The sequence below is a fragment of the Lujinxingia vulgaris genome, assembly GCF_007997005.1.
GTDB lineage: Bacteria > Myxococcota_A > Bradymonadia > Bradymonadales > Bradymonadaceae > Lujinxingia.
This window is the reverse complement of the sequence record NZ_VOSL01000036.1, coordinates 1-57,671: the sequence shown is the minus strand read 5'-3', so window position 1 is coordinate 57,671 and position 57,671 is coordinate 1. Positions and strand designations below refer to the sequence as shown.

At 65.3% G+C, this 57,671-nt stretch carries 37 protein-coding genes and 1 pseudogene; 10 read left to right on the top strand and 28 right to left on the bottom strand.

Going from position 1 to position 57,671, the window contains the following annotated elements:
* Positions 1 to 244: 244 nt before the first annotated feature.
* The 4 genes from FRC96_RS07250 to FRC96_RS07235 all read right to left on the bottom strand — a co-directional run bounded on the left by FRC96_RS07250 (position 245) and on the right by FRC96_RS07235 (position 3,143).
* Positions 245 to 736: a roadblock/LC7 domain-containing protein gene (locus FRC96_RS07250; protein ID WP_146973838.1), complete on the bottom strand. Its 492-nt coding sequence runs from the start codon at positions 734 to 736 to the stop codon at positions 245 to 247.
* Between the two features lie 142 nt (positions 737 to 878).
* Positions 879 to 1,490 (bottom strand): recombination mediator RecR, encoded by a 612-nt coding sequence (recR, locus tag FRC96_RS07245; protein ID WP_146973837.1) that lies wholly within the window; start codon positions 1,488 to 1,490, stop codon positions 879 to 881.
* A 26-nt stretch (positions 1,491 to 1,516) separates the two neighbouring features.
* On the bottom strand, positions 1,517 to 1,831 hold the full coding sequence (locus FRC96_RS07240) for a YbaB/EbfC family nucleoid-associated protein (protein ID WP_115606588.1): 315 nt from the start codon (positions 1,829 to 1,831) through the stop codon (positions 1,517 to 1,519).
* Positions 1,832 to 1,970: 139 nt separating this feature from the next.
* The gene (locus FRC96_RS07235) at positions 1,971 to 3,143 is read right to left on the bottom strand and encodes a M20 metallopeptidase family protein (RefSeq protein WP_230469970.1); all 1,173 of its coding nucleotides are present in this window, start codon (positions 3,141 to 3,143) and stop codon (positions 1,971 to 1,973) included.
* 246 nt (positions 3,144 to 3,389) lie between these two features.
* On the opposite strand from FRC96_RS07235, the gene FRC96_RS07230 reads away from it, so the two are divergent.
* The 3 genes from FRC96_RS07230 to FRC96_RS07220 all read left to right on the top strand — a co-directional run bounded on the left by FRC96_RS07230 (position 3,390) and on the right by FRC96_RS07220 (position 7,969).
* Positions 3,390 to 4,262 carry a hypothetical protein gene (locus tag FRC96_RS07230; protein ID WP_146973835.1) on the top strand — a complete coding sequence of 291 codons (873 nt, stop codon included), beginning with the start codon at positions 3,390 to 3,392 and terminating at the stop codon, positions 4,260 to 4,262.
* A 199-nt stretch (positions 4,263 to 4,461) separates the two neighbouring features.
* Complete coding sequence (locus FRC96_RS07225) at positions 4,462 to 6,750, top strand: RecQ family ATP-dependent DNA helicase (RefSeq protein WP_146973834.1); 2,289 nt, start codon at positions 4,462 to 4,464, stop codon at positions 6,748 to 6,750.
* 4 nt (positions 6,751 to 6,754) lie between these two features.
* Positions 6,755 to 7,969 (top strand): lactate racemase domain-containing protein, encoded by a 1,215-nt coding sequence (locus tag FRC96_RS07220; RefSeq protein ID WP_230469993.1) that lies wholly within the window; start codon positions 6,755 to 6,757, stop codon positions 7,967 to 7,969.
* A 154-nt stretch (positions 7,970 to 8,123) separates the two neighbouring features.
* Here the strand turns inward: FRC96_RS07220 and topA are convergent, their stop codons facing one another.
* From topA to FRC96_RS07190, 6 genes are all read right to left on the bottom strand, one after another.
* Positions 8,124 to 10,667: a type I DNA topoisomerase gene (topA, locus tag FRC96_RS07215; protein ID WP_230469969.1), complete on the bottom strand. Its 2,544-nt coding sequence runs from the start codon at positions 10,665 to 10,667 to the stop codon at positions 8,124 to 8,126.
* A 280-nt stretch (positions 10,668 to 10,947) separates the two neighbouring features.
* Entirely contained in the window at positions 10,948 to 12,432 is a 1,485-nt protein-coding gene (locus FRC96_RS07210) for a tetratricopeptide repeat protein (RefSeq protein ID WP_146973831.1), read from the bottom strand.
* Positions 12,433 to 12,543: 111 nt separating this feature from the next.
* Positions 12,544 to 12,873 carry a thioredoxin gene (gene trxA, locus FRC96_RS07205; RefSeq protein WP_115606576.1) on the bottom strand — a complete coding sequence of 110 codons (330 nt, stop codon included), beginning with the start codon at positions 12,871 to 12,873 and terminating at the stop codon, positions 12,544 to 12,546.
* A 156-nt stretch (positions 12,874 to 13,029) separates the two neighbouring features.
* A complete protein-coding gene (locus FRC96_RS07200) occupies positions 13,030 to 14,361 on the bottom strand; it encodes a dihydrolipoamide acetyltransferase family protein (RefSeq protein ID WP_146973830.1) in 1,332 nt (443 codons plus the stop codon).
* 72 nt (positions 14,362 to 14,433) lie between these two features.
* Complete coding sequence (gene lpdA, locus FRC96_RS07195; RefSeq protein ID WP_146973829.1) at positions 14,434 to 15,849, bottom strand: dihydrolipoyl dehydrogenase; 1,416 nt, start codon at positions 15,847 to 15,849, stop codon at positions 14,434 to 14,436.
* A 2,129-nt stretch (positions 15,850 to 17,978) separates the two neighbouring features.
* Complete coding sequence (locus FRC96_RS07190; protein WP_146973828.1) at positions 17,979 to 19,277, bottom strand: hypothetical protein; 1,299 nt, start codon at positions 19,275 to 19,277, stop codon at positions 17,979 to 17,981.
* Between the two features lie 258 nt (positions 19,278 to 19,535).
* Here FRC96_RS07190 and FRC96_RS07185 point away from each other — a divergent pair, with 258 nt between their 5' ends.
* From FRC96_RS07185 to FRC96_RS07175, 3 genes are all read left to right on the top strand, one after another.
* Complete coding sequence (locus tag FRC96_RS07185; protein WP_146973827.1) at positions 19,536 to 20,123, top strand: PhnA domain-containing protein; 588 nt, start codon at positions 19,536 to 19,538, stop codon at positions 20,121 to 20,123.
* A gap of 128 nt (positions 20,124 to 20,251) precedes the next feature.
* A complete protein-coding gene (locus FRC96_RS21885; protein ID WP_230469968.1) occupies positions 20,252 to 20,911 on the top strand; it encodes a hypothetical protein in 660 nt (219 codons plus the stop codon).
* Positions 20,912 to 20,936: 25 nt separating this feature from the next.
* Entirely contained in the window at positions 20,937 to 21,182 is a 246-nt protein-coding gene (locus FRC96_RS07175) for a flavodoxin domain-containing protein (protein WP_230469967.1), read from the top strand.
* Positions 21,183 to 21,439: 257 nt separating this feature from the next.
* On the opposite strand, the gene FRC96_RS07170 is transcribed toward FRC96_RS07175, so the two are convergent.
* From FRC96_RS07170 to FRC96_RS07155, 4 genes are read right to left on the bottom strand one after another with little or no spacing between them, the layout of a single operon-like run.
* On the bottom strand, positions 21,440 to 22,483 hold the full coding sequence (locus FRC96_RS07170; RefSeq protein ID WP_146973825.1) for a hemin-degrading factor: 1,044 nt from the start codon (positions 22,481 to 22,483) through the stop codon (positions 21,440 to 21,442).
* The gene (locus FRC96_RS07165) at positions 22,477 to 23,310 is read right to left on the bottom strand and encodes a heme ABC transporter ATP-binding protein (protein ID WP_146973824.1); all 834 of its coding nucleotides are present in this window, start codon (positions 23,308 to 23,310) and stop codon (positions 22,477 to 22,479) included. Before FRC96_RS07165 ends, FRC96_RS07170 begins: the two co-directional genes overlap by 7 nt.
* A gap of 51 nt (positions 23,311 to 23,361) precedes the next feature.
* Complete coding sequence (locus tag FRC96_RS07160) at positions 23,362 to 24,450, bottom strand: FecCD family ABC transporter permease (protein WP_146973823.1); 1,089 nt, start codon at positions 24,448 to 24,450, stop codon at positions 23,362 to 23,364.
* 2 nt (positions 24,451 to 24,452) lie between these two features.
* On the bottom strand, positions 24,453 to 25,481 hold the full coding sequence (locus tag FRC96_RS07155; protein ID WP_230469966.1) for a heme/hemin ABC transporter substrate-binding protein: 1,029 nt from the start codon (positions 25,479 to 25,481) through the stop codon (positions 24,453 to 24,455).
* 212 nt (positions 25,482 to 25,693) lie between these two features.
* Here FRC96_RS07155 and FRC96_RS07150 point away from each other — a divergent pair, with 212 nt between their 5' ends.
* Positions 25,694 to 27,784, top strand: a complete 2,091-nt coding sequence (locus tag FRC96_RS07150) for a TonB-dependent receptor plug domain-containing protein (RefSeq protein ID WP_146973821.1) — start codon at positions 25,694 to 25,696, stop codon at positions 27,782 to 27,784.
* Positions 27,785 to 27,842: 58 nt separating this feature from the next.
* Positions 27,843 to 29,480 carry an HmuY family protein gene (locus FRC96_RS07145; protein ID WP_146973820.1) on the top strand — a complete coding sequence of 546 codons (1,638 nt, stop codon included), beginning with the start codon at positions 27,843 to 27,845 and terminating at the stop codon, positions 29,478 to 29,480.
* 185 nt (positions 29,481 to 29,665) lie between these two features.
* On the opposite strand, the gene FRC96_RS07140 is transcribed toward FRC96_RS07145, so the two are convergent.
* Entirely contained in the window at positions 29,666 to 32,314 is a 2,649-nt protein-coding gene (locus FRC96_RS07140) for a hypothetical protein (RefSeq protein ID WP_146973819.1), read from the bottom strand.
* 413 nt (positions 32,315 to 32,727) lie between these two features.
* Positions 32,728 to 34,581, bottom strand: coding sequence for a hypothetical protein (locus FRC96_RS07135; protein WP_146973818.1), 1,854 nt, complete (start codon positions 34,579 to 34,581; stop codon positions 32,728 to 32,730).
* A gap of 306 nt (positions 34,582 to 34,887) precedes the next feature.
* On the opposite strand from FRC96_RS07135, the gene FRC96_RS07130 reads away from it, so the two are divergent.
* Positions 34,888 to 35,694 carry an ABC transporter substrate-binding protein gene (locus FRC96_RS07130; RefSeq protein WP_146973817.1) on the top strand — a complete coding sequence of 269 codons (807 nt, stop codon included), beginning with the start codon at positions 34,888 to 34,890 and terminating at the stop codon, positions 35,692 to 35,694.
* Between the two features lie 170 nt (positions 35,695 to 35,864).
* Here the strand turns inward: FRC96_RS07130 and FRC96_RS07125 are convergent, their stop codons facing one another.
* The 10 genes and pseudogenes from FRC96_RS07125 to FRC96_RS07080 form a co-directional block, all read right to left on the bottom strand.
* The gene (locus FRC96_RS07125; RefSeq protein ID WP_146973816.1) at positions 35,865 to 37,622 is read right to left on the bottom strand and encodes a hypothetical protein; all 1,758 of its coding nucleotides are present in this window, start codon (positions 37,620 to 37,622) and stop codon (positions 35,865 to 35,867) included.
* Positions 37,623 to 37,926: 304 nt separating this feature from the next.
* Positions 37,927 to 39,240, bottom strand: coding sequence for a lactate 2-monooxygenase (locus tag FRC96_RS07120; protein WP_146973815.1), 1,314 nt, complete (start codon positions 39,238 to 39,240; stop codon positions 37,927 to 37,929).
* Between the two features lie 314 nt (positions 39,241 to 39,554).
* The gene (locus tag FRC96_RS07115) at positions 39,555 to 44,561 is read right to left on the bottom strand and encodes a hypothetical protein (RefSeq protein ID WP_146973814.1); all 5,007 of its coding nucleotides are present in this window, start codon (positions 44,559 to 44,561) and stop codon (positions 39,555 to 39,557) included.
* A gap of 396 nt (positions 44,562 to 44,957) precedes the next feature.
* Entirely contained in the window at positions 44,958 to 45,509 is a 552-nt protein-coding gene (locus FRC96_RS07110; protein ID WP_146973813.1) for a DUF4168 domain-containing protein, read from the bottom strand.
* 261 nt (positions 45,510 to 45,770) lie between these two features.
* Positions 45,771 to 46,605, bottom strand: a pseudogene (locus tag FRC96_RS07105) (YitT family protein); the annotation flags it as partial.
* A gap of 25 nt (positions 46,606 to 46,630) precedes the next feature.
* Positions 46,631 to 47,284: a glutathione S-transferase family protein gene (locus tag FRC96_RS07100; protein ID WP_230469965.1), complete on the bottom strand. Its 654-nt coding sequence runs from the start codon at positions 47,282 to 47,284 to the stop codon at positions 46,631 to 46,633.
* Between the two features lie 157 nt (positions 47,285 to 47,441).
* Positions 47,442 to 48,896, bottom strand: a complete 1,455-nt coding sequence (locus tag FRC96_RS07095) for a dihydrolipoyl dehydrogenase (RefSeq protein WP_146973810.1) — start codon at positions 48,894 to 48,896, stop codon at positions 47,442 to 47,444.
* A gap of 40 nt (positions 48,897 to 48,936) precedes the next feature.
* Complete coding sequence (locus FRC96_RS07090; RefSeq protein ID WP_230469964.1) at positions 48,937 to 49,365, bottom strand: CBS domain-containing protein; 429 nt, start codon at positions 49,363 to 49,365, stop codon at positions 48,937 to 48,939.
* Between the two features lie 111 nt (positions 49,366 to 49,476).
* Entirely contained in the window at positions 49,477 to 50,934 is a 1,458-nt protein-coding gene (locus FRC96_RS07085) for a sigma-54-dependent transcriptional regulator (protein WP_146973808.1), read from the bottom strand.
* Positions 50,931 to 52,112 carry a protoglobin domain-containing protein gene (locus FRC96_RS07080; protein ID WP_230469992.1) on the bottom strand — a complete coding sequence of 394 codons (1,182 nt, stop codon included), beginning with the start codon at positions 52,110 to 52,112 and terminating at the stop codon, positions 50,931 to 50,933. Before FRC96_RS07080 ends, FRC96_RS07085 begins: the two co-directional genes overlap by 4 nt.
* A 673-nt stretch (positions 52,113 to 52,785) precedes the next feature.
* Here FRC96_RS07080 and FRC96_RS07075 point away from each other — a divergent pair.
* The gene (locus tag FRC96_RS07075) at positions 52,786 to 53,748 is read left to right on the top strand and encodes a sigma-70 family RNA polymerase sigma factor (RefSeq protein WP_146973806.1); all 963 of its coding nucleotides are present in this window, start codon (positions 52,786 to 52,788) and stop codon (positions 53,746 to 53,748) included.
* Positions 53,749 to 53,768: 20 nt separating this feature from the next.
* Here the strand turns inward: FRC96_RS07075 and FRC96_RS07070 are convergent, their stop codons facing one another.
* Complete coding sequence (locus FRC96_RS07070; RefSeq protein WP_146973805.1) at positions 53,769 to 54,566, bottom strand: 4'-phosphopantetheinyl transferase family protein; 798 nt, start codon at positions 54,564 to 54,566, stop codon at positions 53,769 to 53,771.
* Between the two features lie 258 nt (positions 54,567 to 54,824).
* A complete protein-coding gene (ppdK, locus tag FRC96_RS07065; RefSeq protein ID WP_146973804.1) occupies positions 54,825 to 57,560 on the bottom strand; it encodes a pyruvate, phosphate dikinase in 2,736 nt (911 codons plus the stop codon).
* Positions 57,561 to 57,671 lie beyond the last annotated feature (111 nt).

The window sequence follows — 57,671 nt, the reverse complement described above, 5'->3', positions numbered from 1 at the left end:
GTTAGCTGGTTCGAAGTCTCGAAATCGACATCGTCGAATAAACTCGCTGGAATGCCGCGAAGCGTTATACCACGAGGCGAAATCGTGTCGAATTAAATTTTGAACATCCGCCGCCCGACCTTCAGGCCTGGCGTCGAGCCTGCGTTGGTCTTCGCCGAACCTACCGGGCGAACACCTGCGAAAGCTCCCCAAAACCACATCAAAACGTCATCTGAAACCGGGTGCCTCAAGCGTAGAGCCCTCACTAGAAGGCATCATTGAAGAGGCTGTCGATATCGTCGTCGGTGATCTCGCCGAAGATATCCATATCTTTGTTGCCGTCTTTGGCCTTCTCGGCGACCGCCGCGATGATATCGGCCATCTCCGCGTAGGCGCGCTTCACTCGCAGGCGCACAAGCCCGAGGCTGGAGCGCTCATCGAAGATGACCACAAGAATCAGCGTGTCGCCGATGACGGAGACATGCAGATGCTTGCTTTTTCCTTCGTGGAAGTGAACCGGAAACTCCTCCTCTCCGAGCATCAGCGCCAGGCTGCCGGTGGCCGCCGTAGAGCCCGCGACCAGTGAGGCCAGACCGGTGGTGTCGATGCCAGTGGTCTCGCCAGTGGCGGTGACCAGCTGCCCGTCTTTGTCCACAATAAAGATGGCTTTCGCGAGGGCATCGCGCACAAGACGCTCACAGATCTCTGTGAGCTTCTGGTGCTCCTCTTCGTAAATCACCATCTGGGAACTGAGCATGGAGGTACTCCTCGGTTGCCTCCCTCAGAGGGAGGGTCGAGTCGGCGTCAAACTGACTTTCACGGGTCAAGCTAGCACAGTGACCCACCCCACGCAACGCCGGGGTTGGGGCGCAGCGAACGGGCGAAAACCCGCGCGCACGCTACATTTCCCGCCTCTGCGAGAGCGCACGCGAGAGGGTGACCCGGTCGGTATATTCAAGCTCTCCGCCAATCGGAACACCGCTGGCGATGCGGCTGACCTTAAGCCCCAGAGGCTTGAGCAGACGCTGCAAATAAAGCGCGGTGGCTTCCCCGTCGACCGAGGGGCTGCAGGCCACGATCACCTCCTGCGGCTCCTCCATCCCTTCGGGGGGCGACTGCAGGCGGGTGAGCAGCTCACGCAGGCGAATATCATCGGGGCCCACCCCGTCGAGCGGGCTGATCAGCCCGTGCAACACGTGGTAGAGCCCTCGAAAATCGCCGGTCCGTTCGATCGCGCGCAGGTCCTGGGTGCGCTCCACCACACAGATCGTGGTGGTGTCGCGCCGGGTGTCGCGGCAAATCTCGCAGACCTCCGCCTCGGTCAGGTTGCAGCAGACCTGACACAGGCCCACCCGCTCCTTGACCTCCACCAGCGCCTCGGCCAGCTCCCGGGCCATCTCCTCGCTCTCATTGAGCACGAAGAAGGCCAGGCGCGTAGCGGTGCGCTCGCCAATACCCGGCAACTTGCGAAACGCGTTGACCAGGCGAGTGATGGGATCGCGGGGCTTCATCGGGTGGGCCCGGGTCGGAAGGGGGCTTAGAAGAGGCCCGGGATGTTGAGGCCGCCGGTGATCTTCTCGATCTCGGAGTTCATCATCTCACCGGCCATCTCCATGGCCTGGTTGACGGCGCCGAGCACCATCTCTTCGAGCACCTCAACGTCGGAGGGATCGACGACATCGGGGTTGATCTTGATCTGCAGAAGTTCCTGCTTGCCGTTCACCACGGCCGTGACCATGCCGCCACCGGTGGAGGCCTCAATGGTCTTGTTGCCGATCTCTTCCTGAACCTTGGTGATGCGCGATTGCATCTTCTGGGCCTGGCGGACCAGGCTGTTCATGCCGCCTTTCATCGCGAGTGCTCCTGGGTGGGCGCAACGTCATTAAATGGAGTGTGGTTCGCGCCGCCGCCGGGCGACACGAGGGGTGAGTTATACGCACACACCCGGCAGTGCGCAACGCGTCTTGGGGACGAAACGCGCAGGCCCGCGCTTAGCCAAGGCCCAGCAACGCCTCGGTGATGGCGCGCACGCCCAGCGTGAGGCAGCGCTCATCGACATCAAAGCGCGGGGTGTGCAGCGGGTGCACGTCCTCGGAGCCCGGATCCTTAACGCCCAGAAAGAAGTACGCCGCCGGCACCCGGGTGGAGAAGGCCGCAAAGTCCTCGGCGCCAAGCTGGGGAAGATGTTTGACCATCACGCCTTCTCCCACTCGCTCTTCAATCAGGCGCACCACGCGCGCCTCCAGGCCCGCGTCGTTGGCGGTCAGGCGCGCACCGGGCACAAAACGAACCGTGGCGCGCGCTCCCAGAGCGGCGGAGACCCCCTCAATGATCTGGCGCGCCGCCTGGCGCGCGCGCTCGATCGCCGGCGCCGAAAGTCCGCGCAAAATGCCGGTGAGCTCAGCCCGCTCGGCAATGATGTTGTAGGAGTTGCCCGCCTCCAGCTTGCCGATGGAGAGCACCACCGCGTCGCGCGCATCGGTGACGCGGCTGACCACCTGCTGCAGCGCCACGATCACCTGGGCAGCCACCGCCACCGCATCGATGCCCTCATGCGGGTAGGCGCCGTGGCTCTTTTTGCCCTCGATCACCACCTCCACAAGCTCCGAGGCCGCCCATACCGGCCCGCCGGTGTAGCCGATCTTACCCACCTCCAACGTCGGCATGCAGTGCAACGCGAGAATGGCCTCGACCTCCGGCGCTTCGAGCACTCCTTCCACAGCCATGCGCTCCGCCCCAATCGGCTCACCTGTGGGCGAGGCCTCCTCGGCGGGCTGAAAGATCATCTTCACCCGCCCTTTTAGCTCCGAGCGCCGGGCCACAAGCTCGCGCGCCACCCCCAGCCCCACCGTCGTGTGCACATCATGGCCGCAGGCGTGCATCACCCCCGGGCGCGTGCTGCAATAGTCGCGCTCACCAAGCTCCTGAATGGGCAACGCGTCGATGTCGGCGCGAAACGCCCGCGTCGGCCCCGGCTGCGCCCCCTCGATCAGCGCCACCACGCCCGTCTCGGCCACCCGGGTGCTCTCCACACCCAGCTCCGAGAGCCGCTGCTCAATAAAGGCCGCGGTCTGATGCTCCTCAAACGAGAGCTCCGGGTGGGCGTGGAGGTGGCGGCGCCAGGCCACAAGCTCGGTGTCGAGGGTCATCCTATCCTGGCTCATCATGCACCTGCTCTGCCCGGCTCTCGGGCGTTGAAAAAGGAAGATCGATCGCAATGTTCAACACGACGTGCACAAAAAGCGCCGCCGCGCTCGACAAACACGACGGGAGTAGGGCAAATGCCCCTACCCCTGTCAAGAAAGCCATCGCGACAACTCAGGGTGCTCGCCCCCTGATATTCAGGGAGCTCGCCACCTCCCCGAGATCCTCGCCGCTGAAACGACATCTTCTTCTGGAATGAGCTGATGATGCCTTCTTCTCCTCGCCCGATCTTCGTTACGTTGCTCACGCTGACCCTGCTCTTCGCCAGCGGCTGCGCCACCTCGTTGAGCAACCTCGCTCCGGCCCACACCCTTGCCCCCGGCGAGGTGCAGATCACAGGGGTAGCCCAGGCCGATCTTTATACCGGGGTCTTTGACGGCACCATCGACGCCGGGCGCGCGGTGGTCGACGCCGCCCAACGCGACGAGGGCCCCATCACCGAAGAGGAGCTGCGTACGCTGCTCGACGCGGTGCTGCTCTGGCAGCTCTTTTTGCCCGGGGTCACCCCTGAGGTCGCGCTGCGCGTGGGTGTGAGCGATCGCCCCCTGGAGGGCCTCGACGTGGGGCTTCGCTACAACGGCAACGTCGTCAAACCCGATGTGCGTCTGCAGCTCTGGGAGAGCCAGGGAGGAGACCTCGCGCTGACCGCCCACGCCGCCTACGGCTACCACCGCTCCGTGGCCAGCTCCGCGGTGGAGTGGCTGGTGATGACCGAGTTTAAACGCCACGACTTTGAGGCCGGCCTCTCCGCCGGCTGGCAGTACCAGGACATCATCAAGCTCTACCTCTCGCCGCGCTACCTTTACAGCGACCTCTCGGCCACCCCCAACCTCCCGGACTGGCTCCAAGAGCGCATCCCCGAGGAGTACCAGGACTACAACCCCTCGCGCTTCTTTGAAGACTCCGAGCTGCACTACGTCGGTCTGAACTGGGGCGCGATGCTCGGCTACCGCTGGGTCTTCTTGCATGTGGACATGACGATGATGCGGGTGCTCTTTCGGCCCACGGTGCTGGAGTCGTCGCGCAACTACGACAACTGGGTCTTTGCCCCCAGCGCGGGCCTCAGCGTGCGTTTTTGAGGGTGTGTCCGCCGGCCGGATCGGGGGAGGGCCTTGCCCGCGATCGCGATCCCTGCGAAGAAAGGAGCAAGATCGGCGCGCCCGACGCGATAATGAGAGAAGCACCCTGTTGCACCTCCGGTCGTGAGCGCGCGCCGACGGCGCCACCCTCGCCAGTACGCCCTGGGCGTGCCGGCCCTCCTCTCTCGAGCACCGCACTATGAACCTCCCCGCCCCCTTTGCGCCCATCGCGCCCTCGATCGACGCCGCGCTCCACGACATCTTCGGCTTTGAGTCTTTCCGCACCGGCCAGCGCCGCGGCATTGAGGCGGTGGTCGAGGGAAACGACACGCTCATCGTGATGCCCACCGGCAGCGGCAAGAGCCTCTGCTACATGCTCCCGGGCTGTGTGCTCCCCGGGCTCACCCTGGCCGTCTCGCCACTGATCGCCCTGATGAAAGATCAGGCCGACGCGCTCGAATCCTTTAACATTCCAGCCACTTACATCAACTCATCTCTGAGCTGGGACGAGCAGCGCCAGCGCCTGGCCGGCATGCGCGCCGGCGCGTTTAAAGTCGTGCTGGTGGCGCCCGAGCGTTTTAAAAGCCAGGCCTTCCTCGACGCGCTCTCCGGCGTGCCCATCGGGCTTTTTGCCATCGATGAGGCACACTGCATCAGCCAGTGGGGCCACGACTTCCGCCCGGACTACCTCAACCTCGGCGAGGTCCGTCAGAAGCTGGGTGCGCCCACGACGCTGGCGCTCACCGCGACGGCAACCCCGGACGTTCAGCGCGACATCGCCGCCCAGCTCGACTTCGACAACCACAGCGTCGTCGTCTCCGGTTTTGAGCGTCCCAACCTCTTCTTCGAGGTGTATCCGGCGCGCAGCCGACGCTCCAAATACGAGCGCATTGAGGCCCTGCTCGACCAGACCCCGGAGGGCAGCAAGGTCATCTACTGCGCCACCCGCAAGCAGGTCGAAGAGGTCGGGCGCAATCTGCGGGAGTCGGGCTACTACCCGGCGCTCTACCACGCCGGGCTCTCCGACCAGGAGCGCGACGAGGTCCAGGACGCCTTTATGGCCGGCGACGCCCCGCTGCTCATCGCGACCAACGCCTTCGGCATGGGCGTCGATAAGAGCGATGTGCGCGCGATCGTGCATTTTAACATCCCCGGCAGCGTGGAGGCCTACTACCAGGAGGCCGGACGCGCCGGGCGTGACGGCGATCCGGCACATTGTCTGCTGCTCTACAACCGCGCCGATCTGCGCATCCACGAGTTTTTTACCGAAAACTCCTTCCCGGACCGCAAGCTGGTGGAGCGGCTCTGGACCCTTCTGCAAAAGCACGGCGTGGGCATGCATACCCTGGACGCCGACATGCTCGCCGACCACCTCTCGCGCGCCGGCGACGACCGGGTGCACCCCTGGGCGGTGGGCTCGGCGCTGCGACTTCTGGAGCGCGGCGGGCACCTGGCCTTTGGCCAGCGCGGACCGGCCCCCTGGCTGGAGGTCATCGACCAGGCCCGCACTCGCGATCTTCGCGTGGACTGGGACGCGCTCAACGCGCGGCGCGGCGTCGATGAGCAACATCAAGAAGATATGGTGCGCTACGCCACCGGCCACACCTGCCGGCAGGTCTACCTGGTGCGCTACTTCAGCGACACCGCCCACGACATCGCTGAGTGCAAGCGCTGCGATCGATGCTGCGGACCGCCCTCCTATGCGCAGGCCGCCGGTCAGGTGCGCGCGCCTATCATCGTGCGCGAGTCGGCCCAGACGGTGCTGCGCAAAGTCTTAAGCGGCATCGCCCGCGCCCGCGGCAAATGGGGCGCCCACGTGATCGCGGCGATGCTGCGCGGATCGCGCGCCAAAAAGATCGTCGGCGCCGGCCTCGACCAGCTCTCCACCCATGGCATCCTGCGCGATCTTCGTCAGGATGATCTCGTGCGCCTGCTCGATGTCTGCTCCCAGCTCGGGCTGACCACCCAGAACACCTACGGCTGCCTCTCACTGACCGACGCGGGCACCGAGTTGATGATGTCCTCGGAGCCCCTCTCCGAGACTGTGGCCGAGGTGCTGGCGCGTCATCTGCGCTCAGCCTCCGAGTTGGGTGATCTTCCTCCGAGCGCCCGCTCCTCCGAGAGCCGCCCCAGGCCGGCCTCCGGCGATGGCGAGCTTGGCGAGACCTACCTGCGTACATTGATGCTGGTTCGTGAGGGGCATGATTATCGCGCCATCGCAAAAGAGCGCGGGCTCACTCCCTCCAGCGTGCTGCGCCACTTTATGACGCTGGCAGAACGCGGCCATAAGCTCCCGCTCGATGAGCACGCCGACGGTCGCCTCTTGCCCGAGCTGCGCGAGCTTGCCAGCGAGTGGTCCCCGGATGATAAGCTGGCGCCACTCAAAGAGCGCCTCACCACCCCCTGCGACTACGATACGCTGAAGTTGAACCTCGCCATCGTACTTCAGGAGCGTTTTGAACACGATCAAACCCCCGAAGCCTCCTGAGAGCGTGCTTCACCGATCGGTAAGCCAAACCCTCGCCCGTCGGGCCGCCTCAATCGCACCCGATCAACGTCTGTTGGTCGTCATCCCCGACGCCACACGCCCTGTGGATCTTCCCGATGTGCTTGAGCCGCTGCTCAACCACCTCAACACCTTTAAGCCCGCGCAGATCTCGGTGCTCGTCGCCCTGGGCCTGCACCGCGCGCTGGCCCTCTCCGAGCTCCGGCCCCTCCTGGAGATCTGCCACGACGCCGGCGCCACACTCACCCAGCACAACCCGCACCACCCGCGCCTCTCGATGCTCGGCGCCGACGTCGGGCTCTTGTCGGAGCCCCAGGCCGAACCGCTGATCGGCCCTGCCCCGCCCGGTGGGGATCGACCGCTGCCCGCGCTGCTGCACCCGATGCTCTTTCAGCACGACCGCATCATCGTCGTCGGCACCGTCGAGCCGCATCAGTACGCTGGCTTCTCCGGCGGCATCAAAGCCCTGGCCATCGGCTGCGCCGGCGAAGAGACCATCGGCACGTTGCACGGCCTGGAGCTCTTACGTCACCCCGGCGTGCGCCTGGGACGCATCGACGACAACCCCTTTCAGCAGGCCCTCTGGCGGGTCGCGAAGATGAACGTCCCCGTCGACGCGCTGCAGATCGTGCCCGGCCACCCCGAGCCCCGCGCCATCCTCTTCGGCCCGGTCCGCCCCACCTTTGAAGAGGCCTGCAGCATCGCCCGTGAGGCCTTCTTCTACACCAGCGAGCCTCTGCCCTGGCTGCACCTGAAGTTGCCGCCGAGCAAATCCGACAACTTCTACCAGGCCTCGCGCGCGGCCACCTACGCCGCGCTCGTCGAGCACAGCGCCCTGACCCCGGGAGGGTGGATCGTGCTGGAAGCCACATGCCCCGAAGGTCTGGGACGCGGCGATGGCGAGCGCGCCTTCGCCCGCGCTCTGGCCCGGGGCCGCGACACTCTGCTCGCGGAGCTTCGCGGCGAACGCCCCTCACCGGAGCCCGGCGTCGGCGGTCAGCAACGCGCCTATGTGCTGGCCATGGCCCTGGAGCGAAACCCCATCGCCCTGATCACGCCCCAACCTCTTCAGGAGCTCGACGCGGTGGGCATCCGCCAGTTCCGAAGCCTCCAGGAAGCCCACCGCGCGCTCAACCTTCCCCTGGTCACCGGCGTCTCGCTTCCCGACATCTTCACCGGGCTGCCGATCCTCGAGCACTGAGTCTCCCGCTCAGCCTGCTCCCGGGCCCGGCGAGCTTCCGACCACAAAAAAGCGCCCCCGCCCGAATCTCCGGCGAGGACGCTTTCTTTTTTCAACGCCCGGCCCGGCGTCACGCGGCGCGGATCGCCGGCGGCGCGAAAGGCCGGAGACTGGCTCAGCTCGCGTTCTTCTGCTCGATGAGCTCCAGCGCCTTCTCCAGCGTCATATCATCGGGGTTGGTGCCCTTGGGAAGCGAGGCATTGACCTTGCCCAGCTTCACATAAGGCCCGTAGCGCCCGTCGAGCACGTTGATCGGCTTGCCGCTGTCCGGGTCGGTGCCCAGCTCCTTGAGCACCTTGCGGCTGTTGGAGCGGCGCCCCTTGGGCTGCGCCAGAAGCTCCAGCGCCTGCTCCAGCGTCACCGTGAAGACCATGTCCTGCTCGGGCAGGTTGCGGTACTCCTTGACGTGTTTGACGAAAGGCCCGTAGCGCCCGATGCCCGCTTCTACCGGCTTGCCATCTTCGGGGTGCTTGCCCAGCTCACGCGGAAGATCAAGCAGCTGCGCTGCCTGCTCCAGGGTCACGTCTTCGGGCTTCATGCCTTTGGGCACCGAGGCCGTCGGCGGCTTCTTGTTCTCTTCGGTGCGCTCACCCAGCTGGAAGTAGGGACCAAAGCGGCCGTTCATCAAAAAGATCGGCTCGCCCTTCTCCGGGTGAATCCCCAGGGATTCAGGCCCCTGCTCACGTTTCTCCAGCAGCTCCAGGATCTTCTCATAATCCAGGTCGGCCGGCGGGATGTCGTCGGGCACATCGACGGTCTTGGTCTCGCCATCGACCTCGATCTGCACGTAAGGCCCGTAGCGCCCTACCTTTAGCGTGGCCGGGAAGTCTTCCAGGGTGACCTCACGGGCCAGGTCCGGCTCGATCTTCTCTTCGCCCTCGTTGACCTTGTCGGCAAAGGCACCCTCGCGGCGGTAGAACTGGTGCAGGTACTCCACCTTGGAGCCCTTGCCGGCGGCGATCTCATCGAGATCGTCTTCCATCCGCGCCGTAAACTGCGTGTCGACCAGCTCCCCGAAGTGTTTTTCCAGGAACTCGGTGACCGCAAAGGCCATGTACGTCGGCACCAGGGTGCGGCCCACCTTACGGCCGTACTTCTCGCCAGCGGTGATCTTGCTCATGATCGTGGCGTAGGTACTCGGGCGGCCCACGCCTTCTTCTTCGAGCACCTTCACCAGCGAGGCTTCCGTGAAGCGCGCCGGCGGCTTGGTCTCGTGGCCGATGGCTTCAAGCTCGTTGCAGTCGACTTCCCCACCTTCTTTGAGCGCCGGCAGCAGCACTTCGCGATCTTCGAGGGCCGCTTCCGGATCATCAGCGCCTTCGACATACGCACGCATGAAGCCCGCAAAGTCGATGCGGTTGCCGTTGGCGCGGAACATGTAGGTGTGCTCGTCGTCGCTGACCTTCAGGTCCACGCGCACGCTGGTCTTTTTGGCGTCGGCCATCTGGCTGGCCACGGTGCGCTTCCAGATCAGGTCGTAGAGCTTGCGATCGCGCCCCTTAAGCCCCGACTTCTTCGGGTGCACAAAGGCATCGCCGGTGGGACGAATCGCCTCGTGGGCCTCCTGCGCGCCCTTGGACTTCGAGGCGTAAACCCGCGGCTTATCGGCCACATACTCCGCACCGTAGAGCTCGCCGGCGGCCTTACGCGCGGCGCTGAGCGCCTGCTGCGAGAGGTTCACCGAGTCGGTACGCATGTAGGTGATAAAACCGTTCTCGTAGAGCGACTGCGCAACCCGCATCGTATCCGAGGCCGACATCCCCAGCTTACGGCTGGCCTCCTGCTGCAGGGTCGAGGTGATGAAGGGCGGCTTGGGACGGGTGGTATAGGGGCGCTCGGTGATCTCGTTGACCGTCCAGGGGCGGCTGGCCAGCTGATCGACCATCTTTTTGGCCTGCTTCTCATCGAGGAGCAGGACGTTTTTGCCCTCGGCGATCTTGCCGGTGTTCTCGTCAAAATCTTTGCCGGTGGCCACGCGGGTGCCGTCGACCTCATGAAGCACCGCATCAAAGGCGTTGCCCTTCTCGGCGAGCTGCGCCTTGAGGTCCCAGTACGAGCCGGTGCGGAAGCGGCGACGCTCGCGCTCGCGCTCCACCAGAAGCCTCACCGCCACCGACTGCACACGCCCGGCTGAGAGCCCGTATTTGATCTTCTTGCCTACCAGCAGCGAGAGCGGGTAGCCCACCAGGCGGTCGAGGATGCGGCGCGTCTCCTGGGCTTCCACAAGGCTACTGTCGACCTCGCGGGTGTTCTCCAGCGCGCGCTCAATGGCCGACTTGGTGATCTCGTGAAAGACCATGCGGTGCGTCGGGCATTTGGGCTTGAGCTCTTCCAATAGGTGCCAGCTGATCGCCTCTCCTTCACGGTCTTCATCTGTCGCGAGGTAGAGGGCGTCGGCCTTCTTAAGCTCGGCCTTGAGCTCTTTGATGGCCTTCTTGGAGCGGGGATCTTTGACGACGTACACCGCGTCAAAGCCCTCCTCGATGTTCACACCCAGGCTGGCCCAGGGCTCCTTTTTATACTTCGCGGGCATCTGGCCGGCGTTGTCCGGGAGGTCGCGGATATGGCCCAGCGAGGCCTTCACCACAAACTCCTTGGGCAGGTACTTTTGAATGGTCTTCGCCTTAGAGGGCGACTCGACGATCACGAGTTTTGACATAGAAGGTTTCCGCGCTTCGCTGTTCATTCATTAACAGGGCCCAACGGCTTCGAGGCTCAGATCTACGCGCTCATCACGAGGTGGCAAGGCGCATTTGCTGCGCGCCCCTCAGAAGGGGCTTCTCCACCTCCACCCGTTGCCCGTGGGGGGCTTTCATAGAGAAGAGCCCGGGGGTTTGTCCAGCCTCACCGCCGGCCGGGCCTGCAGAAGAGCCCCGCGCTGCGACGCAGCGCGGGGCTCTCGATATCTGCAACACCCCAAAACGCCCGGGGTTGCGCCCTTAGTCTTCGTCGATCTTCTCGGGAGCGTCGGCGTCATCACCGCCGGCGTCATCGTCAGACTTCGGTGCGCCGGGGCCCTTGCCGGACTTCATCATCGTGTAGAAGTCCCGCATCTGCTTCTCGAGATCGTCGGCCGAGAGGTTGGAGAGATCCATCTTCTTGAGCTGCTCCTCGTCGATGTCGCCGAGCATGCTCTTCGGCAGGTTCTTCATCAGCGTGGGGGCCTGCTTGACGGCCATCTCGAAGATGGGCTTGAACGCCCCGCGGATGTTGCCGGACTCATCAAAGAGCTGGTCGAGCATGCCCATGGGGTTGCCCCCGGGCATCTTCGGGCCGCCGGCGCCGCCCTGCCTGAAGGCATCGGCGAAGTTCGAGGGATCGAAGTCGTTGCCGAACATCTCGAAGATCGAGCTATCCAGCGCGGGCATCTCCACCGAGTCGTAGGCCGGACCCAGCAAGAACATCGGCAGCTCGGCCGGCGCGCTGGAGGCGCGCTCCAGATCGGCGCGGGCCGCCTCCTCTTCGCCGCTCATCTGCAAGGCGGCGCCGCGCACCGCGTAGGCGTCGGGGAGGCTCGGATCGAGCATCACCGCGCGCTCGGCGGCCTTCTTGCCGGCGCTGAGTTTGCCCTCGGCCAGCTGCACGTTAGCGAGCTGCACAAAGGCAAAGGCTTCTTCGGGGTAGATGTTGGAGGCGCGCAGCGCGTCTTCGCGTGCCAGGCGATGCTCCCCGCGCGTCAGGCGCAGGTGGCTGCGCATCAAGATCGCCTCCAGCGCTACGTCCGTGCCTTCGCCGACGGCGATGTCGAGCAGGCTCAGGGCCTCATCGACCTGGCCGCGCAGCATATGCAGGCGAGCCATCGCCAGGGCGTAGTCGGCATCCTCGGCGTCGAGCTCCCGGGCGGCCTTCAAGTCGCGCTCGGCCCCCTTCAGATCGCTCAACCGCAGGTGAACCTCCCCGCGCAGCGCCAGGATCTCAGCGTTGTCCGGATCGGCGATGAGCGCGTGGGTCAGATCGGCGCGAGCCTCCTCGTACTCCTCAAGCTCCACGGCCACCAACGCCCGCCCCATCAGCATGCCCGGATCGCCCTCTTTACGCGCGATCGCCTCGTTAAAATAGGCCTGCGCCGCCTCCGGCTCATCGAGCTGGTAGCTGGCCCAGCCGGCCACGGCCATCGTCGCCGCGTCGCGCCAGCCGGCCTTCCAGGCCGCCTGGGCGTCAGCCAGGGCATCATCGACCTCGTCGAGATCCAGGTAGAGCTCGGCGCGTCGGGTCAACAGGCGACCGCGCAGCAAATCATCTTCGCTGCGCGCGCCCGGCTCCTCGCCGGCCGGCCCCATCGTCTCGAGCATCGCGCTGAGGCGGCTCACCGCCTGATGCAGCGCGCCATCCTCGATCAGAGGTGAGAGCTCGGAGGTGAGCTGGGTCCACATCGCCTCATAGCTCGGGCTGAGCGCTACGGGAGGTTGTTTTACGTCACTCATAATCACCGCGTCCCATCGACAGACGCCCGCTCTCCTCAAGAAAGCGGGCGTAGGTCAGATCGTCATGATTGTAGGTGGCGCGAGCGCGCCTGCGCCTTCAAGAAACGCGCCTTACTTCGCCGCGCTGGCTTTCTCAAAGAGCTTCCGCAGGGGCTGCTCGCCCTGGAACCCCATCATCACGTCGACGACGTCATTGCCGCGCATCGCCACGACCATGGGGATGGAGCGCGCGTTGAACGCCTGCGCCAGCTCAGGCTCCTCGTCGATGTTGATCTTGCCGACCTTGACCTGGCCCTCAAACTCGCCAGCGAGCTTGTCGATAACCGGGCTGAGCGCGCGGCAGGGACCGCACCAGGGCGCCCACAGATCCACGATCACGGGCACGTCAGCGTTGACCACTTCGTCATTGAAGTTGTTCTTGTTGAAGTTATGCGTCGTCACGATGGACTCCTTCTTTAGCTCCGCGCACTTCGCGCGGCATGATCAAACCTGGAGATATGGCCAGCCCGACACTCGAGCCGGCCGCTACCTTTGAGATTCAACACCGGCCGGCAACGTTTCAAATTCATCGCTGCCTCGATGCTTGAAATCTTCCACTTACTCCCAGCCCTCGAGCGTCTGGCGGATATGCGCCAGAAACTTATCGGCGGTGGCCCCGTCGATGGTGCGATGATCAAAGGACATGCAGAAGATCGCGGTGGGGCGCACCATGATGGCGTCGGTCTTCTGATCGACGACGACCCGCTTTTTGATGGCGCCGGTGCTGATGATCGCCGTCTGCGGCTGGTTGATAATGGGCACGCCGAACTCCGGGCCAAAGATCCCGTGGTTCGAGAGCGTGAACGTGCCCCCGCGGACCTCGTCGGGCTTGAGGCGTTTGGTGCGCGCGCGCTCGGCCAGATCGTTGATGGAGCGCGCCACACCCAGCAGGCTGAGCTCATCGACGTTGCGCACCACCGGCACGATCAAGGAGGCGTCGAGCGCCACGGCCACGCCCACGTTGATATCGCCGCGGTAGACGAGCTGATCGCCATCGAGCGAGGCGTTGACCACGGGGAAGGCGCGCAGGGCGTCGGCCACCGCTTTGACCATAAACGCGGTGTAGGTGAGCTTGACGCCGCGCTCCTCAAACTCGCCCTTCATGCGCTTACGGGCTTTGGACACCGCCGAGAAGTCGATCTCGTGGATGGTGTGGGCGTGGGCGCTGGTGGCGCGCGAGCGGGTCATATGCTCGGCGATGGCCGCGCGTTGCGGCCCGAGCGGCTCGTAACGATCGCGATCGCCCAGCGTGATGGGCGGAGCCGGCGGCGCCTGGCGGGTCTGCTGTGCAGGCTGCGAGGAGCGCGAGGCGATCGGGCCGGTCGAGCCGTTGGTGCCCTGGTGGGCGCCCGACTCGATAAAGGCCATGATGTCGGCCTTGGTCACCCGGCCGCTCATACCGCTGCCTTCGATCGGCGAAAGATCGGCGATGCCGTGCTCCTGCGCGATGCGACGCACAAGAGGGGTGGAGCGGGTGCGGCGAAGCTCCTCGCGCGAGGGCACACCGTTGCTGCTCGCGGCCGAAGGCGGCGTCGCAAGCGCGGTGGCCGTACCACCGGAGCTCGCAGAAGCCGCGCCGCTGCTGACCGAGGCGGCCTTCGCCGGAGCCGACGCCGCCTCACTGGAGGCCGCGCTCACCTCACCGGGCTTCGCCTCGGTATCGAGCACCGCCACCACGGTGTTGATCTCGACGGTGTCGCCCACCTTCGCCAGACGCTCCACCAGCACACCGGCCAGGGGGCTGGGCACCTCGGCGTCGACCTTATCGGTGGTGATCTCGAAGAGCGGCTCATCGCGCTCCACAAAATCGCCGATCTCTTTGAGCCACGCGGTCACCGTCCCCTCGGTCACCGACTCTCCCATCTGCGGCATCACCACTTCGCTTCGCATCTCGCCATCCTCTCTTTCAGTCAGGAAACGTCTTGATTGAACTTCTGCCTCACATCGACCCGCTCAGGCCCTTTAGATGTGAATGGCGTGACCCATCGCCGCGTGCGCCGCCTCGGCCACCGCCTCGGCCAGCGTGGGGTGGGGGTGAATCGTCATCAAGAGCTCCTCGATCGTCGACTCCAGCTCCATGGCCAGGGTCCCCTCGGTGATAAGCTCGGTGGCCTTCGGCCCGATGATGTGCAGCCCCAGAAGTTCGTCGTACTTTTTGTCGGCCACGATCTTCACAAACCCTTCGGTCTTGTTGAGGATCGCCGCCTTACCGATGGCGCTGAAGGGGAAGACGCCCGTCTTCACATCATAACCGGCCTCTTTCGCCGCCTCTTCGCTCAGGCCCACCGAGGCGACCTCCGGGCTGCAATAGGTGCACATCGGTACCAGGCGATGGTTGATGGGGCGCGGGTTCTTGCCGGCGATGTGGTCGACGGCGAGGATGCCCTCTTTGGAGGCCACGTGGGCAAGCCAGGCGGTGTTGACGATGTCGCCGATGGCGTAGACGCCCGGCTCACCGGTGCGCATGAACTCATCGACCTCGACCACGCCACGATCGTCGATCTTCAGTTGGGTGCCTTTGGCGCCGATATCCTGCGTGCGCGGCGCGCGCCCGGCGGCCACCAGCAGGTGCGACGCCTCAATGGTCTGGGAGCTGGTCTTATCGCCCTTTTTGGTCTCGACGACGAGCTTGACGCCCTTGTCGTCGGCCTTGACGTCGGTGACCTTCGAGCTGGTCAGCACCGTCATGCCCTGTTTCTTGAAGGACTTCTCGGCCTCGGCGCAGACCTCGTGATCTTCGGAAGGAAGCACCCGCGGGGCCATCTCAATCAACGTGACTTTGGAGCCGTAGCGCAAAAACACGCTGGCAAACTCGGTGCCCACAGCCCCGGCGCCGATCACGACCAGGTGCTCCGGCACCTCCTCAAGCTCCAGAATCCCGTCGGAGTCGAGCACCCGCGCCGGGCTCATATCGATGAAGGGAAGGTGGAAGCAGGTCGAGCCGGTGGCCAGAATCACGTTTTTGGTCGAGAGGGTCTGCGTCTTGCCGTCGGCGGCCTCCACGCTGACCTTGCCCTTGCCCGCCAGACGACCGTGGCCCAGGTGCACGTCGATCTTGTTTTTCTTCATCAGGTAGCTGACGCCGCCGGCGTTCTTCTTGACCACCTTCGCCTTGTACGCGTGCATCTTGTCCATATCGAGCGCCACATCGGAGGCGCTCACCCCGATCTCGTCGCCTTTTTTAAGCGTCTCGAGCATGTCGGCGGTGTGCAGCATGGCTTTGGTGGGGATGCAGCCGCGCAAGAGGCAGGTGCCGCCCAGACGCTCGGTGGGCTCGCGCTCCACGATGGCCGTCTTCAGCCCGGATTGTGCGGCGTGAATGGCCGCGACATAGCCTCCCGGCCCCGATCCAATCACCACGACATCGTACTGACTCATGCCCGTCTCCTGCGCCAGACGCCCCGATTTCGGGGGCGCTCAAAAGGGTCAAAATTTCTCAGCTGCAACCGGCCCGTAACGTACTACGCCCCCCCTCCCTGTCAAGGTTGCCAAACGCTCCCAGGACGACGCTGGCCGCGTCGTCAGGGATTCGCAGTAGCGCTGCTACAGCTTCATCCCTGCCTCCTTGCCATCGACCGCCCTGGATGCGTTTGGGTTGGGGGGTGTGCGCTCAGGACGACGCTGGCTGTGTCGCTGCGTCGTCGCGGTAGCGCTGCTACACGCAACTCCTTGCTCCTTGCCATCGACCGCCCTGGATGCGTTTGGGTTGGGGGGTATGCGGGTTGTGGTTGGGTGGTTGGGTGGTTCGGTGGTTGTGGAGCACCGAGGTTCGCGAGGTGGGTCGATTCGTTTGCACCCGGGGCGGTTCATGGGTTCGAGTCCGAAATCGACGTCGAGCGCCAGCGCGCGCTCCTCCTTGCTCCTTGCCATCGACCGCCCTGGATCCGTTTGGGTTGGGGGGTATGCGGGTTGTGGTTGGGTGGTTGGGTGGTTCGGTGGTTGGGTGGTTGGGTGGTTGTGGGGCACCGAGGTTCGCGAGGTGGGTCGATTCGTGTGCACCTCGGGCGGTTCACGGGCTCGAGTCCGAGGTCGTGATCGAGTCCGAGTCCGCGTCCGAGATCGTGGTCGAGTCCGAGAGCAAGCGTGTGCCAAACGCGAACATCTACCTGTTCAAAAACCCCACGTCACCCGCATAAACACTGCCCCTCCAACGACCCACGGTCACCCCACCTACCCGCCAGACACAAAAAACCCGGACCTTTCGGCCCGGGTTTTTCTGTGTCACGCAACCTCGGCGTTTTTTACAAAACGCTTTCTCTGTCACGTGACGCTTTGGCGGCTTCACCCGGTGTCGATGCTTTTGAGGGCATCGACACCTTTCTGTGAAGCGGCTCCGTCGACTCCAACCTGCGTCACTTAAGACGTCGGCAGTTGGTTTCGACCCGTTGTATAAACCCTGCGTCACTTAAGACGTCGGCAGCTTTATACAACTTCTGGCGCTGCCGTCTCAACGCTGCGTCAATGAAGACGTCGACACGTCAATTCGACCCTTTAACTCCAGATCATGTTAACTCAATAACATCATCTGAGGTCTTGCGCCGCCACGAAGCGTCGTTCTCTCTTCGTGACTTAATATCAATGTGCGCACATATCTCCGACCACCAACTCTTTTCATCCTTTTCAGCCCGCAAACCTCCCCACGCCCTCACGAATCAACCCACACCGCGAACCACCGCGCCACACAACCACACAACCACACAACCACACCCGAAATCCGCCCACGCTCTCAAAAATCGCCCCTCACCGCAAACCCCCGCGCCACACAACCACACAACCACACCCGAAAAACTCCCCACGCACACACAAATCGACCGATACCCCCAACCCCAGCATCTCCCCGTCCGAGAGACCCACATCACCCGCATAAACACTGCCCCTCCAACGACCCACGGTCAGCCTCCACACCGCCAGAGACAAAAAAGCCCGGGCCTTTCGGCCCGGGTTTTTCTATGTCGCGCAACCTCGGCGTTTTTTACAAAACGCTTTCTCTGTTACGTGACGCTTTGGCGGCTTCACCCGGTGTCGATGCTTTTGAGGGCATCGACACCTTTCTGTGAAGCGGCTCCGTCGACTCCAACCTGCGTCACTTAAGACGTCGGCAGTTGGTTTCGACCCGTTGTATAGAACCTGCGTCACTTAAGACGTCGGCAGTTTCATACAACTTCTGGCGCTCTCGTTTCAAACCTGCGTCACTTAAGACGTCGACAGTTTGATGTGAGATTCGGATATCAGAACCTGCTAACTTAATAACATGTTCTGATATCTACGCCGCCACGAAGCGTCGTGCTCTCTTCGTGACTTACTCTCAATGTGCGCACCTATCCCCGACCACCAAATCTTTTCATCCTTTGCAGCCCGAAACCCTCCCCACGCACACACGAATCGCCCCACACCGCAAACCCCCGCGCCACACAACCACACAACCACACAACCACACAACCACACCCGAAACCCGCCCCACGGTCTCAAAAATCGCCCCTCACCGCGAACCCCCACGCCCCCCCTCCTCAGCGCGGCTGAATCAGCTGCACTTCGCGCCCGGCCGCCCAGGCGTCGTAGTCCACCCTTACCTCGTCGTGCTCCACCACGCAGGGAAGCTCAACCCGGGCCCGGGCGCTGCCTACAAGCCTGAGATCTGCGGGAATCAGGGTGCTCAGGCTTTTTTGCTCCGGGGGCAACGTCGCCGACGCCGGGCTGACCTTCGAGGGGTTTAGACGCAGCGCGAAAGCTTCGGGCGATGTACTGAAATCAAGGACGCCGGTCACGCGTCGCCCCTCCCGATGCCAGGTGGCCTCAAGGCCCGCTGCCTCATAGCGGCCCTCCACCAACACGGGGATCTCAAGGGTGGTGAGCCCCTTGTCTCCGGAGGCCTGCTGCCCCGGGCAGAGAAGCCCGGTCTGCTCCAGACTCTGGCGCTCGCTGGCCAGCTGCACCACCAGCTCACCCAGCCTCTCGGGCAAGGGGGCCTGGCCATCGCCCGGGAGCGCGTCGGACCACTGCACGATCAGACGGGTGCCGTTGACCAGCGCGATGCGTACCCCGGAGCGCTCATCGCCCAGGGGGCTTGAGCACCGGGTCCAGTCCCGGGATGCAGCGCGTGCGGCGTCGCTACGAGAAACCTGGCGAGCGTCGACGACCATGCTCTCCCGCGCGCGGACCGCGCTCCCCTCACAGGTCAACTCATAGTCAATCCGTCCGCTCAGACGCTCAAAGTTCCAGCTCTCTCGCCGCGCCACGCCCCACTCGGCCATGAATTCCTGATGATGCCTCTCGATGGGGCGCGCCGCGGGCACGTCGTAGCTGAAGGAATCAAACACCACGTTCGACGCCGAGCCACTTGTGCGCTGCTCGGTGAGCTGACCGTGGGTCAGCTTGACCTCATGAACCACGCGCCCCTCCTGGCAGGGGCGCGCTATAAGACGCGCCTCGCGGGCCTGCAGATCGACACGGTAGACCTCCGAGAGCTCGCAGGTGCTGCTCGTATTCAACGGGCTCCATCGCAGCGTCACCACGTAGAGGGACTCGATGACCGATCCGGGGCGCTGACCGGCTGGCCCCGGCTCGCAGTCATCCTCACCCGCACAGATCAGCGCGGGACGCCCCCCTTGCACCGCCTGGGCCTGGGCCAGCTCGCAGCCATCGACCCCATCGCAGAGCGTGGCGACTGCCTCCTCCAGCGTCCAGGGGGCCACCCGATCCTGGCGTGGTGCGGGCTCTGGCGAGTCCGGACGCGACGTCGCCCCGCGGGCACATCCCACCAAAAACCCCATCGCCACCATGCCTGCCATCATCGCGTTTCGTGTCATCGCGCTCACCCTCATGTCCATCGCATTGCCATCATCGGAGCGCCCCTTGCGGCGCAGACTCGGGCGCACCTGCGTCACTCGCCGCGCCAGAGTCTACGCCGCAAGGGGTTCCCGGGACAAAGGCCCTGCCCGGCGGCTCTTTCCCCGGATGACGCCGCGTCGTTTGACTGCTAGGAGCATGCATCCCCCCTTTCGGGGCGATCGAGCGCGTGGTCCGACCCACGCGTTTCCCCCCCTTCTCACCTGACGAGCCTGACGATGACCGACGCCCGACTGACACACGACCTGGTAGACCGTTCCGGGAACATCTGCGAGCTCTGCGGCGCCCACCACGAGCTTGCCCCCTTCGGAGTGGCCCCCTTCGAGGCCGAGAGCGCCGAACACGCCGCCCTGCTCTGCGCCGGCTGCCGCACCCAGATCAGCGGCGAGGACGCCGAACTCGATCCGACCCACTGGTTCTGCCTGCAGGAGGCCATCTGGAGCCCGGTGGCACCGGTGCAGGTTTTGAGCTACCGGCTCTTGCACAGGCTGGCCCCCCGCGCCACCTGGGCGGCCGACCTGCTGGCCCAGGCCTACCTCCCCGACGAGGTGCTTGCCTGGGCCGAAAAGGGAATCCACACCCCCGACGATGACGCCCCGCGCACCCTCGACAGCAACGGCACCGAGCTTAGCGAGGGCGACGCCGTCACCCTGATCAAAGACCTCGACGTCAAAGGCACCTCCTTTGTGGCCAAGCGCGGCACCCTGGTCAAAGGCATCCACCTCACCGACAACCCCGAACACGTCGAGGGCCGCGTCAACGGCACGGTGATCGTGCTCAAGACGATGTTTTTGAAGAAGGCCTGAGCCGGCGGGGTCTCGCCGGGGGTTTGCGATATGGGGAGTTGGTGCGGGCGGCCGGGGTTCGCGATGTTCGCAGGTGTGGTTGAAGCGTTTCGGGTTCGCGGGTTGTGGTTGGGTGGTTGGGTGGTTGGGTGGTTGTGGGGCACCGAGGTTTGCGGCGGTGGTCGATTCGTCTGGGCGGTCGTGCCAGGGTCGAGTTCCAACACAAGGTCGAGAACGAGCCCGAGATCGAGCCCGAGATCGAGCCCGAGATCGAGTTCGAGCCCGAGATCGAGCCCGAGATCGAGCCCGAGATCGAGCCCGAGATCGAGCCCGAGATCGAGCCCGAGATCGAGCCCGAGATCGAGCCCGAGATCGAGCCCGAGATCGAGTTCGAGCCCGAGATCGAGTTCGAGCCCGAGCCCGAGTTCGAGTTCGAGTTCGAGATCGAGCCCGTGCCCGAGCCCGAGCTCGAGCCCCCCCTCCCAGACCACACGCTCCCCCCCGTCCGAGCTCCGCTGGCCCTCCCCACAGGCTCCCCCTGCCCCGGTGCCGCCACCTCACCTGCCCGCGCCGCCCTCTCCGAGCCCCGACCCGGGGGGGGCCCCTCCCCCCCGCAGGGCTTCCCGAGCCTCTTTTTTGCGCCGCCAGCGCTCCGCCCACCCTCCTTCAGCCTCATCGGAGCGCCGCCAGCGCTCCGGCCTGGCTACGTGTGCCCCGTCGCCGCAGCTCACCTCCCTCCCGCGGGCTCGGCCTGCCCGGGAGGGGGGAGGTCACCTCCCCCCTCCCGGGCTGCCTTAGCCCACAAATAGCCCCCGCATCCGGGCACTCGGCCGCGTGTGCCTCTCCGCGGCCGGCGACGACGAGGAGAGCCGCCAGGAGGTGCACCACTACGCCGACGTCTTTCTGGAAGCCACCGGCTGGCAGCCCATGCTTCTGGCAGCTTTCGCCGGCGCGATGCCCTTCTCGCGCTACGGCTTTATGAAGCGCCTGATCATGCGCTCGGCCGGGCGCCGGGGGTTCGCGATGTTGGGAGCTTCGGTCGGGCGCCGGGGGGCGCGCGGGTTGGGGTTAGGTGGTTGAGTGGTTGGGTGGTTGTGGGGCGCCGAGGTTTGCGGTGGTGGTCGATTCGTGCGGGCGTTCTTCAAAGTTTTTTATGGTGAGGTCGAGTACGAGTACGCGCTACCAGTACCAGTACGAGCACGAGTACACGCTACCAGTACCAGCACCAGTACGAGTACGCGCTACCAGTACGAGCACGAGCATGAGCAACCAGCTCAAGCATTTTCACGAGCTTCTCGATCAAATGGCCCCCCGGCCCCCCTCACCAAACCGAATCCTTAGAGCGCCCCCGCAATCTCCCGCCACGCCTCCAACTCCGGAATCCCCGGCTTGCGCGCGCCGAAGAAGAGCGCGATCACCTCGCCATCCTTGTCAAAAACCTCCAGGGCGGTGACGTCGCCGTCGACGGTGGGCTTGGTCACAACCCAGGCCTGGGCGATCTCGCCATCTTTGAGGTGCAGGTTAAAGGCCGGGTCGAGCACGTTGAACCACTCCCCGGTGCGCACCAGCTTGTTGACCTTGCCGCTGTAGATCTGGATGCAGCCCTTGCTGCCCACGAACACCATGATCGGAACCTCGTTGTCTCGCGCGACCTCGAGCACGGTGACGGCGCTCTCGTTGCTGACCTGGCGAGCGTAGCCCTCGGGAGCCAGGCGCAGCGCCTGGGTGCGGGTCACGCCGTACTCGCGCAGCATGCCGAAGAAGTCGTGGGTGTCTTGAAGCTCGCGCCAGGTCTTCTGAAACCCTTCCACGTCGATCTCGGCGTCGGGGGTCTCCGGATCTTTTGCTTTTTTGGCCTTCGCCTCCAGATAAGGCGTCTGGTCGGCGGCGGTGTGTTCCTGAACGAAAGAATCCCAGGCGGCCTCGTCGGTCTTTTTGGTCAGGTAGACCTTGTGCACGGCCGTGCCGTCGATGTCGAAGAACTGCAGGCTCTTGCGCACGCCGTTGCGGAAGGGAACTTCCACCGCAAAGCCGTGATGCCAGGACCACATAAAGAGGCGCAGATCGATCATCGGATTGAGCACCAGGCCGGCCTGCCCGTTGAACGAGATATCTTCGTAGCGGCCGTGCACCTCGTGCACCGCCGACTCGTTGCGGGTCAGCGCCATGACCTCGCCAAAGGCCTCAAAGCCCTTGATCATCTCCTTAAAATCCCCCTCCAGGCGCACCACGCTCTGGCCGATCTGGCTTGCCAGCAGCTCGCCCTCGCTCACACCGAGGCGCTCAGCGGCGCGGCGAGCGCGGATGTTGGGCTCGCTCTCTTTGAGGGTGTGGAGTTGGTTGAGAAGTTGCGAAGGATCAGGGGTGTGGGTGCTCAGCATGGTGTCGCCTCCGTTGCAGTGTGGTCGTCAAAAGAAAGCCGGTCCCCGAGCACGACGACCTGCAGGGCGCCGGTGCGGGGGTGGTCGACGATGTCGGCGTCGACCCCGAAATGGGTTGCCAGTAAGTCGGTGGTTAAAACGTGGTGCGGGGCGCCGATGGCCTGCAGCTGCCCCCGGGCCATCAGGGCGATGGTGTCGGCGAAGCGGGCCGCCAGGTTGAGATCGTGCAACACGCAGATCACCCCCACGCCCAGCTCACAGAACTCCCGGGCCACCCGCAGCGCCGAGAAGGCGTGGGCGACATCGAGCTGGGAGGTAGGCTCATCGAGCAAGAGGTAGCGGGCGTCGTCGCGCTCCGGCCCGACCTGGGCAAGCACCCGAGCAAAATGCACCCGCTGGCGCTCTCCGCCCGAGAGGGTGGTGTAGGCCCGCTCGGCCAGGTGCTCGATGCCCACAAGACGCAGGCAGTCACGGGCGATGACCTCGTCGACGCGGCTCACGCGCCCCTCGTTGAGCGGCTGGCGGCCCATCAGCACCACGTCGATCACCGGGAAGGGGAAGGTCAGCGCTGGCGACTGGGGCAGGAGCGCGCGGCGCCTGGCGAGCGCGTCGAGGCGCCAGCGATGCAACGCCCGGTCGTCGAGTTTGACTTGACCCGACTCCTCTCGCAGCTCGCCGGAGAGCGCGCCCAGGAGCGTGGACTTTCCGGCGCCGCTGGGGCCCACCACCGCCAGAAACTCGCCAGGGCGCACCCCGAGGCTGATGTTCTCGACGATCGTGTTACCCCCCAGGCGCACGCTGAGTTCATGGGCACGAAGCTCACTCATCGTTGACCTCGTCGCGCATCGCTAAGCCATTGTTTTTCTGATCAAAAATCATCAGCGCACCCCTCTGAGCTGGCGCGTAAGCAGCCATAAGAAGAAAGGCGCGCCGATAAGCGAGGTGATCACGCCGATGGGAAGCTCCGCCGGCGCGGCCACGGTGCGGGCCAGGGCGTCGGCGCCGACCAGAAGCGCCGCGCCCAGCAGCGCCGAGCCCGGGAGCACCAGGCGATGATCGGCGCCACCGGCAAGCCTCAAAAGATGCGGGACCACCAGGCCCACAAAGCCGATCATCCCGGAAAAGCCCACGCTCGCCCCGACGGCCAGCGCGCTCAGCGCCACCACGCGTTTTTTGACGCGGTTGGCGTCGATGCCCAGATGGTAGGCCTCCGACTCGCCCAGAAGCATCGCGTTGAGCTGGCGCTGCTGGGAGAGCAGAAGCCCGATGGCGATGAGCGCCACCGGGGTGGCCAGCATCAGGGTCTTCCAGCTTGCGGTGGTCAGGCTCCCCAGGGTCCACAGGGTGAAGTCGCGAAGCTCCGTGTCGCTCGACGCATAGATCAAGAGGCCCAGCCCGGCGCCGCAGAACGCGTTGATGGCGATGCCGGCCAGAAGCATCGTGGCCACGTCGGTGCGGCCGCCACGGGTGGCCAGGCGGTAGACGATCATCGTGGCGATGAGGCCGCCCACAAAGCCGGCGGCCGGGATCATCGCGCCGGCGACAAATCCGGTGAGCGAGCCTCCCAGCATCATCGCGCAGGCCACGCCCAGCGAGGCGCCGCTGGAGACGCCAATCAATCCCGGATCGGCCAGCGGGTTGCGGAAGATCCCCTGCAGCGCCGCACCGCTCACCCCCAGTGTGGCACCGACCAACGCGCCGAAGAGCACGCGCGGGGCGCGGATCGAGCCCACCACAGCCAGGTGCATCGCGTCGGCGCTGGTGCTCCCGAAGATCAGGCTCATCAACGCCGCCCACACCTCACCGGGGGCGATGGCGACCGCGCCGGCGCCCAGGCTGAGAAGCCCCACCAGCGCCAGCACCCCGCTTAAGCCCACCAGCGCGGCCCTGCGGCGCCGCGCCCGGTCCGAAGCACGCGCGCTGGGCGCTGTGCCCACCTCGGGGCTATGGGGGATCGCCGCGCTCATCCTTACTTCTCCGCGCGCTCAAGGTTGGAGAAGCCCGCGCTCAGCTCGCTGACCGCCTCCCCCAGACGCGGGCCGTAGCCCAGCAGCTTCAGATCGTCGATGGCGACGACCTGGCCGGTGGCCGCAGCCGGCGTCTCGGCCATGCCCGGCAGCTCCCAGACCTTCTCGGCGCCGCCCAGGCTCTTCAGACCTTTTTCGGTCATCACCACCACATCGGGCGCCGCGGCGATCAGCCCCTCGGCGCTCATCGGGCGAAAATCCTCGTACTCGGTCACAAGGTTGGCGCCGGCGAGTTCGATGGCGGTGGCCGCGCTGGTGCCCCGGCCGCCGATGAGCAGCGTGCCCTGGCCGCGGGCGTACACAAAGATCGCGCGCAGGCCTTCGTCGACCTGCGAGGCGGCGGCTTCGGCCTTCTCAAGCTCCGCGTCGAGCTCGGCCACAAGCGCCTCGGCCTCATCGCTGCGCCCCAGCGCCTCGCCAACCTTCAGAATGCGCTCCCGCGCGCTGGCCACATCGGTGGGCTCTTCAAAGACGGTGACCTCGACGCCGGCGCCTTTGAGCTGGTCGACCACCTCGGCCGGGCCCACGCCTTCGGTGGCGAGCACGCGATCGGGGCGATTGGAGAGCACCGCCTCCACCGAGGTCATGCGGTAGTAATCGAGCGAGGCAACTTCGGTGGCCTCAGGCGGATACTGCGCAGACTTGTCGGCGGCGACGACCTGATCGCCGGCGCCCAGCGCGAAGGCGATCTCGGCAATGGCGCCGCCGAGCACGACCAGGCGATCGGCTTCAACGGCGTCGTCCGCTGCGGCGGCCTCTTCACCTTCGGCGCCCTCGCCATCTTGCGCTGCGGCGCTGGCCTCGGCGGTGGGCGCGGCGCTGCTATCGGCAGCGCCGGAGTCGCAGGCCAGCTGGGAGGCGGCGCAGGCCACCACCAGGATCATCGCCAGAGACGCGAGGAGGCGATCGGCGCGGCGAACACGCGTCGGTTCTATGGGCGTCAGGTCGGCGTTTGCCGCGTCATTGCTCATCTCAGAGTCCTTTTTCATGTCCGTTCAGACGCCTCTTCGCGAGGCGACTCACTTAAAGTCGAACTCGGAGATATTGAAAAACAATTTCATTATCAAGCAGAGATTGAAAATCGGTTTCAATTTCAATTTCTCTTTGACAGTCCTTCCGCCGGTCATTATCCCTCCTAATTGAAACTGGTTTTCAATATCGAACCACTTGCAGTGAATCCACCATGTCGACCCGCAGCCCCTTCTCGCTATCCGCGCTCACCCCGGCCCGCTCCCTGGGAGCCCTGGCCCTCGTCCTGACGCTGGGCCCGAGCTACGCCTTCGCGCAGGACGCTCCCGCGCCCGGCGATACCGCGGAGGCAAGCGCCGACGCCCCGGCCGAAGACCGCGACGACGAGCGCACCACGCCTGAGGATGAGGAGGCTCCCGAGGCCGACGACAGCCTCACTGCCCCCATTTCTTCCCAGCCCGAGCGCCGCACACGCCAGGCCCGCGGCAAAGTGGTGGTCACCGGCACCCGTCGCGCCCAACGCGTCGAAGACAGCCCGGTGCCGGTCACGGTGATCGACCGCGAGGCGATCGAAGCCTCCGGCGCCCGCGACGTCTCCGAGATCCTGGCCGCCCAGGCCGGCGTGGAGCTCGTGCCCACCGTCGGCGGCACCGGCGTGCGCCTGCAGGGCATGGACTCCGACTATGTGCTGATCCTCATCGACGGGCAGCGCGTGGCCGGGCGCATCAACGGCGTCGTCGATCTGGACCGCTACAACGCCCGCAACATCGAGCAGGTCGAGATCCTGCGCGGCCCGGGCTCCGCCCTCTACGGCGCCGACGCGATGGCCGGGGTCATCAACATCATCACCCGCAAAAGCGATGAGCCCTACGAGGCCGAGGCCACCCTGGGCTACGGCCAGCGCAACCAGCTTGAGGCCGGCGGCCGCGCCGGAATGCGCCGCGAGGGCTGGCGCGCCCACCTGGAGGCCAACCACCGCCAGGCCGATGGCTACGATCTCTCGCCAGAAGACATCTTCTCGACCGGCAGCTCCTACAATGAGACGCAGGCCGGGCTGGGCGGGGCGGCGAATCTTGGCGAGCACTGGGAGCTGGGCGCGCGCGGATCCTATCTGGTGCGTCGCCAGGAGCGGGTCGACGCCGGCGCCTCGCGCGCGGTCTTCGACCGCCTCAACGCCTATGAAGACGCGCTGGGCTCGATCTACGCCGAGCGCCGTGGCGAGGGGCGGCTGCGCACCACGGCCACCTTCCAGGTCTTTCGTAACCAGTTCTTCTACGACCAGCGCCGCTCCGATGCGCTGGATCGCTACGAGGACAGCCGCGAGACCCAGGCGATCGTCGAGAGCGTCTATGAGCGCTCTTTGAGCGACACCAACATCCTGACCGTCGGCGTCGAAGGCGCGCTGCACCGCTTCGACTCCGAGCGACTTCGGGAAGGAGGTGGCGAGCGCGATCGCCTGGCGCTTTTTGCCCAGGATGAGTGGTTTTTTGGCGACGCCCAGCAGCTGGTGGTGATGCCCGGCATCCGCCTCGATCTGGACTCCCAGTACGGCTTTCACCCCAGCCCCGCCCTCTCGGCCCGCTATCAAGTCGTCGAGGAGCTCAACGTGCTGGGCAGCGCGGCGATGGCCTACCGCGCACCGAGCTTTCAGGAGCTCTTGCTCGACTTTGAAAACCCGGCGGTGGGCTACGTGATCGAGGGCAACCCCGATCTGGAGCCGGAGACCTCGCGCTCCTTTCAGCTCGGCGCGCTCTGGAGCCCGCTGGAGCGGCTTGATGTCGAGGTCAACCTCTTCTGGAACGAGCTCGATAATCTCATCGGCACCACGACCACCGAGAGCGCCGGCGCCGGCCAGGCGCTGGTCTTCAGCTACACCAACATCGCCAGCGCCCGCACCCGGGGGATCGAGTCGATGCTGCGCGTGCGCCCAGGCAAAGGCGTGCGCCTGGAGCTGGGCTACACGCTCACCGACACCCTGGACCGTGAGCTCGACCGCCCTCTGGAGGGCCGCGCCCCCCACCGGCTCAGCTTCACGCTCGGGGCCGACCGCCTGCCCCTGGGAATCAAAGCCAACCTGCGCGCCCAGCTCACAAGCGAGCGCACCTACTACTTCGACGGCACCACCGAGCTCGCCGAGCCCGACACCGCGCCGCCCTCGGCGCTCGTTGACGCGCACGTGTGGCGCGACTTTGGCGAGCATGTTTCGGTGTCTCTGCGCGGCACCAACCTCTTGAACCAGGGCGATGCGCGCTTTTTACCCATCGCCCCGCGCGCCCTCTTTGCGTCTCTGAGCGCGCGTTACTGACCTTTCACACCCTTCGCACACGCCAACCCTAACCCATTGAATATTTTGGAGTTTCAACATGAAGCATCTTTCAAAAAACCTGATCTGGCGCCTTCTAGTGGCGCTTCTCATCGCCGGCACGGCCAGCGCATGCGCCAACGATCTTCGCGACGACGTGAATGCCGAAGAGCCCGACACCGACACCGACCCGGACACCGACGGTGAGGAGTACGACTGGCAGCAGATCACGATCGACTCGCAGGACGCCGAGAACTTCCAGTTCCTGAACCTTCTCGACGCGGAGCTCGTCGAGGGCACCGACTTCGACCAGGAGAACTGGCACCTGGCGCTGCAGCGTTTTCAGATCCTGGTCAACGGCGGGGTCAGCGGCGCCGGCTCGGTCAGCGTGCAGATCCTGGAAGGCGAAGATTTTGAAGCGCTCAGCGAAGCGCCGGCCGGCACCTACATCACTGATGTGCAGGGCGAGCCGGATGAGCGGGGGCAGAACCCGGGGCTGGTCTTCCAGCAGGAGGGGGCCTGGTATGAGTACGACCAGAGCAACCACACGCTCACCGCGCGCGACCGCGTCTACGTGCTGCGCCTGAGCGAAGAGGATTATGTGAAGGTCCAGCTCCTCGACTACTACGACGAGGCCGGCACCTCCGGCTTTGTCACCCTGCGCTTCGACAGCATCGCCGCGCCCACTGGCGAGGTCACGCTGCCGGACGTCGAAGACCCTGAAGATCCCGAAGATCCGGAAGATCCCGAAGACCCGGAAGATCCCGAAGATCCGGTCGAAGGCGCCTTCACCATCGACGCCTCGTCCAGCGAGGCCTGGACCTACGTCTCGCTCGTCGACAAAGACGCTGTCAGCGTCAGCGACGCGACCACCGAGCTGGTCTGGGATATCGCCATCAAACGCACCAGCTTCCAGACCAACAGCGGCGTCAGCGGCGCGGGCCTGGCCGGCGCGCTTCCCCTTAACGCTGAGGCGGACTTCGAGACCCTGAGCACCACCAACACCCTGGGCTTTGTGGTCGACACGATGGAGGCTCCCGCAGGCCCCCCCGGCGCCGAGCCCGTGGCCCAGAACGCCGCGCTCTCCAGCTGGTTTGACTACGACATGACCACCCACACCGTCAGCCCGGCCGAAGGCGTCTTTGTGGTGCGCCTGGCCGACGGCACCTACGGCAAACTTCAGATCCTCAGCTACGAGGGCGGCGTCTACGAGCTTGTCTTCGAGGCGATCGACGCGGTGATTGAAGCGACCACCCTGGAGGTCGACGCCTCCGACGCCGAGAGCTGGGCCAACATCTCGCTGACCCTGGGTCAGGTTGTGGAGGATGGCGCGCGCTGGGATATCGGCTTTAAGAACTACCAGGCCCGCGCCTTCGGCGGCACCACCGCCCCGGAAGGTTCGGTGGCGGTGCTCGCCATCGAAGACGACTTTGAGGCCATCACCGAAGCGCCGGCCGAAGGCTTTGAGGTCGATGAGACTCTGACCATCCAGCCCTCCGGCGCCGAGTATTCGGGCAATCCGGTGCTGGCCGACTGGTACGACTACGACTTCACCACCCACACGGTAAGCCCGGCCGACAAAACCTTTGTGGTGGCGCTTCAAGACGGCGGCTACGCCAAACTCCGCGTCGACGCGTTTGCCGATGGCGTCTACACGCTGCGCCTGGCCTACACCGGTCCCAACGCCTCGATGTTCTGATCAGGACGCCTGGCTGCACCTCGCCGCACATGTGTCGACAAGGTGTGACGCTCCTACAATGCCAATGAGGCGCAGAAGGTTGCCCTGAACGAAAAAACCCCGGCGGTGCGATGCACCGCCGGGGTTTTTTCGTTCAGGGCGCCGAGCCTCAGGAAGCGCTCAGACCTTTTGTGTAACGAGAACCATCAGGGGCACATGGTGCCGGGAGGAGGCGCGTTGTAATAACAAGTCTCGGACTGCGTTGAGGTCGAGGAGGTGCAGCTTCCCGAGGAGCAGGTGCGCGTGGTCACCGAGCGACTCCGGTGCGAGAACTCACAGAGAGGGGCGAATGAGCACGAGGACCAGTTGCCGTAGGTGGTGCCCGCCCCGCAGCTTGTGCCGTTGGACGCGTTGCAGCTCCCGGTTTCGGTGAAGTTGTTGCTTGTGCAGTTTCCGTTGCTGCAGGTGCGCTCGGTGCGCGTGCGGGTGCGGCTGCCGGTGCACTGACCGCTGGCGACGCTGCACGACGACCAGTTACCCCTGGTCGTACCCGAGCCGCAGGTGGTGCCGTTGGCCCGGTTGCAGCTCTGCGATTCAGTGAATTGGTTGCTTGTGCAGTTTCCGTTGCTGCAGGTGCGCTCGGTGCGCGTGCGGGTCTGGGTGCCCGAGCAGGCACCGCTGGCGATGCTGCACGTCGACCAGTTCGACCAGGTCGTACCCGAACCGCAGGTGGTGCCGTTGGCCCGGTTGCAGCTCTGGCTCTCGGTGAAGTTGTTGCTCTGGCAGCTCCCGCCGCTGCACGTGCGTTCGGTGCGGGTGCGCGTCTGAGTGCCCGAGCACTCGCCGCTGGCGATGCTGCACGTCGTCCAGTCGGTGTGGGTCGTGCCCGCTCCACAGGTGGTGCCGGGAGCCACGGTGCGCGTGCAGCTCCCGTTTTCGGTAACGGTGTTCGACTGGCAGGTTCCGCCCGAGCAGGTCCGCGTGGTGACCTCCCGAGACCGCGTGCCGATGATGTCACACACGTCGGCAAAGCCGCTGCAGGCCGTCCAGGGCGTCTCAGTGACGCCAGCACCACAGCTGCTGCCGGCGGTGGTGCGCGTGCAGCTGGCGCTGTCGGTCTCGGTGCGAGTCAGCGTGGCGCAGCCGCCGTCGGTGCATTCGCGGTAGGTCACCGTGCGGGTGCGGCTTCCCTGGGTGGAGCACTCGGTGGCGTAGGAGCAGTCGCTCCAGGCGCCGTTCTCGTCGGCGCCACAGCTCAGCCCATCGGTGCTGCGCGCGCAGCCGGCGGTGTCGGTCTCGGTGCGGCTGGACTGGGCGCAACTTCCGCCCTGGCAGGCGTACTCGGTGATGGTGCGGGTGCGGCTGCCGCTGGTCGAGCAGGTCGCGTCCTCGTAGCTGCAGCTCGACCAGTCACCGACGACATCGTCCTGACACTCCACGCCGGTGGTGTCGCGGGTGCAGATCTGGCTCTCAGTGTCGGTGCGCGTGGAGCATTCACCGCCGTTGCACTCGCGATAGGTCACCATGCGCGACTGCGTCCCGGTCTGGCCACACACCCCGTTGAAGCCTTCACACGGGCTCCAGTCTCCGTAGGTCTCCTCACCGCAGCTCTCACCGGTGGTGGAGCGGCTGCAGGACTCCACCTCGGTGTCGACGCGCTCCACGCACTCACCACTTCCACACTCGAAGTAGGTCACGGTGCGGCTGCGCTCGCCAGTCTGATCGCAGACGCTGTCAAAGCCACCACACTCGCTCCACTCGCCGGCCTCGGGGGTGCCGCAGGCCTGGTCGTCGGTGTCGAGCACGCAGCTCTCAAACTCTTCTTCTTCGACGACGTCGCAGCCGCCTTCGGCGCAGACAAAACTGGTGATCACGCGCCGACGCTCACCCTCGGTCGAGCACACGCCCTGCTCACCGGCGCCCTGGCACTGCCCCCATTCGCCAATGACCGTCTCGCCACATTCGAGCGCGTCGGTCTCGCGGGTGCAGCTCTCAGTCTCCACCTCCTCGACGATCTCGCAGGTCATCTGATCGCCACAGACGTAGCTCGTGACCAGGCGCTCGCGGGTGCCCACCTCAGCACAGATGCCCTCGCCGAAGTCGCACTCGCTCCAGGGCGATTCGACCGGCGGCTGGCAATCTTCGTTAAGCTCGCACATCTTGCCCGGATCGCAGGCTTCACAGTCGGGGCCGCCGCAGTCGATGTCGGTCTCTTCGCCGTTCTGCAGGCCGTCTTCGCAGGTCGGCACCACGCAGCTTCCGTCGAGGCATTCGGCGCCCTCCTCGGTGCAACTCTCGTCACCGGAGCAGGCTCCGTAGCAGACCCCGCGGTAGCAGGTCTGCTCGGCGGCGCACTCGACCGCGTCGCAGTCCTGGACCACACAGGCGCCCTCAAAGCAGCGCGAACCCGCCTCGCAATCATCTGGCGATTCGCAGGCGTCGTAGCAGACCGCGCGGTAGCAGGATTTTCCGGGAGCACATTCGATGGTGGCGCAGCTCTCATCGACGCAGACCTCACCGGTGCAATAGCCGGAGGCGCAATCCGACGACGCCTCACAGGACTCGCCAAGCTCGCAGGCTCCGCAGTCGGGTCCGCCACAATCCACCCCACTCTCCTGGCCATTTTGCACGCCATCGTCGCAGGAGGGCGCCGGGGTCACATCGGCATCGGGTGGCCCGACATCCTCGCCAGCATCCTCGAGGGGCGTGTCCGGCGAGCCGCTATCGAGCTCGACGTCCTCACCGGGAAGCACGGCCGCGTCGTCGTCGGTGTTGCAGGCAAAGGTGGCGGTGATGAAAAACACCATCAACCAACCCAATGCCCGTCGGGGCATCTTCGTGTTCAAAACGTGCATAACATAGCTCCAGTATGCGTTTGGGGGTGGGCCTCCACCAGCGGAACGCAGGCCGAGATCATCGCAATCAGCTTCATCCCTCGCATCCCTCTCAACGCGTGACGACATGGCCTTCCCCCCGGTGGCCGGTCGATCTGTCAAGAGGGCGGCGAGTACCGCGGATGGGGTGCTGATTCTCTTCGTTGTGGGAATAACTCCTGGTTGCAACACTAAGTAAATACCCACCCACAACACAAGTGACGCTCGCTGCCCCCACGCGGGAGGCGGACGGCGCGAGGTGCGCAATGAGCGGGCGCAAACAAAACGACCCGACGCCAGGGGGCGTCGGGTCGTTTTTAGGTTCGGCTGGCAAGATCACGCCACCGAAGCAGGAACATCCTCACATCGTGGTGCCTGATGAAGACGATGTTGCCTCAGGGACAGAGGAACCCTTCCAGGCAGCGGCCGCCGCTGCAGCAGCCTCCCATGCCACTGGGCCCGGTGCAGGGCGCGCCCTCAAAACAAGTGCCCCGACAGTCGCAGATGCCCGATGACGCGCAGGTTCCGAGCGCCCCGTCACAGGAGCAGGGCGAGCCTACCGGGCGAGTGCAGGGACGCGTCTCGGTCTCGGTGACATTGCTGCAGCTGCCATTGGAGCAACGTCGGTACGTCACGCTGCGTGCTTCATTGCCGCCGCAGGTTCCCGCGAACACCAGACACTGGCCCCAGCTGCCATACGAGGTCGAGCCACAGCTGGTGCCGTCGGTGTTGCGCGCACACCCGGCAGTATCGGTCTCGGTCGCCGTGCGCGTGGAGCAGCTCCCACCCGAGCACTCCCGGTAGGTCACGGTGCGGGTGCGGCTGCCGCTGGTCGAACATTCGTTGGCGTAGCTGCAGCTCGACCAGTCGCCATTTGTGAAACTTCCACAGGTGGTGCCGTCGGTGTTGCGCGTGCAGGTCTGGCTCTCGGTGGCGGTGCGCGTGGAGCATTCACCGCCGTTGCACTCGCGATAGGTCACCGTGCGCGACTGCGTCCCGGTCTGCCCGCAGACACCGCTGAAGCCCTCGCAAGCGCTCCAATCGCCGTAGGTCTCATCGCCGCAACTTACCCCGGTGGTGGCGCGCAGGCAGCTCTCGGTCTCGGTATCCACACGCTCGTTGCACTCACCGCCATCGCACTCAAAGTAGGTCACGGTGCGGCTGCGTGTGCCATCCTGATCACACACGCTGTCAAAGCCGCCGCACGCGCTCCACTCACCGGTCTCCGGCGCGCCGCAGGCCTGGGCGTCGGTGTCGAGCACGCACGCCTCAAACTCCTCTTCCTCCACAACCTCACAGCCGCCTTCGGCGCAGACGTAGCTGGTGATCACCCGGCGACGCTCACCCTCGGTGGTGCACACGCCCTGCTCGCCAGCGCCCTGGCAGGCGCCCCACTCGCCAATCACCGTCTCGCCACACTCAAGGTCGTCGGTCTGGCGGGTGCACTCCTGCGTCTCCACCGCTTCGTTGACCTCACAGGTCATCGCGTCGCCGCAGCTGTACGTGGTCACGGTGCGGGTCTGAGTTCCCACCTCGGCGCAGGCGCTCTCGCCAAAGTCGCAGTCGCTCCAGGGGGTCGCGAGCGGCTCCTGGCAGTCCTCGCCAGCTTCACACATCTTGCCCGGCGCGCAGGCGTCGCATTCGCTTCCGCCGCAGTCGATATCGGTCTCATCGCCGTTCTGCAGGCCGTCGTCGCAGGTCGGCACCACGCAGCTGCCCTCCACGCACTCGGCGCCTTCCTCGCTACAACCTTCATCGCCGGTGCACGCGCCGTAGCACACGCCGCGGTAGCAGGTCTCACTGGCGGCGCACTCCGCCGTCGAGCAGTCCAGAGGCAAACACGAGCCCTGGTAGCAGCGGGAGCTCGGGTCGCAGCCGTCGGCGTCTTCGCAGGCCAGGTAGCACACGGCGCGGTAGCACGCTTCGTCGTCGGCGCAGGCCACATCGGCGCAGCTCTCATCGACGCAGACATTCTCCGTGCAGAAGCCCGACTCGCAGTCGGTGGCCTCGCCACAGCTCTCCCCGAGCGCGCAGGGGGCGCAGGCGCCGCCGCAGTCCACCGCGCTCTCATCGCCGTTCTGAACGCCGTCGTCACAGGAGGGCGCCGGCTCCGTGTCCGCATCGGGCTCTCCGAGGTCGGGCTGCCCCACATCCAGGTCAGCGTCGGGCTGGCCTGAATCCAGATCTCCGACATCATTGCCGACGCCGGGGCGGTTCACCCCGCTGTCTTCGACATTACACGCGATCACAAACACGAAGATCGCGGCGATCCATCACGTCTTCTGCAGGGAACGCTGACCTCGAATCCACTGAACCATAGACCTTTTTCCCAAAAACATGACACGGTCGACGCCTACCGGCCGGCGACACTCGCCGCGGCTACATCGCTTCTTACCCCCGGATCCGACACACGCTCGGCAGCGAACGCGGGCCCGACGTCGGGTGGCGAGCTGAAGGGCTCGTCCTTTACGATGGATGGCATAACTCCTGACCGATAGCTTAGGGTAAATTTTGCGTATTTTTCAAGTTTCACGACACGTTACAGGACATTCCACATGACCTCATGGCACCTCCCCAAAAGCCCCGAACGCATCGTCTGCCTGACCGAAGAGACCACCGAGCTGCTCTATCTGCTCGGCGAAGAGCGGCGCATCGTAGGCATCAGCGCGTACACCGAGCGGCCAGCGCGGGCCAAACGCGAGAAGCCGGTGGTTTCGGCCTTTATCGGCGGAAGCGTCAAGAAGATCGCTGCGCTCAAGCCCGATCTGATCATCGGCTTTTCGGACATTCAGGCCGAGCTTGCCCATGATCTGATCAAGGCGAATCTGCCGGTGGCCATCTTCAACCAGCGCAGCCTCCAGGAGATCCTGGAGGTGATGGTGATGGTGGGCACCCTTGTGGACAGGCGCGCCGAGGTGCTGGAGCTGGTGGGGGGGTACATCGCGCGGCTGGAAGCCGCGCGGGAGAGAAGCGCCGCCGCGAAGCGGCGGCCGCGCATCTATTTTGAGGAATGGGACGAGCCGCGCATCACCGCCATCCAATGGGTCAGCGAGCTCATTGAGGTGGCCGGCGGCCAGAACATCTTTGCCGAGAAGTCCGCTGGCAAACTCGCAAAAGAGCGTTTTGTCGACGACGCCGCCATCATCACCGCCAACCCGGAGCTGATCCTGGCAAGCTGGTGCGGCAAGCCCGTCGACATCGTCAGCATCCGCAATCGACCGGGCTACGCCGAGCTGGAAGCGATCGAGCACGATCGCATCATCGAGCTCGACCCGGCGATCATCCTGCAGCCCGGCCCGGCCTGCTTGAGCGCCGGGCTCGACGCGCTGGAGGCGGCGATCCGCCCGCTAGCCGAAGGCTAAGATCAACGACGTTTCGGCGCCTCCAACCTCATTTGACCTGTCCGGGGCCCATCAAACAAAAAGCCCCGACGCCAGATTAAGGCGTCGGGGCGATTCTCTCAGATACCGCGTCTGATACCAGAGCAGCATGGATCGACCGGAGTTCTCAGCTCCGGTCAGCACGCTCGCTCTTACATCTCAGCAATACAGCGCACCGGATTCATCGGATCGTAAGGCACACACTGCGTGCCGTCCTCGTTGCAACATCCCATTTCGCCCCCCGAAGCCTCACACTCAATCAGAGGCTCGCATACTCGCGGTTCGATTTCACACAGACCGCACTGTCCGCTATTGCAACAGCCGCGTCCGCAATCAATATCATGGGAGCACTCAAGAATTAAACAGGGGCCATCTTCGTACGTACGGGAGACCGCGTTGCAACCACCGGCCCCATCGCAACGCGACGACCACTCCGTCACAACCCAGGTACCGCCTTCGCATACCCGTGTGTCCACCGGGATCAGCCCATCGCAGCTTGTACCGGCCTCGGCATAACAATCCTGCTCTTGCATCACGTCAAAGCTCTGGCACTCTCCATTCAGGCAGCTGCGGTCAGTGCGCGTGCGCGTCTGGCTTCCCGTGCATTCATTTATCGCGATGCGACACGCACCCCAGTTTCCGGTGATAGGCTCTCCACAGCTGACTCCGTCGGTGCCCGACGTTCTCTCGCAATCGCGCGTTTCGGAGAATGTCCGGGTCTCGCAGCTGCCGCCGGAGCACGTCCCTACCGTCACTTCACGAAATTGCGTGCCGGTCATATCGCAAACATCATCAAAGCCGCCGCAGCGCGACCACTCCGTCTCCTGGAGCGTCCCACAGCTCTGTCCCTCGGTATCGAGTTCGCAAACCTCGGTCTCAACACGTTCAACCGGATCACAGCCCCCTTCGCGGCATACGTAATAAACATCAACCCGGCGACGCTCGCCGCGCGTTGAGCAGGCAGGCTCGCCGCGAACAGGCTCACATCCGCTCCAGCGGCCTTCAACCGGATCGGCGCATTGCACCTCGCCAACCTCACGGGTGCACTCGAGGTCCTCGACCTCTTCAACAGCTTCGCAGGTTCCCGAATCACCACAGCTAAAGCGGGTCACCGTGCGGCTCTGGGTGCCGACCAGCGCGCAGATGTTATCGCCGAACTCACACTCGCCAAACTCGGGTTCGATTGGCGCCTGGCAGTCCTGGCTTTCTTCGCACATCTTGCCCACCACGCAGGCCTCGCATTCGCTTCCGCCGCAGTCGACGTCGCTCTCATCGCCGTTCTGCAGGCCGTCATTGCAGGTGGGCACCACGCAGCTGCCCTCCACGCACTCGGCGCCCTCCTCCGAGCAGCTCTCATCATCGGTGCAGGCCCCGTAGCAGACGCCGCGGTAGCAGGTCTCGCTCGCGGTGCACTCGGCCGTCGAGCAGTCCAGGGGCACGCACGCGCCCTGGTAGCAGCGGGAATTCGGGTCGCAGCCGTCGGCGTCTTCACACGCCAGGTAGCACACCGCGCGGTAGCACGCTTCATCGTCGGCGCACTCCACATCGGCGCAGCTCGCATCGACACACACATTGCCGGTGCAGAAGCCCGACTCGCAGTCGGCGGGAGCCTCGCAGCTCTCACCCAGCGCACAGGGAGCGCAGGCACCGCCGCAGTCCACAGCGCTCTCATCGCCGTTCTGGATGCCGTCGTCGCAGGAGGGCGCAGGCTCCGTGTCCGCATCGGGCTGGCCGCTGTCAGGCTGCCCACTATCCGGCCGGCCGCTGTCGAGCTCGGCGTCGGGCTGACCGACGTCCAGATCGCCCGAATCCTCCCCGACCTGGCCTGTGTCTTCATCGCCCTCGCCAGGCCGCAGCACCGCGCCGTCGTCGACGTTACACGCGCTGATCACAAAGAGCAGACAGATCATCGCCGTGATCCGCCTGCTCCATCCCAAACCATCTGTCCAGAGATCTCGCATATTGACCCTCATCGAAGTTATCTCGCGCCGAGATTCAAGCGCCACGACATCGACGTGGCGCACCTCCGGGCGCGCATATCGACGTCCATATCGCTCTGCCAATTGACCTTGCGGTCAGTTTACGTGAACAGATGTAAAAGCAAAGTAACGCTTTGTAGTGCAACGATTTTATTGGAATATCTCGCCGCTACACCCTTACAGCGCATCACGGACGCCGACTCCACATGCTGTCCCCCCAATACACCGACAACCCTCAAGGCGCGCGCTCAAAGAGCGTGGCCGCTCGCACCTCCTCAAGAGAGCGAGACCCCGCCAGCCCCATGGTCAGGTCAAAGTCGGCTTTAAAGTTACGCAGCACCTCCACCACCCCCTCCTCACCACCGGCGGCCAGCCCGTAGACATAGGGCCGGCCCAGGAGCACCGCGTCCGCCCCCAGCGCTATCGCCTTAAAGACATCGGCGCCGGTGCGGATCCCGCTGTCAAAGAAGATCGTCAGATCCTCGCCAACGGCCTCGGCGATCGCCGGAAGCGCCTCAATCGAGCTGAGCGCCCCGTCGACCTGACGCCCCCCGTGGTTCGACACCACGATCCCGTCGATGCCGTGCTCCCGCGCCAACGTCGCGTCTTCCACATGACAGATGCCCTTGAGCACAATCGGCAGGTCGGTGCACTCGCGCAAAAAGCTCAGATCCTCCCACGTCAGCGATGGCCTCGAATAAATCCCCGTGAATTTGCGCACCGCAGCCAGCGCCTCGCCGCTGGTCAGGCTCTTGAAGAAGCCGTCGGGATAGTTGCCGGCAAGCTCCATAAGCACGCGGATCGTGGCCAGGTTGACCTTGCGCTCCGGGCCCACCTCCTGCTCGAGCTCATCCTCTTGAAGAAGGCGCCGAAAGACCGGATCGGAGGTGTACTGCGCGATCCCCTTCCCCCTCAAAAAGGGCAGGTACGCCAGATCCAGATCCCGGGTGCGCCAGCCCAGAAGCGTCGTGTCCAGCGTGACCACGATCGCCTCACACCCGGCCTTCTCCGCGCGCTGCACAAGACTTTTGACCAGATCGTTGGAGACGCTCCAGTAGAGCTGAAAAAAACGCGGCGTCTGCCCCAACTCCCGGGCGCAATCCTCCATCGGCACCGAGGCCTGGTTGCTAAAAATCATCGGGACGCCTTCACGACGCGCCGCCCGCGCCACGGCCAGATCCGCCTCGGCATGCGCCATCTCCAAGACGCCTATCGGCGCGAGCATGTAGGGCGAGGGGTAGCGGGTCCCGAAGATCTCGACGGAGGTATCGCGCACCGAGACATCGCGCAGCATCCGCGGCACGATCGCCCACCTCTCAAAGCCCTGACGGTTGGCCGACATCGTGCGCTCCATCCCCGCGCCACCGGCCACATACCCGAAGGCTTCCGGGCTCATCGCCGCACGCGCGCGCTCTTCCAGCCCGCAAAAATCCACCGGCACCGCCGGAGGCTGCCCGCTGACCCCGCGCACATAGATCTCGGTCTGACGCTCGCGACCGATGCCCGGCGTTGAGGTGGAGGGAGACGTCGGTTTCTGAGGCTTCGACATGGGGGCTCCTTAGGCCAGAGCATCAACGAAGTTCGCAAAAGATGCGTCTCATCCACGATTCGCCAGCCGCGGCTGCCGGCTCCTACATGAGCGCTGCACGCTTGAGAGACGTACAAAAGTTCGATGCGCTGAGCTTTGTCTGCTGGTTCCACAAGGTCAAGCCTCACAGCCCGGATCCCGGTGCAATCGCCGTCCGCCCCCCCGCTCAACACCCAGGGCAGAGCCATGCTGATGTCGTGTGAAAACGTCGAAAGAAACCTCTCTGCTTCCCCGAATGACAAAACCGGGTTCCACATCAAAGAGCTGACGGTCATTTATAGCATACAGATTCGCTGAGGCTCACCCGGGCGGCCCTGAGGCTCACAGATGCCAGAGGCCGTGCAGCAACCTGACCAGCCATTGGGCGCTGTGCAGTTCATGCCTTCCATAGCGGTGCACGGACGTGTCTCAGTCCGGCTCGTCGTCGAGCAGCTGCCATTGGAGCAGACGCGATCGGTGCAACTTCGTGCCTGATTTCCATGGCACGTGCCGTAATTGACCAGACAAAATCCCCATCCCTCGCAGCTGGTTCCCCCACAGCTCTGCCCATCGGTGTTCCTCGAGCAACTCCCCGAGACCGTATCGCTGACCGTCGAGCAGCTTCCGTTGCTGCAGAAGCGGCGGTAGCGGGTGCGGTAGCGGGTGCCCGTCTCGTCACAACTGTTGCTAAAGCCGCCACAGCTGCCCCAGGAGCCGTAGGTCGTCGTCCCGCAGCTGTCGCCGTCAGTATCGCGGCTGCAGTTCCCGGTCTCGGTGGTGGTGTTCGACGAGCAGCTCCCGCCCGAGCAGGTGTAGGTGGTCACACTTCGGGTACGCGTGCCCGTCTCATCACAACCGTTGGCATACCCGCCGCAGGCAGACCAGCTGCCGGTCTGCGTCGTGCCGCAGCTATTGCCATTGGTCGAACGCGAGCAGCTCTGCGACTCGGTCGCCGTCGAGGTCGTGCACGTGCCGCTGGAGTTGCAGTTGTAGTCGGTGCGCGTGCGCGTCTGCGTCCCGGTGGTATCGCACGTCGAGCTGTACCCGCCGCAGCTGCCCCAGGAGCTGTAGGTCGAAGTCCCGCAGCTGTTGCCCGTGACGCTGCGCGTGCAGCTCTGCGTCTCGGTGCGGTTGACCGTGGTGCAGGTGCCATTCGAGCATGTGCGGTCCGTCGCCGTGCGCGACTGCGTTCCCGTTCGATCGCAGGAGTTGGAGAATCCGCCGCAGCTGCCCCAGGAGCCGTAGGTGGTCGAGCCGCAGGTGTCCCCGTCGGTGTCACGCGAGCAGCTACGGCTCTCGGTGAAGTTCGAGCTCGTGCAGCTTCCGCCCGAGCAGTCGTACTCGGTGCGCGTGCGCGTCTGCGTGCCCGTCTCATCGCAGCTGTTGGAGAAGCCGCCGCAGGCCGACCAGCTTGTGTAGTCGTTGCTGCCGCAGCTGTTGCCGTCGGTCACCCGGGTGCAGCTCTCGGTGACCGTGTCGGTGGTGCTGGTGCAGCTTGAGCCGGCGCAGGTCCGCGTGGTGCGCGAGCGGCTGCGCGTGCCGGTGGTATCGCAGACGTTGGCAAAGCCGCCGCACGCGCTCCAGGTCCCGTAGGTCACGCCGGCACCGCAGGTATCGCCATCGGTGTCGCGGGTGCAGCTCTGCGACTCGCTAAAGGTCGAGGTCGAGCAGCTCCCGCCGGCGCAGTCATACTCGGTGCGCGTGCGCGTCTGGGTTCCGGTCTCATCGCACTCATCCGCAAAGCCGCCGCAGGCCGACCAGGCGGTGAAGTCGTCGCTGCCGCAGCTCGTGCCATCGGTATCACGCGTGCAGCTGCGGCTCTCGGTGAAGTTCGAGGAGGTGCAGCTCCCGCCCGAGCAATCAAACTCGGTGCGCGTGCGCGTCTGAGTACCGCTCTCATCACACACGTTGTCGAAGCCGCCGCAGGCCGACCAGGCGGTGAACGCATCGTCGCCGCACTCGCTGCCATCGGTGTCGCGCGTGCAGCTCTGGGTCTCGGTCGCCGTCGTGGTCGAACACATGCCGCCCGAGCAGTTGAAGTCGGTGCGGGTGCGCGACTGCGTCCCGGTGGTATCGCACACATTGGCAAAGCCGCCGCACGCGCTCCAGGAGGTGTAGGTCGAGTCGCCGCAGCTCTCCGAATCGGTCTCGCGGGTGCAGCTCTCGGTCTCCGTCGTCGTCACAGACTCACAGCTGCCGCCGGCGCAGGTCCGCGTCACCACCGAGCGGCTGCGCTCACCGGACTCGTCGCACACGTTGGCAAAGCCACTGCACGCGCCCCACTCCCCGTAGGTCACGCCCGCGCCGCAGCTGTCGCCATCGGTGACCCGGGTGCAGCTCTGCGACTCAGTGCGATCCACCGAGGAGCAGCCGCCGTTGTCGCAGATGCGGTCGGTGGCGGTGCGGGTCTGGGTACCCGTGGTGTCACACTCATCGTCAAACCCGCCGCAGGTGCCCCAGCTGGTGTAGGTGGTGTCGCCGCAGCTCACATCGTCGGTGTCGCGGGTGCAACTCTCGGTCTCGGTGGTCGTCACAGACTCGCAGCTCGAGCCGGCGCAGGTCCGCGTGACCACCGAGCGGCTGCGCTCACCGGTCTCATCGCAGACGTTGTCAAAGCCGCCGCAGCTCGTCCAATCGCCGTAGGTCACGCCTTCGCCGCAGCTCGTGCCCGCGGTGTCGCGGGTGCAGCTCTGCGACTCGGTGCGATCCACCGAGGTGCAGCTGCCCTCGGCACACAGGCGATCGGTCGCCGTGCGCGTCTGCGTGCCCGTCTCATCGCATTCATCGTCAAAGCCGCCGCAGACGCCCCAGTCGCTGTAGGTGGTCTCACCGCAGCTCACATCGGCGGTGTCGCGGGCGCAATCGGCGCGAACTTCCGTCTCACTCGTCGTCACAGACTCACAACTTCCGCCGGCGCAGCTCCGCGTCACCACGCTCCGGGTGCGCGTGCCTTCCAGCGCGCAAACCGTCGCGTACTCGCAGGTCTCCGACCAGTCGCCGTAGGTCACGCCCTCGCCACAGCTCTCACCGGCGGTCTCACGCACACAGGCCGAGGTGTCCGTCTCGGTGGTCGTCACCGCCTCACAGCTGCCGCCGGCGCAGCTCCGCGTCACCACACTTCGGGTGCGCTCACCGTTAAGCGCGCACTCCGTCGCGTACTCGCAGCTGCCCCAGTCGCCGTAGGTCACACCTTCGCCGCAGCTCGTGCCATCGGTGTCGCGGGTGCAGCTCTGCGACTCGGTGCGATCCACCGAGGTGCAGCTGCCGTCGGCACACAGGCGATCGGTCGCCGTGCGCGTCTGCGTGCCCGTCTCATCGCATTCATCATCAAAGCCGCCGCAGACGCCCCAGTCGCTGTAGGTCGTCTCGCCGCAGCTCACATCGGCGGTGTCGCGAGCACAATCCGCGCGAACTTCCGTCTCACTCGTCGTCACAGCCTCACAACTTCCGCCGGCGCAGGTGCGCGTCACCACGCTCCGGGTGCGCGTGCCTTCCAGCGCGCAAACCGTCGCGTAATCGCACGTCTCCGACCAGTCGCCGTAGGTCACGCCCTCGCCACAGCTCTCACCGGCGGTCTCCCGCACACAGGCCGAGGTGTCCGTCTCGGTCGAGGTGACCGACTCGCAGCTGCCGCCGGCGCAGGTCCGCGTCACCACACTTCGGGTGCGCTCACCGTTGAGCGCGCACTCGGTGGCATACTCGCAGCTCGTCCAATCCCCGTAGGTCACACCCTCACCGCAGCTCTCACCGGTGGTGTCGCGGGTGCAGCTTCCGGTCTCAACCTCTTCGCGCGGCGCACAGCTGTCGTCAGCAGCGCACTCAAAATACGTGACGGTGCGGGTGCGGGTGCCTTCCAGCGCGCATTCGTCGGCAAAGCCGCCGCACGCGCTCCAGTCGCCATAGTCGGGCTCCTGGCACTGCACCCCGCCCTGATCGCGGCTGCAGCTCTGCGTCTCTTCTCGCTCGCTCGGCACGCACTCGCCACTGCCGCAGGCGTAGCTCGTGATCACGCGGGTCTGCGTGCCCGTCTGGCTGCAGGTGCCGTCAAAGCCCACGCAGGGGCCCCACTCGCCAACCTCTTCGGCGCCGCACTCCAGCTCGTCGGTCTCAAGCGCGCAGCTCTCCACCTCTTCGGTGATCGTCTCCGCACAGCCACCTTCGGCGCAGCCATACGTCGTGATCTCGCGGCGGCGCTCACCTTCCAGCGCGCACACCGAGGCACCATCGACCGCCTCGCAGCTCGACCATTCACCCACGATCGTCTCGCCACACTCCACCGCGTCGGTCTCGCGCACGCAGCTCTCCACCTCTTCGCGCTCGGTGGGCTCACAGCTCTCCGAGGCGCAGGCAAAGCTCGTCACCGTGCGGCGACGCTCACCTTCATAGGTGCACAGATCATCCTCGGCGCCTTCCAGCGCCTCACAGCTCGACCACTCCCCGAAGATCTCCTCGGCGCAAACTTCAGCTTCGGTCACGCGCTCGCAGCTCTGCGACTCCTCAACCTCCTCCGAGGCGCACACGCCATCTTCACCGCAGCTGAAGACTTCAACCAAACGCGTCTGCACGCCGGTCTGGGTGCACACATCGCCTTCATCAAACTGGCAGTCGCCCCAGGGGCCGGCCAGCGCTTCGCCGCAATCCTCATTCACACCGCACTGCTGGCCAACCTCGCAGGCCTCGCAGGATTCGCCGCCGCAATCCACATCGGACTCATCGCCGTTCTGCACGCCATCGTCGCAGGTGGGCACCACACAGCTGCCCTCCACGCACTCGGCGCCTTCTTCCGAACATCCGCTCGCATCCTGACAGGCCGCGTAGCACACCCCGCGGTAGCAGGTCTCCGCATCGGCGCAGATCACGTCGTCGCAGCTCAGCGCGGTGCAGGCGCCTTCAAAGCAGCGCTCTTCAGCGCCGCACTCCGCGCTCTCATCACACGCCGCGTAGCACTGACCGCGGTAGCAGGCCTCGCCATCGTCGCAGGCCACGCCTTCGCAGCCCACGCCCACGCAGACCTTGTCCTGGCACAGGCCGCTTGCGCAGTCGCCCGCCCCCTCGCAGCCTTGCCCCGGCTCGCAGGCCTCACACTCCGAGCCGCCGCAATCCACGCCGGTCTCTTCACCGTTTTGAACGCCGTCCTCACAGGTCGGCGCCGGGGTCACATCGCCCCCATCCACCGAGGCGTCCGGCAGCGGGGCGTCCGGCACATCGAGCAGATCCCCCACGTCCAGATCGTCGCCGACACCGGGGCGCACAACCTCCCCATCCGTATCCGAACACGACAAAAGTCCCAGAGTTATGAGCATCACAACCAGCCATGAGCTCAACCATCGAGAAGGTAAAAAAGTCATCAAACTGCCTTAACGCGCTGTATGTTCAGGGAAAAGGAGCCGCCAGACACAGCGCTCCATGCAGCCCGGACGCTCTCACCTCCCCCCTGTGAGGAGCCCGGCCGCCGGCGCTTTTGCGCCTTCATCATGATGTAAACGACTGTTTCGCTCCTCCCCTTATGTTACAATTAATCACAAGAATCCAGATAAAAGTGGGAATAAGAAGAACTTTTTCAAAATACCAGAGGGTCAGCCCCTCCCTGGAACGCACCATCCACCCACAAAAAAAGCGCCCCCGGGACAACTCCCGGGGGCGCTCTTTTCATATCGCGAACATAGCGCCTGGGCGCGGTTCAGGCTTTTATCGCAGAATCAATTTTCGACCTGCTGAAGCTCGGCCTCAAAGCGCTGCTGCAGGGCGGTATCTTGCTGAAGGCGCTGCGCGAACATCGCGTACTCCTCAAAGGCCATGCCCGACTCTTCGACCACCGCCTGCACTTTCGTGATCGCCTCCTGCTGTACTTTCTGCGCTTCTTCAGGCGACTGCACCGCAGCCATCTTCTGCTGCACCTCGGCCTGAACCGGCTGCGTGGCCACATAGGCCTGAACAAAAGACTTCACCTGCGCGTCGTCGATCTCCCCCTGCATCATCCCCGTCGGCCCGGGGGCCTGCGCGCCCTCCGGGCTCGCTGCCTCATCTCCGGAAGCCGCGTTATCGTCGGCCTCTTCCTCGTCATCGGCTCCCGGCTCTTTGATCGCCTCGGGAACTTTGGACTCATCGCGGGCGCTCTCGGCGTTCACCTCGGCCTCGGTTTGCAGGTCGGGCTCGTCGGCCACCTCACAGGCCATCAGCCCGCCGGCGACGAGCGCCAGCAGAAGTCCACGCAGCACGCCATTCCGGTGAATTCGGGTCTTCAGCTTCATTCTTACTCCTTGTTGCATATGAGTCATCGAGGCTCGCCAGCCCCGGCTTCCCAGGTCTGACCTATCAAAGCCAAAGAGACGCAAGATACGTTCCACCCCCGCAATGGGCCCTGATTGCCCCGATTTACGCCATTCTGACCTTAAAATGTGTGCAGATCTGCGACATGTTGCAGATCGCAACACCGCCTGGCCTCTAAGTTGCCGCCTGATGAGGTCGCGCCTACCCCCGGCCGTTGGCCCGCTCCTGATAGCGATCCGCCACGATATCGCGCAACGCCCTGGCCTCCACCCCGGCGGACTCATTGACAATCGAGGCCTCCAGGATCGCCTTCGGATCAACCTCATGCACCGCCGTGCGCAGCCGCGCATACGAGAAGCGGTCGATGATGCAGTAGATGATATGGCGCGGCTCCCCGGTGTAGCCCCCTACCCCCTGCAGGATGGTCACGCGCATCTTCATCTCTTCGACCAGCTTGCGGCGGATGGGCTCGCAGTTGTCGCTGATGATCATCACCGAGACCACCTGGTTGAACCCCTCCAGCACGAAGTCGATGACCTTGGTGACCAGGAAAAACACCGCCACCGAGAACATCGCGCTCTCCAGGCCAAAGACCAACGCCGCCCCGCTCAAGATCACCACGTTGATCGAGAGCAAAAAGGTGCTCACCGGGATGTTAAAGCGCTGGTTGGCCCAGACCGCCAGCATCTCAGTGCCGTCGATCGCCCCGCCATTTCGCACCACGATGCCCACGCCCAGGCCCAGCAGAAGCCCCCCGTAAAGAACGATGAGCACCTCCGAGGTGGTCACCGCCGGGACCTCGCGCAAAAGCGCCAACCCCAGCAGGGCCACGGCGTTGCTGTAGCCGGTGCGCCAGGCGAACTTTTTTCCCAGCGCCCGTGCGCTGATCACCAGGATCGGGCCGTTGAGGCACAACAGAAAAAGCCAGATCGGCAGCCCGAAGAGCTTTGCCCCCATGATCGAGAGCGCCGTGGTGCCGCCGTCGACCAGGCTGTTTGGCGCCAGAATCAGCTCAAGCGCCATCGCCACAAGGATCGCGCCCACCGTCAACATCAGATAATCCACAAAGGTGCGCATCGCCCCTCACAGCTTCTCACCATCATCACTCACCACGGAGCAGCTCGACCATCTTCTCGGTCAACCCCTCGGCCCGGGCCGCCTGGACGCTCTCGCGGGCGAGCAGCGCCTGGCTGTAGGCCTGCGCCTGTTCCAATCCGTCGAGAAGATCGCCCCAGCCCATCGCCTCCATCGACGCCCAACGCGTAAAGACCGGTGCCAGCGTGGCGTCCACGAGCCCAAACGAGGCGCCGGCAAAATACGGCCCTTCCCCGCGCTCGCGCAAGGCCCCCTCAATGCGCTCCAGCGCGCTGCGCACCGTCGCGCGCCCCTGCTCCACGCGCAGCGGATCGCCGCCGGCAAACCACAGCGTCGCAAGCCCCTCCATCAGCACGTCGTTGGCGAAGGCGATCCAGGCCCGAGCGCGCGCACGCTCCACCGCCCCCTGCGGAAGCAGCGCCGGCTCGGGCAGCACCTCGTCCAGAAACTCATTGATCACGCTCGACTCGAAGATCGGTACCTCATCGGCCACCAGCACCGGCACTTTGCCGCGCGGTGAGAGCTTGAGAAACCAGTCGGGCTTATTCTTCAGATCGATGAAGACCTGCTCAAAGGCCTGCCCCTTCTCATGCAGCACCACACGGCTGCGCTCCACATAGGGGCAGAGATCAAACGAGATCAGAGTATAGGTCGACGACATCTTCACGCTCCTGCCTGGGGTCTCAGATAACGGCACCGTGCCGACCTCCAACCACAGCACGGCCGCGTCGTCGTCAACCCTGCGCGCGCGCATCTCGGCGTTGCGTCAACGCAACTTCTCCGAAAATGCCCCCCTCAGCTATCCTCGTCGAAAAAACTCAGGTCCCCGGCCCGTAGCGCAACTTCTCGGCGGTGCCCGCCGTCAGGCGAAGATCGCCGGTGAGGCTGCGCAGCGCGGTGCGGATCCCCTCTTCGACCACCGGGTGGTAGAAAGGCATATCCAGCGCATCAAACACCGTCATGCCGCTCTGCACCGCCCAGGCCAGCAGATGCGCGGTATGCTCGACGTCCGGCCCGAACATCTCCGCGCCGCAGAGGCGGCCGGTGTCGCGATCGGCGTAAATGCGCACCAGCCCCTTATTCTTCGCCTCCACCCGCGCGCGGCCCTGGTTGGCATACGAGACCTCGCCGATGCCGCAGCCGTCTTTATCGAGCTTCTTCCAGCCGCAGCCGACCACCGCCATCTGCGGATCGGTGAAGGTGATCGCCAGGGGCGCGCGGCGAATCTGCGCGCGAATGTCCGGGAACTTCGCTGCGTTGCTGCCCGCGATACGCCCCTCATCGGCCGCCTCATGCAAAAGCGGATAGTGGTTGGCCGCGTCACCGGCGATGAACACCGGCAGCTGCCCCACCTGGGTGGTGCGCGGGTCAAAGGAAGGCTGCCCCCGCTCATCGACCGGCACGCCGGCCTCCTTAAGCCCCAGCCCGTCGAGGTTAGGACGGCGCCCGGCGGTCACCAGAACCTTCTCAAAACGCGCCTCACCGGGCTGCTTCTGGGCGTCATGCCAGCGCAGCACAAAGCCGCCCTCGCCATCGGTGGCCTCGCTCACATCAAACGCGTCGATGCCCAGGTGCAGGTCGAGCTCGTCGCTGAGCACCTCGTGAATCACCTCGGCGACCTTCGGATCCTGGATATGCGCGAGCTCGTTGAATGGTGAGAAGAAGGAGACCCGCACGCCCAGCCGGTGCAAGGCCTGGCCGAGCTCCAGCCCGATCACCCCCGGTCCGACCACGGCCACCGACTCGGGAAGATCTTCCCACTCAAAGACATCGGCGCTGGTGGACAACTTCTCTTTGAGTGGCACCAGGTTGGGCGGGAAGTAGGGGCTGGAGCCGGTGGCGATCACCACCGCCCGGGCGGTGATCTCCATCTCCTCATCGCTCCCCTCTAAAGCCACCCGCACCGTCGTCGTCGACGTCAGCCGGGCTCGCCCCCGAATCCTCACCTCATCGGGGATGCGCTCGGTCTGCTTGAGCACGAAGCCCACAAAGCGGTCGCGCTCGCGCCGCACCCGCTCCAGCACCTCGCGCCCCTCAATGCGCACCCCTTCGGGGTGCACCCCGAAGGTCGGCGCGTTCTGGGCCGCCGCGGCCGCATCCGCCGCAGCGATCAACAACTTCGAGGGCATGCACCCCACCCGCGCGCAGGTGGTGCCGTAGGGGCCATCTTCGATCAACGCCACGCTGGCGCCCGCTTTACGCGCCGCGCTCTGGGCCCCAAGCCCGGCTGTTCCCGCCCCGATCACCACCACATCCACGTCGCGCTTTTGCATCCGAAAGCTCCTCACTGCTGTGTTATCGGTCGCCCGTATTCTAGCTCCAGCGCTCGGCGGCCTGGCGCAGCACATCGATCACGCTGACCACACCCACCACCTCGTCGCCCTCCACCACCGGGAGCGCGCCAACGCGGTACATCAAGAGCGCCTCCACCGCCCGGGCGACCTCATCGTCAGGGCCGACGGTGACCACGTCCCGATCCACCAGAAAACGGCTCTTGATGATCGTGGCCACCGGCTCTTCCAGCACGCCCTGCACGTCGGCCGGCGAGAGCATCGTAAACACCCCGGGCATCGAGTGAATGAAGGTCAGGTCGCGGTCGCTGACCATGCCCACGATCCCGTCGCCGTCGACCACCGGCACGTGACGTATGCCCCGCTCTCGCATCAGCGAGAGCACCGCCTCGATGCTCGTCTCGGGGCTGACCACCACCGGATCGCTCGTCATCACCTCGCGCACCTTCATCCTTACCTCCTGCGACGGCGCGCGCCGCGCGGTCTCATGCCCCCGCACACACACCCGCCATGTCATTGATAACAAAGACGAATTCACCACCGCGCGCCGATGAGCAACGACTCAACCCTCGATCACGACCCCTGCCTCGCGGTATTCACGCAGGCGATACTGGACCTTGCGCACGCTGATGCCAAGCATCTCCGCGGTCTCCGCGCTGCTGCCGCCGGTGGCTTCGTAAGTGCGCAAGAGCGCGTAGCGCTCGATCTCGGCCAGCGTCGACCCGGGGATCTGCACGCCGATCTCACCGGGGGCTGCGCCGCTCTGGCGAAGAAGCTCCGGGGGCAGGTGACGAAGCTCCAGGCGTTTGCCATCGGTGAGCACCACCGCGCGCTCGATCACGTTCTCCAGCTCGCGCACGTTTCCGGGCCACTCGTAGCGCTCCAGGGCGCTCATCACCTCGGGGGCGACCTCCTCAATGCTGCGGCCGTTCTCCTGGGCGTATTTGGCCACAAAATGCCGCGCCAAAAGCGGCACATCGCCCGGGCGCGCGCGCAACGGCGGCGCCTCGATATGAATGACGTTGAGGCGAAAGTAGAGATCTTCGCGAAAACGCCCGGCTTTGACCTCCGCCTCCAGATCGCGGTTGGTCGCGGCGACCACGCGCACATCCACCGAGATGGTCTTGTTGCCGCCGACTCGCTCAAACTCCCGCTGCTGCAAGAACCTCAGGAGTTTGACCTGGATCGCTGGCGAGATCTCGCCAATCTCATCGAGGAAGAGGGTGCCGCCGTTGGCTTCTTCGAAGCGGCCTTCGCGCCGGGCGCTGGCGCCGGTAAAGGCGCCCTTCTCATGGCCAAAAAGTTCGCTCTCCAGAAGGCTCTCAGCGAGCGCGGCGCAGTGCAGGCGCACAAAAGGTTTATCGACCCGCCCGCTCTTCTCATGGAGCATCCGCGCGATCAGCTCCTTACCGGTGCCGCTCTCGCCGGTGATCATCACCGTGGCGCGTGCGCCGGCCACCTGGTCGATCATCGCAATCAGCGACTGCACCGCCGGGCTCGCCCCCAAAATCTTCGTGCGCGACTGTTCGCGCTGCTCGGCGTGGCGCGCGCGCAGGTTGGTGAGCTCGCGGCGCTCCTCAATGCGCTCCATCGCCCGGGAGAGCACCAGCGAGACCGCGTCGAAGTTCAGAGGCTTGGTCAGGTAGTCGTCGGCGCCGGCCTTCATCGCCTCCACCGCGCTCTCCACGCTGCCAAAGGCGGTCATCACCACACACCCCAGGTCGGGCTGCTCCTCGCGCGCCTTTTTCACCAGCGTGATGCCGTCCATCACCGGCATACGCCAGTCGGTCAGAAGCACCTCACAGGGCCACTCGCGCAAGATCCCCAGGGCCTTAAAGCCGTCGCCGGCCGACGAGACCTCGTAGCCCTCATCGCTGAGAAGTTCCACCAGCGCGCGGCGGGCGTGGGGCTCATCGTCGACCACCAGGATGCGGCGTTTGCGCTGCGGCGCCTGAGTCTCAGGCGTCGTCTCAACGCGCTCCGCGGGAGAAACAGCCGTCTCATCGGTCCATGCACTCATCGCTCAACCTCGTCCTCCGCGTCACGCCGCGGGTAGGGTAAGTAGACGGTAAAGGTGGTGCCCTCGCCAGGTCGCGAGAGCACATCGATGGAGCCGCCATGCGCCTCCACAATCTTGCGGGCGATCGCCAGGCCGATGCCCGTGCCCGAGGCCTTCGAGGTGTAGAAAAGATCGAAGATCCGATACTTCATCGCCGGTGACATCCCCTGGCCGCTGTCGCCAAACTCCACGCGCAGCCCGCTTTCATTCTGCACAACCTGCACCCGAATGTGCCCCCCCTCGGGCATCGCTTCAACGGCGTTGGTCATCAGGTTGATAAAGACCTGCATCAGGCGGTCGCGGTCGCAGACCATCACCGGATCGCCATCGACCTCAATGTCCATCTGCACCCCGCCGGCCTCCAGGGTGAGGTCGTGGTTGCGGCGGATCTCATAAAAGATTTCGGCCACATCGGTCGGGCCGGTGTGGATGTCGACGGGTTTGGCAAAGTCCAGGATCTCGGAGTTCAGCCCCTGAATGCGGCGCAGCTCCGCGCGCACCGCTTCGAGCACCTGGCCGTAGACCCCCTCATCGACCTCGGAGCTGCGCAGGCGACGCTCCAGCAGCGTCATCTGCAGACCGATGGCGTTGAGCGGGTTGCGCACCTCGTGGGCCAGGCCGGTGGCCAGCGCCGCCGGAATCTCCAACTTCTGCTTCATCAGCGAGTCCCAGTAGGACTGCACCATGATCGTCAGCTCGATATCCAGGATGCGATCCACGCTGGTCACCGCATGACGCAGGCTCTGGATGCTCGGATCGCGCTCCAGGCGCGCCTCCAGATCGCTTAAGATCTCCAGAAAGCCGTGACGGATCAGGTTCATCGCCCCGAACATAAACTGCGGCAAGAGCCCCACGTTCACATGCACCCGGCCGATATGCTGGCGATGCGCAAAATACGCGTCGTCATAGCGCCCCTCAAAAAGCTCGCCGAGCCAGACTTTGAGCGAGGCGCGCAGCCGATCGATCTGCTCCGGCCCCACAAAGACGCCGCGGGCGCGCGGGTGCGCCATCAGCGCGTCGTAGAACGCCCCGACCACCTCGGCGAAGCGGGGCTCCACCAGGGGGCCCAGCGCCTTGAGGCGAGCGGCGTCGTCATCGGTGAACCCGACATAACTTTTGATCTCGTCGAAGAAATGCATCACGGAGTAACTCGGAGGTTCGAGGGGCCGACATCACCCCGGATGGGCGAGGTCGGTGCTCGGGTCAGATCGTCAAAAACCCGTCGCGGATCACTGCCGCCCGACAGCGGGCGGCCCGGACATCAAAGGAAGGCTCCCGGGTGCGGCAGAATGTCGCGACGACCGGGGCTAAAGCAAAAGCGGTGCCACCACGGGGAGTCCGTGCCACCCGAGAGGGCGATGGTCCTTATCTGGCGCGCCTTTACGCGGGGTCATCGCGCTAAAATGAAGCGCCGCGCGCGGGAAGTCCGGCGCAAACTACGCAGCACGGGCGCAGCACAGGCGCAACTTCTGCACCAACCAGAAGCATTGCGCAAATATTGCAGCAACACCACCTCAACCCCATCCCCGGAACGGGGGCTCGCAGGGCTTCTGTAGGGGGCGTCGCGCGAATTTCGCGCGACACGCTTCCCCCGCATCGGCACGCCAGCGCGCGACGATTCGCCGCATTCACCGGCGTGTCGTGGTAACGAGGGCGGCCGGGTGATGCCCCCACCCTCGATCTTTTTGAAACCTCTGGCACAGGCTTTGCTCTAACCGACGATGACGCTTGCTGGCGAGCTCCCCGCGCAGTCGGATTCGCCACGACGCAGGCTTTTGTTGGTGTCTGACTGCGCTACTTTGCGAGGTTCCTATGGCCGCACCCTGCATCTCGATGCCTGTCTCCGCCCCGGTCGACGCCCCCACGCCCGCGGTGCACCCGCTGGCGCGCCAGCGCGCTCGTTCCTCGCGTGACACCGATCTGCACGCCGACTCGCTGACCACCTACATGAATCAGATCCGCCGCATTGAGATCTTGCCCAACGAGATCCAGGACCGCCTGGCCCGCGCCTTCTTAGAAGAGGGCGACGAAGAGGCCGCCAAGACCCTGGTCTGGGCCAACCTGCGCCTGGTGGTGAAGGTGGCCACCGACCTGCATCGTCCGGGCCACGATCTTCTGGACCTGATTCAGGAAGGCAACCTCGGGCTGACCGAGGCGCTGACCCGATTTGATCCGGACCGCGGCACCAGCTTTGTGGGCTATGCGCACTTCTGGATTCGCGCGCTGATCTTCAACTACCTGCTCAACCACACCTACCCGATCCGCATGGGCAGCTCGCGCGACAGCCGCAAGCTCTTCTTCAACTTGCGTAAGGCTCGCCGCCAGCTGCGCAGCCGCGGGCTGGAGCCGACCGCCGAGAACGTGGCCGACTACCTGGAGGTCGACGTCGACGAGGTCGAGCGTGTGGCCACCCTTACCGGCGGCGGCTTCACTCGTCTGGACGCCCCCTTAAGCGACGACTCCGAGACCACCGGCCGCGACATGCTCGCCAGCTCCGAGCCCGACCCGGAGGAGGCCGCCCACGACCACCTCTTCTACGAGCGGCTGCGCGGGCTTGCCGAGGAGTTTGTGAACACCATCGACGACGCGCGCCGTCGCCAGATCTGGCATGAGCGCATGCTCGCGATTCACCCGCGCCAGCTCGACGATCTGGGCGATGAGTTCGGCATCTCCAAAGAGCGCGTGCGCCAGCTGGAGATGGACATGCGCAAGAAGTTCCGGGTGTACATGGAGACCTACCACGCCCCCACCCTCCAGGAATACCTGGCGCACTAATGCCTCGATAAACCCTTGAATCAAAAGGGGTTTTCGCACCAGGCAAGCGCGAGGAGGTGGCCATCATCGAGCTCGGTGAGGGCCACCTCCCAGCGCGCCGGGTCGTCGTCGGGGAGCGCGATAAGTCGGGGAGCGTCGCCCGCATCGAGATCGAAGATCACCTCGTTGAGGCCGGCGCTGATGCCGCGCCCGTCGGCCTTCATCCAGGCCTCTTTGAGCACCCAGAGCTCCAGAAAACGCCGGCGTCGCGCGCTCACCTGCCCCTCGTCGGCTTTATTGTTTAAATCGTTTAAATCGTTTAATGCGCTCAAAGCGCGCTGCTCGTACGCCGAAAAGAAACGCTCGGCGACGTTGCGGTGATCGACCCGCCGGGTGCGATGCTCAATATCGACGCCCACCCGCAGCCCACGAGCCGCAGCCAGCACCACCCGCTCTTCGCTATGGGCCAGGTTAAAATCAAAGCCGGGAAGCCGCGGGAACACCAGGTGGGGCCGCTCCAACGCGCTCTTCTCAAAGACCAGTTCCTGCGGCATGCACCCGGCGAGCTCGCTGAGGGTCGAGCGCGCCAGCCCGCGGGTGATCAGGTCGCGTCGACGCAGGCGCTCAAGCGCATAGCGCTCATGGCGCGCAAGCTCCTCGTTGCTCATCCAGTCCCGCACCTCCTCGCCAGCCCGCAGCGAGAGCGCTCCGACAGCCGCGCTCTTCACGATCACCCCGGCGCTCCGAGCGGCCTCGATCACCACCTCCTCCACCTTCAGCTCCGAGCCACCGGCGCCCTCTTCCCCTCCTCGCCCGCTCTTTTCACCGCTGAAACACATCGTCGCTCCTGCACCCGATCGTGAAACATCTTCCGCACCACGCGGAAAAATGTTCCGTGCAACGCCCTCGTCGCAGACCTCTCGCGGAGGTTTTACCTGAGCCGCCGACGTTTTTTTAGCGACCTTCAAACATGCGTCCGAGCTTCGACAAAAAAAAAAAAACGCCACGCAAACTTTGCGCGGCGCTCGTTGTCGCTCCCAACGCTACCCCATCACAACGACCCCGGGTCATACCGGGCCTGCGTCGCTCAACCGGCGTTAATCCCCGTTGCTCTGCCGCTTCATCGGCGCCAGCCCCCCTCGCCAGGCCTCCCCGCTGCGCGCGGCCTGCTCCTCGGCGATAAACGCCTGCGCGGCGGCCAGCCGCGCGCTGGCCACCCGGTATGGCGAGACGCTCACATAGTCCAGGTTCAGCGCCTCAAAGAAGCGAATGGAGTGGGGCTCCCCGGCGTGCTCCCCGCAGACGCCGGCGGCCAGCTGCGGATAGACCATCCGCCCCTGCTTGAGCGCCTGTCGCATCAGAAGTCCCACGCCGGCGCGATCGAGGATCTCAAAAGGATCTTCGGTGAGCACGCCCTGGTCGCGGTAAGCCTCCATAAAACGAGCGGCGTCATCGCGGGACATCCCCCACATCAGCTGGGTGAGATCGTTGGTGCCAAAGCTGAAGAAGTCGGCCTCCAGCGCCAGCTCCCCGGCCAGCAGCGCGGCGCGTGGCACCTCCACCATCACGCCCACGGCCACATCGGCCTCGCGACTTAAACCGTAGAGGTGCCGGGCGACCGCGTCGTTGATCACCGCGATCAGATGCCCGGCCTCCCCCGGGTCGGCGACCATCGGGATGGCGATCTCCACCCGGGTTCGCACGCCCTCATCCTGCACCTGCCGCGAAGCCTCGACGATCGCCTGCACCTGCGCCTCGTAGATCTGCGGGTAGACCATCGCCAGCCGCCCGCCGCGAAACCCCAGCATCGGGTTGGACTCGCGCAATGCGTCCACGCGCCAGCCCACCGCCTCCTCGCTGATGCCCAGCGCCTTTGCCACACGCTTTCGCCCGGCGGCGGTGCCCGGTAAGAACTCGTGGGCCGGAGGATCGAGCAGACGCACCATCACCGGCAGCCCATCCATGTGACGCAAAATCTGCGCAACCTCCTGACGCTGGAAGTTCACCAGGGCCTCAAGCCCCTCCTCCCGCGACTCCCAGTCGGTGCTCAGCAGCACCTGGCGCATCGCGAGCACGGCCTCACTGCTCTCCAGGATCATATGTTCGGTGCGGCAGAGGCCCACCCCCTCGGCGCCCATCTCGCGCGCCAGCTCGGCCTCCGCGGCGCTGTCCACATTGACGCGCACCTCCAGGCGTCGATAGCGGTCGGCGAGTGTTAAGAAGGTCTTCAGCTCGCCGGTGATGGTGGGGTCTTTGAGCTTGAGCGCCCCGGCAAAAACCTCCCCGGAGCCGCCGTCGATCGTGATGGCGTCGCCTTCTTTAAAGAAGTCGTCGCCCAGGTAAAACCCGCCCTCCTCCTCGTCGATGCGCAACGCCCCCACGCCACAGACGCAGGGGGTGCCGATGCCGCGGGCCACCACCGCCGCGTGCGACGTAAGCCCGCCCTGGGCGGTGAGCACGCCGACGGCCGCGTGCAGCCCCTCCACATCATCGGCGGAGGTCATCGGGCGCACCAGAATCGCATCCTCACCGTCTTCAGCGAGCGCGACGGCGCGCTCCGAGCTCAGCGCGATCCGGCCGGTGGCCGCCCCCGGGGAGGCGGCCTGCCCGCGGGCGATGGGCTCGGGCGGCGAACCGGCGATCTGGCGGTGCAACGCCCGCTCCAGGTGCAGCTTCGGGTCGACGCGTAAGATCGCCTCCTCCTCGTCGATCAAACCCTCCTCGCACATCTCCAGCGCCGCGCGTACTGCGGCCTGGCCGGTGCGTTTGGCCGCGCGGGTCTGCAACATCCACAGCTTGCCGCGCTCCACGCAGAACTCCACGTCCTGCATGTCGTGGTAGTTGCGCTCGAGCTCCTGCATATACCCGCAGAGCTCGGTGTACTGCTCGGGCATCAGGCGTTCCATCGCCGCCATGCCCCCGTGCTGCTCCTCGTTCATGCCCAGGGGGCCCGGGGAGCGGCGCCCGCCCACCACATCTTCGCCCTGGGTGGCGATCATGTATTCGCCATAGGGCCGGGCCTCCCCGGTGGCCGGGTTGCGGCTAAAGGCCACCCCGCTGGCGCTCTCATCGCCGAGGTTTCCAAAGACCATCACCATGATGTTGACCGCCGTGCCCCACCCGCCGCCGTTCATACGATGCAACTTGCGGTAGGCCCGCGCCCGGGGCGCCTCCCAACTTCGGAAGACCGCCTCCACCGCCCCCCACAGCTGGCCGAAAGGTCCGCGGGGCACATCTCGCCCCGTGACCTCCACGGCCTTCTGGCGCATCGCCTCGCTGATGGCAAAGAGCTCCTCCCAGCCCAGGTCGTGATCGTCGTCGACGCCGGCGCGGCGGCGGTGGCGCACCAGCACCTCTTCGAGCAGGGCGTCGTCGACGCCCATGACCACGCTCGTGTACATCTGCACAAAGCGGCGCAGACAGTCGTAAGCAAAGCGACGGTCGCCGCTCTGGCGGGCGAGCCCCTCGACGCTGTCTTCGCTCAGCCCCAGGTTGAGCACCGTGTCCATCATCCCGGGCATGCTGCGCGCCGCCCCGGAGCGCACGCTGAGCAAGAGCGGGTTGTCGGTGTCGCCAAAGCCCCGACCGGTGCGTTTCTCCAGCCAGGCGATGCCCTTACGCACCTGCATCTCCAGCCCCTCCGGAAAGAATCCGTGCTCGAGATAGCTGCGGCAGGCCTCGGTGGTCAGGGTCATCCCGGGGGGGACCGGCATGCCTAAGCGCGCCATCTCCGCCAGCCCCGCTCCCTTGCCGCCGAGCAGCTCTTTTTGCGAGCCATCGCCCCGGGCGTGGCCCTCCTCAAAGCGGTACACAAAGATATCGTCGGTGCTCATCGTCTCCTCCTCCACGTCGGAATCCTGCGGGGGCGCGCGTCGCGGGCCGCCGGCGGGTCGGGCTCTCGGGGGCCGGGCGCCTCGGCCTCATGAGGGGGCCGCGCCACGGTG

Excerpts from the sequence above, each read along its gene's own strand:
- FRC96_RS07250 (WP_146973838.1), bottom strand. The coding sequence starts at position 736 with ATGCTCAGTTCCCAGATGGTGATTTACGAAGAGGAGCACCAGAAGCTC.
- recR (WP_146973837.1), bottom strand. The coding sequence starts at position 1,490 with ATGAAGCCCCGCGATCCCATCACTCGCCTGGTCAACGCGTTTCGCAAG.
- FRC96_RS07240 (WP_115606588.1), bottom strand. The coding sequence starts at position 1,831 with ATGAAAGGCGGCATGAACAGCCTGGTCCGCCAGGCCCAGAAGATGCAA.
- FRC96_RS07235 (WP_230469970.1), bottom strand. The coding sequence starts at position 3,143 with ATGAGCCAGGATAGGATGACCCTCGACACCGAGCTTGTGGCCTGGCGC.
- FRC96_RS07230 (WP_146973835.1), top strand. The coding sequence starts at position 3,390 with ATGCCTTCTTCTCCTCGCCCGATCTTCGTTACGTTGCTCACGCTGACC.
- FRC96_RS07225 (WP_146973834.1), top strand. The coding sequence starts at position 4,462 with ATGAACCTCCCCGCCCCCTTTGCGCCCATCGCGCCCTCGATCGACGCC.
- topA (WP_230469969.1), bottom strand. The coding sequence starts at position 10,667 with ATGTCAAAACTCGTGATCGTCGAGTCGCCCTCTAAGGCGAAGACCATT.
- FRC96_RS07210 (WP_146973831.1), bottom strand. The coding sequence starts at position 12,432 with ATGAGTGACGTAAAACAACCTCCCGTAGCGCTCAGCCCGAGCTATGAG.
- FRC96_RS07200 (WP_146973830.1), bottom strand. The coding sequence starts at position 14,361 with ATGCGAAGCGAAGTGGTGATGCCGCAGATGGGAGAGTCGGTGACCGAG.
- lpdA (WP_146973829.1), bottom strand. The coding sequence starts at position 15,849 with ATGAGTCAGTACGATGTCGTGGTGATTGGATCGGGGCCGGGAGGCTAT.
- FRC96_RS07190 (WP_146973828.1), bottom strand. The coding sequence starts at position 19,277 with ATGACACGAAACGCGATGATGGCAGGCATGGTGGCGATGGGGTTTTTG.
- FRC96_RS07185 (WP_146973827.1), top strand. The coding sequence starts at position 19,536 with ATGACCGACGCCCGACTGACACACGACCTGGTAGACCGTTCCGGGAAC.
- FRC96_RS07170 (WP_146973825.1), bottom strand. The coding sequence starts at position 22,483 with ATGCTGAGCACCCACACCCCTGATCCTTCGCAACTTCTCAACCAACTC.
- FRC96_RS07165 (WP_146973824.1), bottom strand. The coding sequence starts at position 23,310 with ATGAGTGAGCTTCGTGCCCATGAACTCAGCGTGCGCCTGGGGGGTAAC.
- FRC96_RS07160 (WP_146973823.1), bottom strand. The coding sequence starts at position 24,450 with ATGAGCGCGGCGATCCCCCATAGCCCCGAGGTGGGCACAGCGCCCAGC.
- FRC96_RS07155 (WP_230469966.1), bottom strand. The coding sequence starts at position 25,481 with ATGAGCAATGACGCGGCAAACGCCGACCTGACGCCCATAGAACCGACG.
- FRC96_RS07150 (WP_146973821.1), top strand. The coding sequence starts at position 25,694 with ATGTCGACCCGCAGCCCCTTCTCGCTATCCGCGCTCACCCCGGCCCGC.
- FRC96_RS07145 (WP_146973820.1), top strand. The coding sequence starts at position 27,843 with ATGAAGCATCTTTCAAAAAACCTGATCTGGCGCCTTCTAGTGGCGCTT.
- FRC96_RS07140 (WP_146973819.1), bottom strand. The coding sequence starts at position 32,314 with ATGCACGTTTTGAACACGAAGATGCCCCGACGGGCATTGGGTTGGTTG.
- FRC96_RS07130 (WP_146973817.1), top strand. The coding sequence starts at position 34,888 with ATGACCTCATGGCACCTCCCCAAAAGCCCCGAACGCATCGTCTGCCTG.
- FRC96_RS07125 (WP_146973816.1), bottom strand. The coding sequence starts at position 37,622 with ATGATCTGTCTGCTCTTTGTGATCAGCGCGTGTAACGTCGACGACGGC.
- FRC96_RS07120 (WP_146973815.1), bottom strand. The coding sequence starts at position 39,240 with ATGTCGAAGCCTCAGAAACCGACGTCTCCCTCCACCTCAACGCCGGGC.
- FRC96_RS07115 (WP_146973814.1), bottom strand. The coding sequence starts at position 44,561 with ATGCTCATAACTCTGGGACTTTTGTCGTGTTCGGATACGGATGGGGAG.
- FRC96_RS07110 (WP_146973813.1), bottom strand. The coding sequence starts at position 45,509 with ATGAAGCTGAAGACCCGAATTCACCGGAATGGCGTGCTGCGTGGACTT.
- FRC96_RS07100 (WP_230469965.1), bottom strand. The coding sequence starts at position 47,284 with ATGTCGTCGACCTATACTCTGATCTCGTTTGATCTCTGCCCCTATGTG.
- FRC96_RS07095 (WP_146973810.1), bottom strand. The coding sequence starts at position 48,896 with ATGCAAAAGCGCGACGTGGATGTGGTGGTGATCGGGGCGGGAACAGCC.
- FRC96_RS07090 (WP_230469964.1), bottom strand. The coding sequence starts at position 49,365 with ATGAAGGTGCGCGAGGTGATGACGAGCGATCCGGTGGTGGTCAGCCCC.
- FRC96_RS07085 (WP_146973808.1), bottom strand. The coding sequence starts at position 50,934 with ATGAGTGCATGGACCGATGAGACGGCTGTTTCTCCCGCGGAGCGCGTT.
- FRC96_RS07080 (WP_230469992.1), bottom strand. The coding sequence starts at position 52,112 with ATGCATTTCTTCGACGAGATCAAAAGTTATGTCGGGTTCACCGATGAC.
- FRC96_RS07075 (WP_146973806.1), top strand. The coding sequence starts at position 52,786 with ATGGCCGCACCCTGCATCTCGATGCCTGTCTCCGCCCCGGTCGACGCC.
- FRC96_RS07070 (WP_146973805.1), bottom strand. The coding sequence starts at position 54,566 with ATGTGTTTCAGCGGTGAAAAGAGCGGGCGAGGAGGGGAAGAGGGCGCC.
- ppdK (WP_146973804.1), bottom strand. The coding sequence starts at position 57,560 with ATGAGCACCGACGATATCTTTGTGTACCGCTTTGAGGAGGGCCACGCC.